This is a genomic window from Candidatus Poriferisodalis sp., assembly GCF_965221945.1.
Taxonomy (GTDB): domain Bacteria; phylum Actinomycetota; class Acidimicrobiia; order Acidimicrobiales; family Poriferisodalaceae; genus Poriferisodalis.
Genome location: NZ_OZ244925.1, coordinates 516,829 through 574,499, shown reverse-complemented (window position 1 = coordinate 574,499; position 57,671 = coordinate 516,829). Strand labels below are relative to the sequence as shown.

Annotated in this window: 49 protein-coding genes and 1 other RNA gene (2 of these 50 only partly in view); 34 read left to right on the top strand and 16 right to left on the bottom strand. The window is 65.4% G+C overall.

Features of this window, described 5'->3' with window-relative positions; all coding sequences use genetic code 11:
• The 4 genes from ACOQPH_RS02675 to ACOQPH_RS02660 all read left to right on the top strand — a co-directional run.
• Positions 1-312: the final stretch of a hypothetical protein gene (locus ACOQPH_RS02675; RefSeq protein ID WP_420623211.1), read on the top strand. It extends 684 nt beyond the left edge of the window; only the last 312 of its 996 coding nucleotides appear in the window; the start codon falls outside the window, past its left edge; the stop codon is at positions 310-312.
• Between the two features lie 64 nt (positions 313-376).
• Positions 377-2,773, top strand: a complete 2,397-nt coding sequence (locus tag ACOQPH_RS02670) for an HAD-IB family hydrolase (RefSeq protein WP_420623210.1) — start codon at positions 377-379, stop codon at positions 2,771-2,773.
• The gene (locus ACOQPH_RS02665) at positions 2,770-4,359 is read left to right on the top strand and encodes a lactate racemase domain-containing protein (RefSeq protein ID WP_420623209.1); all 1,590 of its coding nucleotides are present in this window, start codon (positions 2,770-2,772) and stop codon (positions 4,357-4,359) included. The genes ACOQPH_RS02670 and ACOQPH_RS02665 overlap by 4 nt, the downstream gene beginning before the upstream one ends.
• 105 nt (positions 4,360-4,464) lie before the next feature.
• Complete coding sequence (locus ACOQPH_RS02660; protein ID WP_420623208.1) at positions 4,465-5,451, top strand: lysophospholipid acyltransferase family protein; 987 nt, start codon at positions 4,465-4,467, stop codon at positions 5,449-5,451.
• Between the two features lie 120 nt (positions 5,452-5,571).
• Here ACOQPH_RS02660 and ACOQPH_RS02655 read toward each other — a convergent pair whose 3' ends face one another.
• On the bottom strand, positions 5,572-6,981 hold the full coding sequence (locus ACOQPH_RS02655; protein WP_420623207.1) for an ATP-binding protein: 1,410 nt from the start codon (positions 6,979-6,981) through the stop codon (positions 5,572-5,574).
• A 264-nt stretch (positions 6,982-7,245) separates the two neighbouring features.
• Between ACOQPH_RS02655 and ACOQPH_RS02650 the strand changes: the two genes are divergently transcribed.
• The 3 genes from ACOQPH_RS02650 to ACOQPH_RS02640 all read left to right on the top strand — a co-directional run bounded on the left by ACOQPH_RS02650 (position 7,246) and on the right by ACOQPH_RS02640 (position 11,763).
• On the top strand, positions 7,246-9,189 hold the full coding sequence (locus tag ACOQPH_RS02650; RefSeq protein WP_420623206.1) for an ABC transporter ATP-binding protein: 1,944 nt from the start codon (positions 7,246-7,248) through the stop codon (positions 9,187-9,189).
• Positions 9,179-10,066 (top strand): M15 family metallopeptidase, encoded by an 888-nt coding sequence (locus ACOQPH_RS02645; protein ID WP_420623205.1) that lies wholly within the window; start codon positions 9,179-9,181, stop codon positions 10,064-10,066. The genes ACOQPH_RS02650 and ACOQPH_RS02645 overlap by 11 nt, the downstream gene beginning before the upstream one ends.
• A gap of 1,082 nt (positions 10,067-11,148) precedes the next feature.
• Positions 11,149-11,763 carry a hypothetical protein gene (locus tag ACOQPH_RS02640; RefSeq protein WP_420623204.1) on the top strand — a complete coding sequence of 205 codons (615 nt, stop codon included), beginning with the start codon at positions 11,149-11,151 and terminating at the stop codon, positions 11,761-11,763.
• Between the two features lie 92 nt (positions 11,764-11,855).
• Here the strand turns inward: ACOQPH_RS02640 and ACOQPH_RS02635 are convergent, their stop codons facing one another.
• Positions 11,856-12,272: a hypothetical protein gene (locus ACOQPH_RS02635; RefSeq protein ID WP_420623203.1), complete on the bottom strand. Its 417-nt coding sequence runs from the start codon at positions 12,270-12,272 to the stop codon at positions 11,856-11,858.
• 30 nt (positions 12,273-12,302) lie between these two features.
• Positions 12,303-12,503: a hypothetical protein gene (locus ACOQPH_RS02630; RefSeq protein WP_420623202.1), complete on the bottom strand. Its 201-nt coding sequence runs from the start codon at positions 12,501-12,503 to the stop codon at positions 12,303-12,305.
• 131 nt (positions 12,504-12,634) lie between these two features.
• Here ACOQPH_RS02630 and ACOQPH_RS02625 point away from each other — a divergent pair, with 131 nt between their 5' ends.
• On the top strand, positions 12,635-13,723 hold the full coding sequence (locus ACOQPH_RS02625) for a class I SAM-dependent methyltransferase (RefSeq protein WP_420623201.1): 1,089 nt from the start codon (positions 12,635-12,637) through the stop codon (positions 13,721-13,723).
• Here ACOQPH_RS02625 and ACOQPH_RS02620 read toward each other — a convergent pair.
• Entirely contained in the window at positions 13,705-15,492 is a 1,788-nt protein-coding gene (locus ACOQPH_RS02620) for a solute carrier family 23 protein (RefSeq protein WP_420623200.1), read from the bottom strand. The two genes, ACOQPH_RS02625 and ACOQPH_RS02620, sit on opposite strands and share 19 nt — an antisense overlap.
• A gap of 183 nt (positions 15,493-15,675) precedes the next feature.
• Here ACOQPH_RS02620 and ACOQPH_RS02615 point away from each other — a divergent pair, with 183 nt between their 5' ends.
• The 4 genes from ACOQPH_RS02615 (at position 15,676) to ACOQPH_RS02600 (ending at position 21,986) form a co-directional block, all read left to right on the top strand.
• Positions 15,676-17,949, top strand: coding sequence for an aconitate hydratase (locus ACOQPH_RS02615; RefSeq protein ID WP_420623199.1), 2,274 nt, complete (start codon positions 15,676-15,678; stop codon positions 17,947-17,949).
• Between the two features lie 361 nt (positions 17,950-18,310).
• On the top strand, positions 18,311-19,228 hold the full coding sequence (locus ACOQPH_RS02610) for a LysR family transcriptional regulator (protein WP_419552537.1): 918 nt from the start codon (positions 18,311-18,313) through the stop codon (positions 19,226-19,228).
• A 63-nt stretch (positions 19,229-19,291) separates the two neighbouring features.
• Positions 19,292-20,629, top strand: a complete 1,338-nt coding sequence (locus ACOQPH_RS02605; protein ID WP_420623198.1) for an acyl-CoA carboxylase subunit beta — start codon at positions 19,292-19,294, stop codon at positions 20,627-20,629.
• Between the two features lie 85 nt (positions 20,630-20,714).
• Positions 20,715-21,986: a citrate synthase gene (locus tag ACOQPH_RS02600; RefSeq protein ID WP_420623197.1), complete on the top strand. Its 1,272-nt coding sequence runs from the start codon at positions 20,715-20,717 to the stop codon at positions 21,984-21,986.
• Between the two features lie 23 nt (positions 21,987-22,009).
• Here the strand turns inward: ACOQPH_RS02600 and ACOQPH_RS02595 are convergent, their stop codons facing one another.
• Positions 22,010-22,993, bottom strand: coding sequence for an NAD(P)H-quinone oxidoreductase (locus tag ACOQPH_RS02595; protein WP_419552526.1), 984 nt, complete (start codon positions 22,991-22,993; stop codon positions 22,010-22,012).
• Between the two features lie 41 nt (positions 22,994-23,034).
• Between ACOQPH_RS02595 and ACOQPH_RS02590 the strand changes: the two genes are divergently transcribed.
• The 3 genes from ACOQPH_RS02590 to ACOQPH_RS02580 all read left to right on the top strand — a co-directional run bounded on the left by ACOQPH_RS02590 (position 23,035) and on the right by ACOQPH_RS02580 (position 26,841).
• Positions 23,035-23,826 (top strand): tyrosine-protein phosphatase, encoded by a 792-nt coding sequence (locus ACOQPH_RS02590; RefSeq protein ID WP_420623196.1) that lies wholly within the window; start codon positions 23,035-23,037, stop codon positions 23,824-23,826.
• A 68-nt stretch (positions 23,827-23,894) separates the two neighbouring features.
• Positions 23,895-25,688: an ABC transporter substrate-binding protein gene (locus ACOQPH_RS02585; RefSeq protein ID WP_420623195.1), complete on the top strand. Its 1,794-nt coding sequence runs from the start codon at positions 23,895-23,897 to the stop codon at positions 25,686-25,688.
• Between the two features lie 31 nt (positions 25,689-25,719).
• Positions 25,720-26,841: an acyl-CoA dehydrogenase family protein gene (locus ACOQPH_RS02580; protein ID WP_420623194.1), complete on the top strand. Its 1,122-nt coding sequence runs from the start codon at positions 25,720-25,722 to the stop codon at positions 26,839-26,841.
• A gap of 34 nt (positions 26,842-26,875) precedes the next feature.
• On the opposite strand, the gene ACOQPH_RS02575 is transcribed toward ACOQPH_RS02580, so the two are convergent.
• Entirely contained in the window at positions 26,876-27,751 is an 876-nt protein-coding gene (locus ACOQPH_RS02575) for an MBL fold metallo-hydrolase (protein ID WP_420623193.1), read from the bottom strand.
• A 141-nt stretch (positions 27,752-27,892) separates the two neighbouring features.
• Here ACOQPH_RS02575 and ACOQPH_RS02570 point away from each other — a divergent pair, with 141 nt between their 5' ends.
• On the top strand, positions 27,893-28,393 hold the full coding sequence (locus tag ACOQPH_RS02570) for a PGPGW domain-containing protein (RefSeq protein ID WP_420623192.1): 501 nt from the start codon (positions 27,893-27,895) through the stop codon (positions 28,391-28,393).
• Between the two features lie 33 nt (positions 28,394-28,426).
• On the opposite strand, the gene ACOQPH_RS02565 is transcribed toward ACOQPH_RS02570, so the two are convergent.
• Positions 28,427-30,076, bottom strand: a complete 1,650-nt coding sequence (locus ACOQPH_RS02565; RefSeq protein ID WP_420623191.1) for a fumarate hydratase — start codon at positions 30,074-30,076, stop codon at positions 28,427-28,429.
• Between the two features lie 63 nt (positions 30,077-30,139).
• Here ACOQPH_RS02565 and ACOQPH_RS02560 point away from each other — a divergent pair, with 63 nt between their 5' ends.
• The 3 genes from ACOQPH_RS02560 to ACOQPH_RS02550 all read left to right on the top strand — a co-directional run bounded on the left by ACOQPH_RS02560 (position 30,140) and on the right by ACOQPH_RS02550 (position 33,329).
• The gene (locus tag ACOQPH_RS02560) at positions 30,140-30,529 is read left to right on the top strand and encodes a VOC family protein (RefSeq protein ID WP_420623190.1); all 390 of its coding nucleotides are present in this window, start codon (positions 30,140-30,142) and stop codon (positions 30,527-30,529) included.
• 83 nt (positions 30,530-30,612) lie between these two features.
• Positions 30,613-31,995, top strand: coding sequence for a replication-associated recombination protein A (locus ACOQPH_RS02555; RefSeq protein ID WP_420623189.1), 1,383 nt, complete (start codon positions 30,613-30,615; stop codon positions 31,993-31,995).
• Positions 31,996-32,150: 155 nt separating this feature from the next.
• On the top strand, positions 32,151-33,329 hold the full coding sequence (locus ACOQPH_RS02550) for a phytanoyl-CoA dioxygenase family protein (RefSeq protein WP_420623188.1): 1,179 nt from the start codon (positions 32,151-32,153) through the stop codon (positions 33,327-33,329).
• A gap of 46 nt (positions 33,330-33,375) precedes the next feature.
• Here ACOQPH_RS02550 and ACOQPH_RS02545 read toward each other — a convergent pair whose 3' ends face one another.
• Positions 33,376-34,425, bottom strand: a complete 1,050-nt coding sequence (locus ACOQPH_RS02545; RefSeq protein ID WP_420623187.1) for an ABC transporter ATP-binding protein — start codon at positions 34,423-34,425, stop codon at positions 33,376-33,378.
• A gap of 144 nt (positions 34,426-34,569) precedes the next feature.
• Between ACOQPH_RS02545 and ACOQPH_RS02540 the strand changes: the two genes are divergently transcribed.
• Entirely contained in the window at positions 34,570-35,334 is a 765-nt protein-coding gene (locus ACOQPH_RS02540) for an SDR family NAD(P)-dependent oxidoreductase (protein ID WP_420623186.1), read from the top strand.
• 54 nt (positions 35,335-35,388) lie between these two features.
• Here ACOQPH_RS02540 and ACOQPH_RS02535 read toward each other — a convergent pair whose 3' ends face one another.
• Genes ACOQPH_RS02535 through ACOQPH_RS02525 form a run of 3 tightly spaced genes read right to left on the bottom strand, consistent with a single transcriptional unit; the run spans position 35,389 to position 36,990 of the window.
• On the bottom strand, positions 35,389-35,799 hold the full coding sequence (locus ACOQPH_RS02535) for a type II toxin-antitoxin system VapC family toxin (protein WP_420623185.1): 411 nt from the start codon (positions 35,797-35,799) through the stop codon (positions 35,389-35,391).
• A gap of 12 nt (positions 35,800-35,811) precedes the next feature.
• A complete protein-coding gene (locus ACOQPH_RS02530) occupies positions 35,812-36,051 on the bottom strand; it encodes a hypothetical protein (RefSeq protein ID WP_420623184.1) in 240 nt (79 codons plus the stop codon).
• Between the two features lie 42 nt (positions 36,052-36,093).
• Positions 36,094-36,990, bottom strand: a complete 897-nt coding sequence (locus tag ACOQPH_RS02525) for a 50S ribosomal protein L11 methyltransferase (RefSeq protein WP_420623183.1) — start codon at positions 36,988-36,990, stop codon at positions 36,094-36,096.
• Positions 36,991-37,103: 113 nt separating this feature from the next.
• Here ACOQPH_RS02525 and ssrA point away from each other — a divergent pair.
• Positions 37,104-37,466: a transfer-messenger RNA gene (gene ssrA / locus ACOQPH_RS02520) on the top strand.
• A gap of 219 nt (positions 37,467-37,685) precedes the next feature.
• Here ssrA and ACOQPH_RS02515 read toward each other — a convergent pair.
• Positions 37,686-38,468: a hypothetical protein gene (locus ACOQPH_RS02515; RefSeq protein ID WP_420623182.1), complete on the bottom strand. Its 783-nt coding sequence runs from the start codon at positions 38,466-38,468 to the stop codon at positions 37,686-37,688.
• Positions 38,469-38,543: 75 nt separating this feature from the next.
• Here ACOQPH_RS02515 and ACOQPH_RS02510 point away from each other — a divergent pair, with 75 nt between their 5' ends.
• The 6 genes from ACOQPH_RS02510 to ACOQPH_RS02485 all read left to right on the top strand — a co-directional run bounded on the left by ACOQPH_RS02510 (position 38,544) and on the right by ACOQPH_RS02485 (position 45,101).
• Positions 38,544-41,177, top strand: a complete 2,634-nt coding sequence (locus tag ACOQPH_RS02510; RefSeq protein ID WP_420623181.1) for an integrase core domain-containing protein — start codon at positions 38,544-38,546, stop codon at positions 41,175-41,177.
• 242 nt (positions 41,178-41,419) lie between these two features.
• Positions 41,420-41,545, top strand: a complete 126-nt coding sequence (locus ACOQPH_RS02505; RefSeq protein WP_420623180.1) for a hypothetical protein — start codon at positions 41,420-41,422, stop codon at positions 41,543-41,545.
• A gap of 128 nt (positions 41,546-41,673) precedes the next feature.
• The gene (locus ACOQPH_RS02500) at positions 41,674-42,489 is read left to right on the top strand and encodes a hypothetical protein (RefSeq protein ID WP_420623179.1); all 816 of its coding nucleotides are present in this window, start codon (positions 41,674-41,676) and stop codon (positions 42,487-42,489) included.
• Positions 42,490-42,550: 61 nt separating this feature from the next.
• Positions 42,551-42,949, top strand: a complete 399-nt coding sequence (locus tag ACOQPH_RS02495) for a hypothetical protein (RefSeq protein ID WP_420623178.1) — start codon at positions 42,551-42,553, stop codon at positions 42,947-42,949.
• Between the two features lie 253 nt (positions 42,950-43,202).
• Entirely contained in the window at positions 43,203-44,588 is a 1,386-nt protein-coding gene (locus ACOQPH_RS02490; RefSeq protein ID WP_420623177.1) for a Fic family protein, read from the top strand.
• An 87-nt stretch (positions 44,589-44,675) separates the two neighbouring features.
• Positions 44,676-45,101 carry a PPOX class F420-dependent oxidoreductase gene (locus ACOQPH_RS02485; RefSeq protein WP_420623176.1) on the top strand — a complete coding sequence of 142 codons (426 nt, stop codon included), beginning with the start codon at positions 44,676-44,678 and terminating at the stop codon, positions 45,099-45,101.
• Positions 45,102-45,205: 104 nt separating this feature from the next.
• On the opposite strand, the gene ACOQPH_RS02480 is transcribed toward ACOQPH_RS02485, so the two are convergent.
• The 3 genes from ACOQPH_RS02480 to ACOQPH_RS02470 form a co-directional block, all read right to left on the bottom strand.
• Positions 45,206-46,099, bottom strand: a complete 894-nt coding sequence (locus ACOQPH_RS02480) for an alpha/beta fold hydrolase (protein WP_420623175.1) — start codon at positions 46,097-46,099, stop codon at positions 45,206-45,208.
• A gap of 154 nt (positions 46,100-46,253) precedes the next feature.
• Positions 46,254-47,078 (bottom strand): hypothetical protein, encoded by an 825-nt coding sequence (locus tag ACOQPH_RS02475; RefSeq protein WP_420623174.1) that lies wholly within the window; start codon positions 47,076-47,078, stop codon positions 46,254-46,256.
• 342 nt (positions 47,079-47,420) lie between these two features.
• Positions 47,421-47,846, bottom strand: coding sequence for an SRPBCC family protein (locus ACOQPH_RS02470; protein WP_420623173.1), 426 nt, complete (start codon positions 47,844-47,846; stop codon positions 47,421-47,423).
• Positions 47,847-47,992: 146 nt separating this feature from the next.
• Here ACOQPH_RS02470 and ACOQPH_RS02465 point away from each other — a divergent pair, with 146 nt between their 5' ends.
• From ACOQPH_RS02465 to ACOQPH_RS02450, 4 genes are all read left to right on the top strand, one after another.
• Positions 47,993-49,147: an ImmA/IrrE family metallo-endopeptidase gene (locus ACOQPH_RS02465; protein WP_420623172.1), complete on the top strand. Its 1,155-nt coding sequence runs from the start codon at positions 47,993-47,995 to the stop codon at positions 49,145-49,147.
• Positions 49,147-49,674 (top strand): DUF4411 family protein, encoded by a 528-nt coding sequence (locus ACOQPH_RS02460; protein ID WP_420623171.1) that lies wholly within the window; start codon positions 49,147-49,149, stop codon positions 49,672-49,674. The genes ACOQPH_RS02465 and ACOQPH_RS02460 overlap by 1 nt, the downstream gene beginning before the upstream one ends.
• Positions 49,675-50,029: 355 nt before the next feature.
• Complete coding sequence (locus tag ACOQPH_RS02455) at positions 50,030-50,749, top strand: type ISP restriction/modification enzyme (RefSeq protein WP_420623170.1); 720 nt, start codon at positions 50,030-50,032, stop codon at positions 50,747-50,749.
• Positions 50,746-53,445: a DEAD/DEAH box helicase family protein gene (locus ACOQPH_RS02450; protein WP_420623169.1), complete on the top strand. Its 2,700-nt coding sequence runs from the start codon at positions 50,746-50,748 to the stop codon at positions 53,443-53,445. The genes ACOQPH_RS02455 and ACOQPH_RS02450 overlap by 4 nt, the downstream gene beginning before the upstream one ends.
• Here ACOQPH_RS02450 and ACOQPH_RS02445 read toward each other — a convergent pair.
• Positions 53,406-54,599 carry an ISL3 family transposase gene (locus tag ACOQPH_RS02445; protein ID WP_420623168.1) on the bottom strand — a complete coding sequence of 398 codons (1,194 nt, stop codon included), beginning with the start codon at positions 54,597-54,599 and terminating at the stop codon, positions 53,406-53,408. The two genes, ACOQPH_RS02450 and ACOQPH_RS02445, sit on opposite strands and share 40 nt — an antisense overlap.
• A gap of 110 nt (positions 54,600-54,709) precedes the next feature.
• Between ACOQPH_RS02445 and ACOQPH_RS02440 the strand changes: the two genes are divergently transcribed.
• The 3 genes from ACOQPH_RS02440 to ACOQPH_RS02430 all read left to right on the top strand — a co-directional run.
• Positions 54,710-55,873 carry an N-6 DNA methylase gene (locus ACOQPH_RS02440; RefSeq protein ID WP_420623167.1) on the top strand — a complete coding sequence of 388 codons (1,164 nt, stop codon included), beginning with the start codon at positions 54,710-54,712 and terminating at the stop codon, positions 55,871-55,873.
• Positions 55,816-56,649 (top strand): type ISP restriction/modification enzyme, encoded by an 834-nt coding sequence (locus tag ACOQPH_RS02435; RefSeq protein ID WP_420623166.1) that lies wholly within the window; start codon positions 55,816-55,818, stop codon positions 56,647-56,649. The genes ACOQPH_RS02440 and ACOQPH_RS02435 overlap by 58 nt, the downstream gene beginning before the upstream one ends.
• 183 nt (positions 56,650-56,832) lie before the next feature.
• Positions 56,833-57,671, top strand: partial view of an IS481 family transposase gene (locus tag ACOQPH_RS02430; RefSeq protein ID WP_420623165.1) — the 5' portion only. Its footprint extends 85 nt past the window's final position; the window shows 839 of its 924 coding nt (coding positions 1-839); it begins with the start codon at positions 56,833-56,835; the stop codon falls past the right edge of the window.

Sequence of the window (57,671 nt, the reverse complement as noted above, 5' to 3'; positions counted from 1 at the left end):
AGCTTCGGTTGGACGTGCGGCGGCCGCACCACCCGTGACTGTGCCTCGCTGGTGGGCGACGACGGCTCGCCGCCCGCGCTCGCCGGCCGTTCTCCGCAGGATCCACCTCCGGGCCACGACGAGTACCTCGACCAGCTGTGGGAACGCTGCGGCGCTACGGACGCAACAGCCTGCCGCGACTTGGCCACCTTCGGACCGCCCGGAAGCGACTACGAACGGTACGCATTGTCGTGCGGCTGGCGGGCTGTGAGAGCCTGCGCTCGACTGTTCGCTGAGTTGAACGCTGAGTCGGTTGTTGAGCCATCCGCATGAGCAGAGGGGGCAGATTGCGCCTGCGTGCACGTATCTGCGCTCGGATGGGGCTAGACAACACCTCGTGATCGCCGACGCGTTGACCGGAAAGCGCATCGCCATCACCGGTGCAACTGGATTCTTGGGCACGGCTCTCGTCGAACGGCTGCTGCGCTCGGTCCCCGACTGCGAGCTGGTGCTGCTGGTGCGGCCGGGCCGCCGTACCGACGTGAATCGCCGTGTCGAGCGGGAGGTCCTGCGCAACGACGCCTTCGAGCGGCTGCGCAGCGCATGGGGCAGCGACTTCGACGACATCTGCGCCCGCCGCATCACGGTCGTGTCCGGTGACGTGAGCGTCGATGGCCTCGCCATGTCCGAAGGGGACCGCGAGTTGCTGTGCAACTGCGATGTCATCATCCACTCGGCCGCCTCCGTCAGCTTCGACAGCCCGCTCGACTCGTCAATCGAGATCAATCTGCTGGGCCCGAATCGCGTGCTCGAGGCCTGCCAGCAGCAAGGCACCGCACCGCACTTGATCGCGGTGTCGACGTGTTACGTCGCCGGAAACCGGCGGGGCTCTGCGGCCGAGGTCTTCCTGGCCGACACGCCATTCTCGATGGACGTGGACTGGCGGGCGGAAGTGGCTGCAGCCCGGCGCACCCGTGCCGACCTCGACGCGGCCAGTCGCACCCCGGACCGCCTGCGTCGCTTCCATCGCAACGCCAGAGATGAGCTCGGCCCCGCCGGCCTGCCGCTGCTCGCCGCCAAGACCGAGCAGCTGCGCCGGGAGTGGGTGGACACCGAGATGGTCACCGCTGGCCGCAGCCGAGCCTCCTCGCTGGGATGGCCTGACGTCTACACGTACTCCAAGGCACTCGGCGAGCAGGCCCTGGTGGAACTGCGGGGCGACGTGCCCATCTCCATCGTGCGCCCATCCATCATCGAATCGGCCTTCTCCGAGCCTTCTCCGGGCTGGATCCGCGGTTTCCGCATGGCAGAGCCGCTGTTCGTGTCATTCGCGAAGGGAGAGCTGGACACCTTCCCGGGCTACCCAGAGGGCGTGATCGACGTCATCCCGGTCGACATGGTTGCGGCTGCGATCATCGCCGTGGCCGCCCGTGGACCGGTGCCCGAGCCAGAGATCTTCCAGGTGGCCTCGGGTGCCGTGAACCCCCTGCGCTTCAAAGTGCTGACCGAGACGACCATGCAATGGTTCCAGGACCATCCGGTCTATGACTCCAAGGGTCATCCCACGGCCAGCACGCAATGGCGCTTCGCCGGCGCGAGCGGCTTGGACAACCAGCTCGACCGTGCCATGTCGCTGTTCAACACAGCCGAGAAGATGGTGCACCGCCTGCCGATGCGGGGCCGCAACGACTTCACCATCCGGCTCGCACAGCGGCGCGCCAGCCTCGAGCAGATCCGCGACTACGTCTTGCTCTACGGCGCCTATGGCAAGTGCGAAGCGCTCTACGAAATCGAGCGCACCACCGAGCTGTGGGAATCACTGCACCCGGCCGACCGCGACAGGTTCGGCTTCGACCCTCGGGTCATCGATTGGCCCACCTACATCGCCGATGTGCATCTGCCGACCGTCATCGCCCAGGCACGTGTCAAGACCACCCCCCAGCCCCGCACCGGGCCGAGCCGCAACGAGCGCCTGCGCACCGCAGTGCTGGACCCGGCCCGCCATTTCGCGGCGTTCGACCTCGAGAACACCCTGATCGCCAGCAACGTGGTGGAAACCTACGCCTGGCTCGCCACCCGGAGGCTCGACTCGGCGGCGCGCCTGCGCTTCACCATGCGCACCCTGGCCGAGACGCCCGGTCTGTGGCGGCGGGACCGCCGCGACCGCACCGACTTCCTGCGCTACTTCTACCGGCGCTACAAGGGCGCTCCGGTGGGCCAGCTCGATGCCGACGCAGCCGAGATGCTGAGCCACCTGTTCTTGACGAAGGCGTTCCCGGCCGGGCTGCGACGAGTGCGTGAGCATCGGGCGGCGGGGCACCGCACGGTGCTCATCACCGGTGCGCTCGAGCTGGCGGTCCAGCCCCTGGCGCCGCTGTTCGACCACATCATCGCTGCGCGCATCGACAGCCGCGACGGGCGCTATACCGGCGAGATGATCGATGTCCCGCCCACCGGGGAGGTACGCGCTCAGATGATGGTCGACTGGGCTTCGGAGGAGGGATTCGACCTCGCCCAGGGCGTGGCGTATGCCGATGCAGCCTCGGACATGCCCATGCTGGAAGCCGTGGGATATCCCGTGGCAGTCAATCCCGAGACCCGGCTGGTCACCATTGCTGACAAGCGGGGCTGGCTGTGCGAGAACTGGGAACGCTCGCCGGGAGGCCCCCGGCCGCTGCTGCCGATCGCGCCGCCGTTCAAAGTGCGCGCCAGCACGGATCGCTTGGACCGAACTTACCGGACACGCCGTGCCCGCACCGCAGTCGGAGCCGGGCAAGAAAGGTCGAGGCGGTGACAGCGCGCAAGGGTCTTGTCCTCGACGTGGACCGCACAACCCCGCCGATCCTGTTCCACCACGGCGAGGGTCTGCGCTTGGAGAAGCTGCCCGTCGGCAGCCGGGTCGTGTACCCCAACGAGCCGCTGGAAGCCCTTCGCGATCCCGAGCGTGCCATCGCCGAGGCCTTGGCGAACCCGCTCGGCGACCGCGATCCGCTCGCCGCCTACATGCATCCGGGCATGAAGCTGACCATCGCCTTCGACGATGTCTCGCTGCCGCTGCCCCCGATGGCCGCCCCCGACATCCGTGGCCGGATCATTGAGCAGGTGCTGGACATGGCGGCCTCTGCCGGCGTCGATGACGTCGAACTCATTGCCGCGCTTGCGCTGCATCGCCGCATGACCGAGGCAGAGCTTCGCCACGCCGTCGGCGACCGTGTGTATGACGCCTTCGCCCCCCACGGCCAGCTCTACAACTTCGACGCCGAGGATCCCGACGCGCTCACCCACCTGGGAACAACCGACGCTGGGGAGGAGGTGGTGATCTCCAAGCGAGCCGTCGAGTCGGACCTGCTGGTGTACGTGAACATCAACTTGGTCTCGATGGACGGCGGCCACAAGAGCGTCGCCACCGGGCTGTCGCCCTACACGGCGCTGCGCCACCACCACAACGTGCACACGATGCGGCACTCGACCTCGTTCATGGATCCCGAGCACTCCGAGCTGCACACGCGCAACTGGCGCCAAGGTCGGCTGCTGGCCGAAGCCGGCGTGAAAGTGTTCCAGATCGAGACAACGCTCAACAACGACACGTTCCCTTCGCAGTACGGCTTCCTGCAGCGGCGCGAATGGGAGATGTCGCCTCGGGACCGCATGATGCTGATGGGCACCAAGACGGCGCTGGATCTCATGTCCCGCCGCCAGGCTCGGCGCATCTTCCACGGCATCCGGGCGCCCTATGGGCTCACCTCGGTACAGGCCGGCGAGGTCGAAGCGGTCCATCGCCAGACGCTGGAGAACGTCTACCGGCAGCACCTCGTGCGGGTGGAGGGCCAGGCCGACGTGCTCACGATGGGGCTGCCATACCTGTGCCCCTACAACGTCAACTCGATCATGAACCCGATCCTGGTGGCGTGCTTGGGGCTCGGCTACTTCTTCAACTTGTACCGGGGCAAGCCGCTCGTCCGCCACGGCGGGGTGGTGATCATGACGCACCCCACATCGTGGGAGTTCCATCCGGTGCACCATCCCAGCTACATCGACTTCTTCGAAGAGGTGCTGGCCGACACCACCGATCCCGAGATCGTCGAGCATCGTTACGAGAAGCGCTATGCCGAAGACGAGTGGTACCGGCACCTGTACCGGACGTCGTACGCCTACCACGGCGTGCATCCGTTCTACATGTGGTACTGGTGCGCGCACGCGCTGGAGCACCTGGGCGGGGTGATCATCGTCGGCGGCGACAAGGCTGCTACCCAACGCCTGGGTTTCCGTTCAGCATCGACGCTGAACGATGCGCTGGAAATGGCGACCGACGTGGTCGGACGTGACCCGTCAATCACCCATATTCACAATCCGCCCATGTTGATGGCGGACGTAGTCTGAGTTCTCGGGGCCTAGAGCATTGAGGCGCCAAGCGATGAGGCAGGGGGCACCGGGGTTGTCGCGACGACGAGATTGCCGCCGCAGTGCGGACGAGGGCGTGCAGCGATGAGCGACCCCAACCGTCGCGCCGCCGTGTCGCACCTCGGATCCAAGCGTGCGCAGCGCAAGAAGGCCTCGGTGACGCGTGTCGTGCGCGGCACAGAGTTCCCGCTGCGAGCGGCACCAACTCCTCAGGGCCAGACTCCGCTGCCGGCCAATGTGGGATCGAACTACAACACCGACTGGGCTCGGCGCTTTCCAGCTCGTGTGGCCCGGCGAGTGGCCCGCGACACGGTGGCGCGAGCACTGGTGCGCTACTACGCCCAGCCGACGATCAAGGGCGTCGACCGGCTCAGCGAACTGGACGGGCCGGCTGTGTTTGCCGCGAACCACCAGAGCCACGCCGACACCGCAGTGATCATCACCTCGATTCCCGAGCCGTGGTGCAACCGGCTGGTGGTGGGTGCTGCGGCCGACTATTTCTTCGGGAACCGGGCCACCTCGGCGATCTCTGCGCTGTTCGTCGGTGCCATCCCCATCGAGCGGACCGCGCTCAACCGCCGCACGATCGACAAGGCAGTGACGCTGCTGCGCAGCGGCTGGAGCCTGGTGATCTACCCCGAAGGCGGTCGCTCCCGTGACGGCTGGGGCCAGCAGTTCCGACCGGGTGCAGCGTTCTTGGCCAAGCAGGCCGGCGTGCCTGTGGTGCCTGTGCACATCCGGGGCACTTTCGACATCTTGCGCAAGGGCCGAGCGTGGCCCAGGCGTGCTCGCTCGGTCATCAACTTCGGCCGCCCGCTGGACTTCGGCGAGGACGAGAACAACCGCCGATTCACGCGGCGGCTGCAAGCAGCGGTGGAGGGATTGGCGGACGAAACCGCGACCGGCAACTGGTTCGCGGCGCGCCGACGCCTGCACAGCGCCGACAGCCCCGGCATCGAGGGCCCCTCGGCATCGGCGTGGCGCCGTCGCTGGGCGCTCACCGAGCCCCCGCCAACCGATGGTGGGCCCGACAGCCCGGCGGTCGCGAAGCGTCGCTGGCCCTACGTCTGACCTGAAGGCATCGCCATGAAACCGCAGCCAAAGTTGACGTAACGCATCTGGCCCGATCTCCCCTTTGCCTTGTTGAGCAGCCTTGGCGTGGGAGTGTCGAGGCTGATTGCTCGCCGACGCTCAAGTGTCGATAAGCCAGGCGAGGAGGGCGGCGGGGACAGCCATGAGGTCGGGATCTTCGAGGTCGAACACCGAACGGGTGGCCACGATGCCCCGCCACGGGGAGTCCCGCAGGGTTCGGGTGGCTCGCCTCCATCGGGCGTCGACGTATTTCGACTCAATAGCGCAGCCGCAAAGGCCGGCGCCTACGAAGTCGACCTCGGTTCCCGACTTGTTGCGATGATGCAGCACTCGGTCGAACTCCAAGTAGCTGCCGGGCTCATCTCGCTCCAGCCCTCGCATCAGAGCCATCCCAAGCTGCTGCTCAGACAGCAGCGAGGAATCGGTCGGGCGATCGGGAACAAGGCGGGTGAAGACTGGATCGATGAAATACAGCTTCTCCTGCGCGCGCAGCTGGGGCTGCAGGTCTTGTGAGCGGTGACATGGCCAGAGGACGAAGGCTTCTCGGAGCGCCGCGATGCGTCGCTGCACTGTGTTGGCCGAGGTGTGAAGGTCGTTGGCCATAGTTGAACGGTTTACTGGCGATCCCAGCCCTCCCGCGAGCCGCTGCAAGAACGCGCCGGTTTGGACGCGGGACCAGTCAGTCTGACTGAGGGCGTCACGGTGGACCAGATCGAGCAGGCTGCGGGACAGCGTCGAGTCACCGGCACCAGCGTTGATGTGATCGGTGACCGCTTGCGGAAAACCGCCAGCCGACAAGTAAGCCTCCCAGGCCATCACCAAGGCGTGCAGCCACGGAACCATCTCATGGGCGGCTTCGCTCAGCCGGTCGGTGCCCAGGTCCGCGACCTGCAGCGGGCCCATGTCCTTCGGAGGCTGTGCTTCGTCTCGGCTCTCGGCACGGAGGCTGGCGAACGTCCGGAATCCCATCGGCAGCAGCACGAGGTCGGGGCTCACAGCGTCGCCCCTCCGTCCCAGCAGCGTCCCGATGGCCGTGCCGAGGTCGGCAGCCGACGACCCGGTGAGCACCACGGTGTCGTCGCCGAAACGGCTGTCGTTGTCGCGGAGCCACTTGATGCGGTGGGGCCATCCGTCGGTGATCGAGGTGATCTCGTCGATGAACCAGTAACGGTGCCCTGGTGCCTGAAACACGGTGGCAGCGTCCACGAGCCGTCCCAAGTCGTCGGCCTGCCAGCCGTCGACCGACATGTAGACGACGAGGCGCGGGTCGGCCCCGCCGATGATCAGAGCTTCGATGGCCTTCTTCACCTCCACCGACTTGCCCACCCGCCGCGGCCCCCGCAGGGTGTAGAGGCCGCCGTGAGCAAGGTCGGCTAGCACTTGTGCGGTGTAGCGGAACGGGGCTTGACCGGCCCTCCGCAGGTCGGGATCGTTGTTCGTCCAGCCGTCGGGGTCGCCCCACCAGCGATTGGACTCGCTCAACCGCTGCTGCACCTCGCCATACTGCATTTGCGTACCCGTTTCCCCCGTTGTCGGGCAGTGTATCGAGCGCATTCTCGACGGCGGAGAAATTTCCGGGTTATTCCTTCAGTCTTTGGAGATTAATACATGTTTTTTCACCCACAGTACGGTGAATTATCCAGATTTCGTGACACACGGGCGACATCGCCAACGCTTGCAGGCACCGCGCTCAGCCTCATGCCGCCATAGCGCTGGGCCGACTGAGACCACACTGCCGCTGCGGTTCGGGGAGCGTCTCGTATCGTTCGATCCATGCAGTCGATGGCATCTGCGCACGCCGCGATGGGACACGACCCGGCCGGCGTCGAAGGACGTCACATAGCGCCGGGCACCGTTCGCCGGGCGGCAGCCTTGGCACGCCCGTACCGGTCGGCGCTGACGGGAGTCCTGATTGCTCAACTGCTTGGCGCGCTGGCGTTTGTGGTACCGCCGATCCTGTTCGGGCGCATCATCGACGACGCCATCCCGACCGGAGATCGGTGGCAGCTCAACGTGCTGGCCGGGATCATCGTGGCCGCGGCGTTCGCCGAGGCGGGCCTGTCGTTCATCGAGCGCTGGTGGTCGGCGCGTATTGGCGAGGGCCTCATCTTCGACCTGCGAGTGAGCCTGTACGACCACGTGCAGCGGATGCCGGTGGCGTTCTTCACCCACGTGCAGACCGGATCGCTGATCAGTCGCATGAACAACGACGTCATCGGTGCCCAGAGGGCCTTCACCGGCACGCTCAACTCGGTGGTGTCCAACACCATCGTGCTGTCCACGACGCTCGTCGCGATGATGGCGCTGGAGTGGCGGCTGACGCTGCTCGCACTGGCACTGTTGCCGGTGTTCATCGCACCCACCAAACGAGTGGGCCGGCGGTTGCAAGCACTGACCCGGCAAAGCATGCAGCACAACGCCTCGATGAACACGGTGATGACCGAACGCCTGAACGTGGCCGGCGCGCTGCTGGTCAAGCTGTTCGGGCGTCATGACGTCGAGCGGGCCGGGTTCAGCCGCACGGCACGGACGGTGCGCGACATAGGTGTGCGCAGCGCGCTCTACGGGCGGGCGTTCTTCATCGGCCTCAGCCTGGTGGGAGCCGTTGGGGCGGCGATGCTGTATTGGGTGGGTGCGCACCTGGTGATCTCCGGTGCGCTCACCATCGGAACGCTGGTGGCGATGGGGCTGATGGTGGTGCGGATCTACATGCCGCTGACCGGCCTGACGAATGCCCGTGTGGACGTGATGACTGCGCTGGTCTCGTTTGAGCGCGTCTTCGCGGTGCTGGACCTGCCGAACCCGATCGCGGACCGCCCCGATGCCGTCAAGCTCGGCGCAGTGGAGGGGCGGATCGAGCTGCGGGACGTGACCTTCACGTATCCCCCTGCCGACAGCAGCGTTCTCGCCGAACTGGGCGGCGTGGCAACGCCGCCCGAGCAACCCAGCGGCGTGGCAACGCCGCCCGAGCAACCCAGCGGCGCAGCGGCCCCGCCATCGAGCGATGCTCGGACCGGACCGGTGCTCCAAGGCGTGTCCGCAGTCATCGAACCAGGCCAGACGGTCGCGCTCGTCGGGCCGTCGGGCGCAGGCAAGACGACGCTCGCTGCACTCGTAGTCCGGCTGTACGACATCGACAGCGGCGCGTTGCTCATCGACGGGCACGACGTGCGTGAGGTCACGACGGAGTCCCTGCGGTCCAACATCGGCGTCGTCTCGCAGGACCCGCACCTGTTCCACGACACCATCGCCGCCAACCTGCGCTACGCCCAGCCCGGCGCCACCGATACCGAGCTGCTTGAGGCCTGCCGAGCCGCGCACATCGACGAGCTGATCCTGAGCCTGCCCGACGGCTGGAACACCGTCGTGGGCGAGCGCGGCTACCGGCTGTCGGGCGGTGAGAAGCAGCGTCTGGCCATAGCCCGGGTGCTGTTGAAGCGTCCCGCCATCGTGGTGCTCGACGAGGCCACCAGTCACCTCGACAGCGAGAACGAGGCCTTGGTGCAAAGCGCGCTCGCGACAGCGCTCGCCGGCCGCACTGCGGTGGTCATCGCTCACCGGCTCTCGACCATCACCGACGCCGACCAGATTCTGGTGCTCGATCGTGGGCACCTCGTCGAGCAGGGTCGCCATCTCGATCTGCTCGCCGCAAATGGCCTCTACGCCGATCTGTACCGCACGCTCGTGGGTACCGATGAGCCCGCTGGTGTCACCTGAGATTTCTCCCCCACGTTGGCGACGCTGCTGCTGGGCCATTGCAGCTCTGACCTTCGGTCTGACGGCCCTCGTTTCCCCGAGCGCGCTTGGGGCCGCAGTCACCGAGCCGCAGGTCTGGGTCGACGAACCGATCACCGGGCCATGGGTACCCCCAGCACCCGTCGACGAACCCAAGTCGCGTTGGCAGGAGCCTGTGCCTGCCGGTGTCCATTCACTGTCCTTCCCGTACTTCACGGGGCCGGAGTTCAACCGGCTGTTCAACACCGCAGCGCTGCCGAACTTGTCGTCGATCTACCGCCCACCGACGATCACCGACTCAGCGGAGATGGACGAACAGATACGAGCCAGCGCCGAAGACCGCGGCTACCAGCGCCGACCCTTGCCAGCGAACTACGCGCTGATGCGTCTCATCGATGACGGCCTCGCGCTGCAACGGCCCGCGGCGGCGGCATGGCTGGCCCTGGCGCAAGACGCTGCCGCGCACGGTTACGAGCTGGAATTGAACTCCGCCTACCGGGGGCACCGGTACCAGCGAGAGGTGTTCTTGCGGCCGTACGAAGCGCCATATGGGATCGACGATCTTTCCGAGCGCCTGACGATGTCGGCGCCGCCGGGCTACTCCAAGCACCACACGGGGTACGCGATCGACATCGGCCAGCATGGGTATTACAACTTTGGGCGAACGCCCGCCTACAAGTGGCTGTCAGCCGACAACTTCGCCAACGCCAAGAAGCACGGCTGGATCCCGAGCTACCCGCCCGATGGCGGCCAGCAAGGCCCGGTGCCCGAGCCGTGGGAGTTCACCTACGTCGGGCGGGAAGCGATCCTGTGCTTCCACCAACCCCCCGCCGGTGACGACCCCCTCTGCCGCAACTGATACCTCCCAACAGAGCATCGACGCTCGCTCTTGGGACCAACGCGGGATACGCTTCGGGCGTCACCAAGAAAGCTCCGTCAACAGGAGCGCAGCAGTCGACGGAAGCAGTGGCCGTTCGAACATCGCCTTTCCATATGTCGCCCTGGACGAAGCACAAGAGGCTGCTCTCGCCATCCACAACAACGCAGGACGCGAATGTGAGTTGGTCCAGCTAGCAGCATGGCTTAAGACAACGCCAGCTAGTAGCAAGTTCCGATCGACGATGTCGGCGGCCCGAATGTTCAATTTGATCCAACGCCGTTCCAAGATGGTCATGCTCACGGAACTCGGTTCGGCGATCATCGATCCTGAGCAACGAGAGACTGCAGCGATCGAAGCGTTTCTAAACGTACCGCTCTATCGGCGGTTGTATGACGACTTCTCGGCCAGAGTGCTTCCACCTGATGCTGGCCTTGAGGCAGAAATGCGCTCTCTTGGAGTCACAGCCAAGTCAGTCGCGAGAGCGCGGCAGACCTTTCAGCGATCCGCAACATTTGCTGGGTTCTTCAGGGTCGGTCGGAATCGACTCGTGCGGCCCGCTACTTCGAGTCGCTTGGAGGGGCTGCCTCCTGACACGACCGTTAGTGAGCCAGATGTCATTGCCGAAGCACCGGAGCCAACGCGTCGGGATGTTGTTCAAGAAGGTCCGACCGATCCGCTGCTTCGCGGACTCTGGTCGAAATTGCCGGCCGATGGACCGTTCAGTACGGCTGAACAAGTGCAGTGGCTGGAGATGGCGAAGCTCGCCCTCCAGATGGTTTATGGCGTTGACGGTTCAGCGTCAGGCCAACCACCGGCGCCATCCGCTCCGTCACCTACCAGCACTTTCGCCGCCGTCTCCCGAGCTGCGACGTCGCAATCCGTCGAACCCTTCTAGTACGCGCCGGGGGCGACGCCGGAAACGGCGTCGCCCCCTTTGATAGGTCTGCCCCAAGCAGCTTCCGTGAGAGGCCAACGAGGAGCTTACGACAATGACACTACCAGTGAGCCCTCGTCGGCAGCCACACCCGCCCTTTGGGTATGACCTAAATACGCGGAATGAATTGCGACGCACCATCTCACCCGAGCGATTCGGAACTTATGAGAGGCTTGCGGACGGCGACGAACTGGCCGCCTTTTACCTCTATACCCTCAACGCGGCGTTGGGTTCAGCCTTTCACGGCCCGCTTCAAGCCCTCGAAGTCGCGCTTCGAAATTCGGTGCACGCACTCATGACGGCTGCGGAAGGACGTGCTTGGTACGACACGGCTCCGCTTCACGAGACACAGAGGGCCGCGATTCGTGGGGCGAGGCAGGCGTTGCGCCGCGAGCGAAAGCCTGAAACTCCGGGCGGAATTATTGCCAGCACCAACCTGGGATTCTGGGTTGGCTTATTCGCAAAGCGCTACGACGCCTCGCTATGGCGTCCGGTGTTGCATCGCGCGTTCGACCCAACACCAGCACGTCGGCGCGTCCACGGCCAGCTTGATCGAGTGCGTACATTGCGGAATCGCATCGCACACCACGAACCGATCGTCCAGCGGAATCTCCGTGCGGATTATGAAACCATCTTGTGGTTGCTCGACTTGTTGTCATCTGTGAAGGCCGCTTGGGTCAGGCACTACAGCCGTGTTCCGGACATTCTCCGAGCTTCGAACACCACCTTGCACCGCTTTTAGGACTCTTGACGCGGGAAGCCGGGGTCTCGGCCTCGAGCCATCTGCCACATGTGAGGAATTGAACGTCGCACGACGGAAGAGGAATCACCCGATCAGGCGGGCGCGTAGCTGCGGCCTTCGGCGTCTAGGGCTGCTTGGAGTCGGGGCGAGGGTGCTGAGAGATACACGTCGGCGCCGAGGTGGAGAGCCGCTGCGAGCACTTCGATTCCCCCCACGTTGAGCTGGTGACGCTGGCGGAGCCGCCCGATCAGCGGCCCCAGCTCTCCCAGGCTGACCAGACCAATGCCGGTCGGCAGTTCCACGAGTGCCTCGGTGGCACGCCGGCGCAAGTTCTCGGGCAGTGCGGCGAAGGGCGCAGACAGCGCTCCCGCACGCTCGGCTGCATTAAGAACGGCCTGGCACAGCCTTACGTACCAATGGCCAGTGGTGAACACGGGCTCGTCGGGCCGCGGTGGATCGTCGCCGCGCAGGATCGCTCCGAGGAGTTGGTCGTCGACGATCTGGGTCACCAGCCCTGGCTCAACTTCTCTGGGCCGGCTTCACTCGCTTGCAAGGTCGGGGTCACCGAAGCCGGCTCGTGCAGCTTCCCACTCGGATTCGCCCACAAGGCCAAGAATTTCGCCGCGCATCGACTCGACGCCACCCGGAACTAGCAGGACGGCGCCGCCGATATCGAGGAAACCCACCCGGCCGCCTTCGTCGAGGCCCCAGCGATGGCGTGCTGCCGCGGGAAGGCTCATTTGACCCCTGGAAGACACCTTGAGATCACCTGCGTCGGGTATGACGATGAGTTTACAAGGCAAAATTACCAATCACCTTGTAAACGGCTGACCTCGGGAAGCCGCTTGCTCGGACGGCTAGCGTCTCGCAGATGGCTGAGGCAACCGTGAGTGAGCGGCGTGAGATCGATCCGGACCGGCTGGGCAAGTTCGCCTTCCAGGTGTGGTCCTACAAGATGGGCGAAATGGTGTCGTCGATGCTGCACATCGGCGACGAACTCGGGCTGTTCGGGGCGCTGGCCGACACTCAGCCAGCCACGAGTCACGATGTCGCCGAGGCGACCGGTCTCAACGAGCGGCTCGTGCGCGAGTGGCTGTACGGGGTCGCAGCGGCCCGCCTGGTCACGCACGACGACGGCGCATTCTCGATGTCCCCAGAGGCTGAAGCACTGCTGGTCGACGAAGAGGGCTCATTGCACTTCGCCATGGGTGCATTCCGTGGCGGCCTCGGCGACTCGGCACAGGACCTGATCATCGAGTCGTTCCGCACGGGAATCGGCATGACCTACGAGCAGCAGGGCCCCCGGGCGGCTGCGGGCCTGGCCCGCACCACCGGCCCGTTCAGCCGTCAGAACCTCACCTCGGTCATCCTGTCCGGCCTTGACGGCGTCGTCGCAAAGCTCGAACGCGGCGCCAAGGTGCTCGACGTGGGCTGCGGCGCCGGTGTCTCGGCATGTCTGATCGCCGAGAAATGGCCGAACACCGAAGTGGTCGGCTTCGACCCTTCGGCCATCGCCGTTGAACAGGCCCGAGTGCGCGCCGAGGAGGCCGGTCTCGAGAACGCGACGTTCGTGGAGGCGGGAGCGGCCGACGCCCCCGACACCGGCGACTTCGACCTGGCGCTGACCTTCGATTGCCTGCACGACATGCCCCGGCCCGACATCGCGCTCGAGGCGATCCGGGGCGCGCTTGCGCCCGACGGCACGCTGCTCATCAAGGACATTCGCTCCAGGGGCGATTTCTCCCAAGACCAGCGCAACCCGATGCTGGCCATGTTCTATGGGTTCTCGATCACCAGCTGCCTTCAGTCGGCGCTCAGCGAGCCCGGCGGCATGGGACTTGGCACGCTCGGCCTCTATCCGGACAAGGCGCGTGAGCTGACGGCGGCTGCCGGGTTCACAGGCTTCGAACAGCACGACTTCAGCGACGCCGCAAACCTGTACTACGAAGTCCGGCCCTGAGGTTCTCTCGATCCGAGTCGGTGGCGGGAACTGCCGATCGGCACCACCGCGGTGAGGATCTCGGCCTCCAGGTATTGCCGGTGGCTGACGTCGCTCGCATAGTGCCGCAGCAGCCGCAGCGCTGCGTCACGCTCGATCGTTGTCTCCATGGTCTCGGCTTCGGGCTCGGCAAGCAGCGCGATGCGTTCCTCGAGGTTCTGCCCTTCGCTCGGAGCGCTCAAGAACTCCAGCACTGTCCCGGAACGGTCCATCCTCATGGTCACTCGCACTCGCCGCCGGGTCGTCGCCAAACCTGAAGAAGCCTGCTCGCTGAGGACGGCGAGCGCTTCCTCTGCTGCAGCTTCGAGTCTCGCCACGCTCTCGGCATCGCGCCGCCGCCTGGCCGCAAAGTTGGCCACGAACTGCGTCAGCTCAGCCGTGCTGCGAGCACTGACTTCGATTTCGAGACTCGCACGACGTCCGGCGAAGCTGTTCGCGACTGCCGCGATGACCAACACCAAGCTCCCAGCCGTGAGGCCGTTCTGAGTCACGGCGTCCCACACGGCCCCCGCAGGCAGCGACAGCACACCGAATTCGACGCACAGACCCACGACGATGGGTGCCACCATCACCAAGGCCTCTCGAAGGCTGCGCAAGCGTTGCACCGAGCCGATCACCACCCGCAGGACCAGGGGAACCAGTGCGACGATGACGTAGGCGGCCAAGATCGGGCGCGGCACAGCCACCGCAATGGCTCTCAGCTTGGGAACAAATGCGGCGAGCAGAAAGAAGCAGCCCGCGATAGCGCCCATGCGACGCGACGCGCACCGCGTCTGGTGAATGAAGGCGGGACCGACGCCCGCGATCGTCACCGCTAAAGCACCCCCGGCACCCGCGAGCATCGTCCCAAGGCCCGTGCGCCAGTTGGCACGCTGGACCTCCCTGAAATCCAGAGTGCGTCGGGTCCGCCACGAGACCATCTGGGTATTCGACGAGATGCCCTGCATGCGAACGAGGATTGCGAACGACACGATGAGGAACGACGGCAGCATCGACAAGAACGTCTCGTAGTCGATGTCCCAGCCCGGGCTGGCGCCGACATCGCCGAACCCGAGCCACGCAGCGTCAGCCACGAGATCGAAGTCGTAGGCGCCGAGGGCGGCTGCCACGCCAAGTCCCACTGCCAAACCCATCGCCGGGGCCCAGATGCGCCACGATCTCGGTCCCCAGATCGCTATGAGCATGATCGTCGCAGCGGTCCCGACAATGCTGACCGGCACGAACCAATCGAGTCGCTGCTCCATCGAGCTTCCGGCATCTGCGAGCACCGGCACCAAAGAGGCGAATGCCAGGATCAAGACCGTGCCACGCACCTGCGGCGTCACCAGCCGACGCAGGTACGACAGCCTCAGTCCGATCACAACCTGGAACAGTCCCGAGACGACGACCAGCGCTGCCAGCGTGGCGGGCCCGCCGCTCGCCAGCGCCAGGATGCAGAACGGCAGGCTGACCAAGTCGACAGTGGCCACGTAGAGGCCGTCGCTGCGCAGGCGCCCCAGGCGCACCGTCAGCAACAGCGTCGTGACACCGCACGCGACCATGGAGACGACGACTGCGCGTGCAGCTACCGCGTGTGTCTCGCCGGCAAGCTGGCTCACCAGCGCCGGCAGGATTGCCAACGGAACGACCATCAGCAACGAAAGCTGGACGGCGACACCCGCGGCGATGCGACCGGTCGGAGTTTCATCCGGCTCATAGGTCGGTGCCAGCGGGGCACCACCCGCAGTCACACAAGAAGACCTTAGTAATGAATGAAATTCATTGCCGAGGCCGCCCTGCCGCAATGGACTCTCTGGCCCAGGAGGTCACGACAGGGTGAACCTCTTAGATTGTTGCCTTGGCCGGCGGGCGCGCCAACCCGCTGCAGTTGCGTACACCTGCCGGCATTTCCGCCTGCGAACGGGGAGTTGTCCATGGCTGTTCACGCGAGTACTCCGATCGAGTTGATCGAAGGGGTGTACGCCGGCCTGGCAGATGCCGTGTCATTCGGGCGTGAGCGGCTGGGGCGAGCGCTCACACTGTCAGAGAAGATCCTCATCGCGCACCTGTCAAGCCGTGAGCAGTCCCTTGAGCGCGCCGTCTCCTATGTCGACCTGGCGCCGGATCGTGTCGCCATGCAGGACGCCACCGCGCAGATGGCGTGGCTGCAGTTCATGACTGCAGGGCTCGACGAGGTAGCGGTGCCCACCACGACGCACTGCGACCACCTGATCCAGGCTCGCGAGGACGGCAAGCGCGACCTGCTGGCTGCCACGGAGAACAACGAAGAGGTGTACGACTTCCTCGAAAGCGTCTGCGCCCGCTACGGCGCAGGGTTCTGGAAGCCCGGCAGCGGCATCATCCACCAGGTCGTGCTGGAGCAGTACGCCTTCCCCGGCGGGATGATGATCGGCACCGACAGCCACACCCCCAACGCAGGCGGGCTGGGCATGATCGCCGTGGGCGTCGGCGGCGCGGATGCTGTGGACGTGATGACCGGCTTTCCGTGGAACGTGCGCTGGCCCAAGGTGATCGGCGTGAAGCTCACCGGCGAGCTGTCCGGCTGGAGCGCGCCCAAAGACGTGATCTTGAAGGTGGCCGAGATCCTCACGGTGTCCGGCGGCACTGGCGCCATCGTGGAGTACTTCGGGCCCGGCGCCGAGTCGCTGAGCGCCACTGGCAAAGGGACTATCTGCAATATGGGCGCTGAGATCGGCGCCACCACGTCCCTGTTCGGCTACGACGCTGCGATGTTCCGCTACCTGGCAGCAACCGGGCGTGAGGCGGTCGCCGCCGCGGCCGATGCAGTCGCCGATCACCTACGCCCCGATGACGCCGCCATGGCCGATCCGGAGGCCCACTACGACCAGGTCATCGAGATCGACCTGTCCCAGCTGCGCCCCCACATCAACGGCCCCCACACGCCCGATCTCGCCCGCGAGGTGTCCGCGCTGGGCGCGGAGGCCCGCACCCAGGGCTGGCCGCTCGACATCAGCGCAGCACTCATCGGCAGCTGCACCAACTCGAGCTACGAGGACATCACCCGGGCGGCATCGATCGCCCGTGACGCTGCCGCGAAGGGCCTGCGGGCACGGACACAGCTGCTCGTGACTCCCGGTTCGGAACAGGTGCGCGCCACCATCGAGCGTGACGGCCTGCTTGCCGACTTCGAAGCGCTGGGCGCCACCGTGCTGGCAAACGCCTGCGGACCCTGCATCGGCCAGTGGGACCGCTCCGGCGACGAGGCCTATGTCCCGGGCCAAGCCAACGTGATCGTCACCTCGTACAACCGCAACTTCCCCAAGCGCAACGACGGCGACGCCGCGACGTTGGCGTTTGTGACCTCGCCCGAGACCGTCATGGCGCTGGCGCTGGCGGGAACGCTCGACTTCGACCCGGTTCACGGCGTGCTGCACACCGATTCCGGCGAGCCGGTCTCGCTGCCGACTCCGGTGGGCGTCGAGCTGCCGCCCGCCGGCTTCGACCCAGGCGAGAGCGGCTTTGTGGCCCCGCCCACGGATCGGACCGGCGTGGATGTGCACGTCTCGCCGAGCTCGGATCGCCTGCAGGTGCTGGCGCCGTTCGAGGCGTGGGACGGCAACGACTACGAAGACCTGCCCGTGCTGGTCAAGGCTCAGGGCAAGTTCACCACCGACCACATCTCGATGGCCGGTCCGTGGCTTCGCTACCGAGGTCACCTCGAGAATATCTCGGGGAACCTGTACCTGGGCGCGGTGAATGCCTTTGAGGGCTACGACGTGGGCCACGGCAAGAATCAGCTGACCGGCGAGACGCAGCCGTATCCCGAGATCGCGAAGGCATACCACGAAGCCGGCGTGAACTGGGTGGTGATCGGCGACGAGAACATGGGCGAAGGATCGAGCCGCGAGCACGCCGCGATGGAGCCTCGCTTCCGGGGAGGCCTCGTTGCGCTGTGCCGCAGTTTCGCCCGCATCCACGAGACCAACCTGAAGAAGCAGGGCATGCTGCCGCTCACGTTCGCCGACCCGACCGACTACGACCGCATCGGCGAGGGCGATCGGATCTCGGTGCGGGGCCTTGCCGACCTGGCGCCAGGACGGACCGTCACGGTCGAGGTGCGCAAGCCGTCGGGCGAGACAATCTCATTCGAGACCAACCACACCTTCAGTGCCGAACAGGTGAAGTGGTTCAGGGCCGGCTCGGCACTCAACATCATCCGGGCCTAGCTCTAGTCGGGCTCGGCACCGCCGGCTGGGCACCTCCGTCTGGGCACTGGTGGATCGGCACGGCTGGAGCACTTCTCGGCCACGGCGCGAGGAAGCCGGCCCGGGGGGAGGGCCGGCTTCTTCGCTGAGGTCTCTGGGCGTGGGTGACGCTTGGACCTGTTGCCGGTGGGAGCAGGGCTTCCGATCCGGCGCTCGTCCGCCTGGGTGGGGGGGACACCGTGCGGCGGTGCGATATGTCGAGCGATTTGGTGTAACCGCTCAAGAACAAATTAGCTCTGGCTTTGTTATCGGGCCAGCAGTTAGCGCAGATAGTTTCAATCTCTTTGAGAGATAGGCAGCCGTAACACGTTAGTGTGGCTGAATGGACCTGAAGTACCTCGATGCGCTGTCTGCAGTTGCTGCTCATGGCCGCTTCTCGGCAGCCGCACGAGCGCTGCACACCGTGCAGTCCAACGTGTCGAGCCATATTGCGAAACTCGAGGAAGAGCTGGGCGCGGTGCTCGTGGATCGAGCAGTGGGGTCCTTGACGCCCGAGGGCGAGGTGGTGCTGGCACGCATCAAGCGCATCAACGGCGAGATTGCCTCCATGCGAGCCGACGTGGCGTCGATGACGTCCCATGTCACCGGCGACGTCCATCTCGGCATCATCGGGACCCCCGGCAGGTGGCTGTTACCGCCGTTTCTGGACGAGTTGCGCCGGCGCCACCCTGATGTCGACGCCACGGTGGTCGACTCCACCACGCTTGCGCTGACACGCCTGCTCGAAGGCGGCGAACTCGACCTCGCCGTGGTGAATGCCCCGGTCGACCACGAGGAGCTGGTCACCACGCCCCTGTTCGCCGAGGAATTCGTCGTCATCGCTCCCACCGGTCACGCACTGGCGGCGCTCGGCGACCGCGAGGTGGGCTTCGCGGAACTCGAACAGCACGAGATGCTGCTCGGTCCGCCCGGTTCTGCGATGCGCATGCTCATCGACTCGGTCGCGGCTCGGCACGGTGTCACGCTGCGGACCTTGGCGCAGCTCGACGGCATTCGGCTGACCGCCACACTGGCCTTTCAGGGCTATGGGCCGGCCATCGTGCCAATCACCTCGATCCCGGTCTGGACCGACCGAGGCGACTGGAGCGTGCTCACCGTTGCAGGCCTGCCTCCCCGCCAGGTCGCGCTGGCCATCCGCCGCCGTGGCATGCTCTCGGCGCCGGCGGCTGCAGCCCGCGATGTGCTCCGCTCGGTGATGCGCAGCGTGTCCCGTCGCATCCCTGGCGTCACTGCTGCGTGAGCCTTGGGGCGTCCGGCCAGCCTGATCCACGACACAACCCGGTGGGGGCATAGCCTCACGGCAGTGGACCTGCAGCTGCGCGCCGGCGCAAGTGGACATGTCACCGCTGGCATCGTCGCCCTCGACGGGCGCTCGGCCATGCTCATCTCCGCCGACAGTCCTCGCCGGCGCGGCGCCCTCGCGCCAGCCGACAGCGAGACCATCGTCGCCGGCCTTCACACAGCGCTCGCAAAGCGCCTGCCTGTGGTCCTCATGCTGTCCTCCAGCGGGGCCGACGCGAACTACGGCGTCGCTGCGTTGCACGGCTGGGGCGAGGCCGCACGGGTCCTCGTGCGGTGCTCGGGCGTGGTCCCGATCCTGGCCGGAGTCACGGGACAGGCCATCTCGGGCATCGCGCTGCTGATCGGGCTGTCCGACATCGTCGTGATGTCCGAGGATGCGTACGCCTTTGTGAGCGGCCCCGTCCCGGTGCGCGAGATGACCGGTGTGGCGATCGGGCCTGACGAGCTGGGGGGCGCCTCGATCCATGCCAGCGCTTCGGGGACAGCATCCGCAGTCACCCCGGCCGGCGAGGTGCTCGACGTGCTGACCGAGATGCTCGGCTACCTGCCCTCGCACTGCGACGAGTTGCCGCCGCTCATAGAGACCAGCGACCCGCGCGATCGGCCGACACCCGAAGCGGGCGACCTGCTTCCTTCCCAGCCGACGGGCGCCTACGACGTCCGCGACATCATCGCCGAGCTCATCGACGACGGCTGCTTCGTCGAGTTGAGAGCGGCCTGGGCGCCGAACTTGGTGACGGGCTTCGCTTCGATGGGTGGCTACGCCGTGGGCGTGCTGGCGAACCAGCCGATGAGCATCGCGGGAACGCTGGACATAGCCGCAAGCCAGAAGGGGGCCCGCTTCGTCAACTTCTGCGACGCCTTCGGCCTGCCGCTGATCACCTTGGTGGACACGCCGGGCTTCTACCCCGGCAAAGACCTCGAGTGGCGCGGGATGATCCGCCACGGTGCCCAGCTGGCCTTCGCCTATGCACGTGCCACCGTGCCACGTGTCGCTGTCGTGCTGCGCAAGTCGTACGGCGGCGCATACATCGTCATGGACTCCAAGACGATGGGCAACGACGTGTACCTGGCGTGGCCGAGCGCCGAACTCGCCGTGATGGGTGCTTCCCAAGCGGCCCAGATCCTTCGCCGCGGCGCAGATGAGGGCGAGGTCGCCGAATACGTCTCCGATTATGAGGACACGTATCTGAACCCGTATGTCGCTGCCGAGCGGGGCTACGTCGACAACGTCATCGACCCCGCAGTCACACGCCGGGAGCTCATCGACACGCTCGACATGCTGGCCACCAAGCGCGAACGGCTATGCCATCGCCGCCACGACAACTCTCCGCTGTGAGCCTGCCGCCCGAATTCGTGCAGCCGCAACAATCGCAGAAAGGCCTCCAATTGGGTACATTCGGCGACGCGAACGAGGGGGACTGATGGCAGAGGACAGCTTCACGATCACCGACAACCGCACGGGACAGTCGGTGACCGCTCCCGTGGTCGACGGCACGATCTCCGCGGCCGCGTTGCGCGAGCTGGACCGGGGTCTGTGGTTCTACGACCCGGCCTACCTCTCGACAGCCAACTGCGACTCCAAGATCACCTACATCGACGGGGATGAGGGAATCCTGCGCTACCGGGGCTACCCAATCGAGCAGCTGGCCGAGCAGTCCAGCTTCCTCGAGGTTGCCTATTTGATCATTCACGGCGAGCTTCCCACCGAGGCCGAGGCAGCCGAGTGGGTCCACCACATCACGTTCCACACCTACGTGCACGAAGACATCACCCGCTTCATCAAGGGCTTCCGCTACGACGCCCACCCGATGGGCACCCTGGTGTCGACGATCGCCGCGCTGTCCACCTTCTACCCCGAGGCGAAGGACATCGACGATCCGTATACGCGGCTGGTGCAGATCATCCGGCTGATGGCCAAGATGCCGACGATGGCGGCGTTCACCTACCGCAACCGGATGGGGCTGCCGTACGAGTACCCGGTGAATCACCTGAGCTACACGGCCAACTTCCTGCGGATGATGTGGAGCGTGGCCGACCCCGACTACGAACCCGACCCGACGCTGACGCGGGCGCTGGACTTGCTGTTCATCCTGCATGCGGATCACGAGCAGAACTGCTCGACCACCACGATGCGCACGGTCGGCTCCACCCGTGCCGATCCGTTCTCGGCGGTGGCGGCTGCCACCTGCGGCCTGTACGGACCGCTGCACGGCGGTGCAAATGAGCAGGTCATCCGGATGCTGCACGAGATCGGCGACTTCGACAACGTGCCCGCCTACGTCGAGCGGGCGAAATCCGGCGACGTGCTGCTGCAGGGATTCGGCCACCGCGTCTACAAGAACTACGACCCGCGGGCAAAGATCGTCAAGGAGACCGCCGACGCGGTGTTCAAGGTGACCGGGCTGAATCCGCTGCTGGACATCGCCATGAAGCTCGAGGAGGTCGCGCTCAGCGACTCGTACTTCAGGGACCGCCGGTTGTACCCGAACGTGGACTTCTACTCGGGGCTCATCTATGAGGCGATGGGCTTCCCGATGGACATGTTCACGGTGCTGTTCGCTATCGGGCGGACGCCGGGGTGGTTGGCGCACTGGGTGGAGATGCTCGGCGATCCCGAGCAGAAGATCTACCGGCCCCGCCAGAAGTACACGGGTCATGGCGAGCGCGACTACGTGCCGATCGAGGCCCGGTAGCCCTCAGCTGCGCCTGATCGGCGCTAGCTCACATCCAGCAGGATCTTGCCCACGTTTGCGTTGGTTGCCATGTAGTTGTGCGCCTCGGCGATGTCGTCGAGGGCAAAGCGAGAGTCGATGACCGGCCGCAGCGAGCCGTCGTCGAATCGGGGCAGCAGCTCGGCGCAGAACCGCTGGTTGGCATCGATCTTCTGCTCGATGGGCCGTGAGCGCAGCACGGTGCCGATAAGCGCCGCCCGCTTCGGCAGCAGCGCGCCAAGCGGGAACGTGGCCATCGGCGCACCCATGACGCCGACCTGGATGATGCGTCCCTGGATGCGCACCGACGCGATGTTGCGGGCCAAGTAGTCGCCGCCGATGACGTCGAGGACGACGTCGACGCCACGGCCGCCGGTCCACTCCTTGACCGCCTCGGCAAAGTCGGCCCCGGTGTAGTCGACGACGAGATCCGCTCCGAGGTCGGTGCACGCCGCCACCTTGGAGGTCGAGCAGGTGACCGCGATGCGGGCGCCGATGGCCTTGGCAATCTGGATGGCAGCGGTGCCCACGCCCGACGCCCCGGCGTGCACCAGCGCCGTGCCGCCCGAGGCCAGCCCGCCCTGAGTCATCAGCGCATCGTGCGCCGTCATGAACACCTCCGGGATGGCGGCGGCATCGCGCAGCGTCACCGAGGCGGGGATGCGTTGCAGCATGCGCTCATGGGTCACGACCTGCTCGGCCTTGGCGCCACCCGAGGTGATCCCCATGACCTCGTCGCCGACGGACCACCCGGTGACGAGCCCGCCCAGCGCCGCGATGGTCCCGGCGAACTCCAGGCCCGGAATCTCGATGTCGGGCTTGCGACCCGGAGCGGGGTAGAGGCCCATCCGTTGGAGAAGGTCGGCCCGGTTCATGGCCGTACAGGCCACGTCCACCAGCACTTCGTCGGGTCCGGGCACCGGCGCGGGCACGTCTCGCACCTCGAGCACATCGACACCGCCGTATTCGGGAATCACCACTGCACGCATGAGCGGCGACGGTAGCCCGCCGGTGGTTAGCCTGCGAGCCCGTGCGTACCGATGCCGTCGTAGTGCTGGAGGGTGCGAGGAACTGCCGCGATGTGGGCGGCTATCGCGCAGCGAGCGATCGACGGGTACGGACAGGGGCGCTGTTCCGCTCCGATCGGCTGAGCGCGCTGACCGACGACGACCTCTTCGAGCTGGGCAGCCGCGGCATCCGCACGGTGGTGGACTTCCGTGCAGGACCGGAGATCGAGCGGGACCGCTCCCGTTTGTGGCCCGGCGTGACCTCCCATTTTTCGTTGCCGGTCGGCGACACGGTGGACGGCGACATCAGCTTGGTGGATCAGATCCTCGAAGGCCGGCTGCGGTCGGTCTCCGAGGGCGACATGGCCGAGCTCTATCTGAGGATGATCAGCACCTACGGCGAGCGGTTCGCTCAGTTCGTGACGATTGCGGCCGACGTGGACCATCTCCCGATGCTGTTCCACTGCACCGCCGGCAAGGACCGCAGCGGCATCGCATCGGCGCTGCTGCTGGAAGCGCTCGGTGTGAACCGTGACATCGTGCTCGACGACTACTGCCTGTCGAACGAGCTGCGGTCTCACCAGCGCATCAAGGAGCTGACACCGCAATTCGCGCAGATCGGCATCCCGATCGACAACGTACGGGCGATTCTCAGCGCCCCTCGTGGGGTGTTGGCGTCAGTCCTGGCAGAGCTCGACGATCGGTTCGGGCGTGCGGGAAGCAATGGCACGCATGGGGGTGCCGAGGGATATCTGCTGGCCCACGGTCTCGACCCCGAAGCACTCGAGATGCTGCGAGCGAATCTGCTGATCTAGTTGCCTTCATAGGACCATTGGCCGAAACTGGCCGCCATGTTGTGTGGAATGCATCCGGCGGAGACCTCATGAAGTCTCGACAGGTCTTCGCAGCCGCGGCAGGCGCCCTGCTATTCCTTGCCGCCTGTTCGAGCGATGAATCCGATCCATCCACGAACGAGATCGTGGACCAGCTGCACCGCAATGCCGCCGAGTTCGAATACGCCATCGGCGGCCACGGCGGAACGCTCACACTCGCGACGATCTCCGAGCCGTTGACGTTCAACCTGGAATTGTCGAACGATGCCGGTTCTTCAGGCGTGCTGGGCTACCTGTTCGAGGGCCTGACCGAGACGTCATGGCTGACCGACGAGGTGGAGCCGCTGCTCGCTGAGTCCTGGGAGCACTCTGACGACGGCTTGCGGTGGATGTTTCACCTGCGTGACGACGTCCTGTGGCACGACGGGACTCCATTCACCGCCCACGACGTGGACTTCACGTTCAACCAGGTCATCTACAGCGACGACTTCAACGCATCGAGCCGCGCCACCTTCGAGTTCCGCTACTTGAACCCTGACACCGAGCAGTGGGAGCAATCGGAGATGACAGTGGCGGCACTTGACGACCACACCGTCGAGTTCGTCCTGCCGCAGCCGTTCGCACCGTTCCTGCGCTCAATGGGAACCGCCATCTATCCCAAGCACATCCTGGAGGGCCCCATCGAGGCCGGAGCGTTCGAGGAGTTCTGGGACATCGACACGGACCCGGCTGAGGTCATCGGCACAGGACCGTTCACCATCGGCGAATACTCACCGGGCGAGCGCATCGTCTATGAGCGGAACCCTCACTACTGGCTCACCGATGACGACGGCTCGCCGCTGCCCTATCTCGACCGGGTCGTGGAGATCATCGTTGCTGACTTCGATGCCGAGCTCGCTCTGTTCCGCGACGGCACCACCGACTTCCACGGCGTGCTGGGCGAGGAATACGCGCTGCTGGAGCCGCTGGCCCAGGATGAGAACTTCAAACTTCATCGCCGCGGTCCCGGCTTCGGCACGACTTTCCTGACCTTCAACCAGAACCCGAGGTCGAATGAGGCCGGCGAGCCGTACGTCGATCCGGTGAGGCGGCGCTGGTTCGAAACAACGGAGTTCCGCCAGGCGGTGGCGCACACGATGGACAAGGCCGCCATAATCGACGGCGTCCAACACGGCCTGGGCTACCCGCAGTGGTCCTCGGTGAGTCCCGCCGCCGGCGATTTCCACAATCCCGACGTGCGCCGCTATGGGTACAACCTCAACCGGGCGAACGTGATTCTCGACAACTTGGGCTGGCTCGACAGCGATAGCGATGGCATCCGCGAAGACGATCTCGGCAACCCGATCTCGTTCACGCTCATCACGAACGACGGCAACAGTGTGCGGGCTGATGTGACCCAGATCGTCGCCGAAGGGATGGTGGCGCTAGGGCTCGATGTGGAGTTCCGCTTGGTGAACTTCGGCGACCTAGTGACGCAGCTGACCACCACTTATGACTGGGAGGCCATGGTGATCGGCTTCACCGGCGGTCCTGATCCCTACAGCGGCATCGGGCTGTGGCACAGCGGTGAGTCATTGCACTTGTGGCATCCGAACCAGGTTGAGCCTGCAACCGATTGGGAGGCTGAGATCGACGAGCTGTACATCGAGGCCAGCACTGAGCTCGACCACGACAAGCGGCTGGAGCTGTACCGGAAGGCACAAGCCATTGCTGTAGAGAGCGTTCCGCTGATCTACACCACGCTGGGCGAGCGTTTGGGCGCCGTGCGCTACGTGTTCGGCAACGAGACGCCGACGCTCTACGGCTATTGGGATCTGCGCTACCTGTACCGAACTGATCTGTAAGAGGTCACAGCCAGCCTCTACTGTCCTGCCGATGGATTACCGCTGGCCCTCGGAGCTAACTGATCTGGCTGATGAGGCGGCCGCGTGGGTGCGCCAAGCCACGGCGGATCTGTTCACGATCGACGATGGCTGGCTGGTCGGCTACTCCGACGAGTTCACGCTGCGGCTGGGTGAGCGCGGCTGGATAGGGATGTGCTGGCCGACGTCGGCCGGGGGCGACGGGCGGCCCGAGGTCGAGCGGTTCGTGGTGACCGAGCAGCTGCTGCTGGGCGGTGCACCGATGGCCAGCTCGTTCTTTCCCGACCGCCAGATTGGTCCCGTGCTGCTCGCCTATGGCACGCCGCAACAGCAGGCCAGGTTCCTGCCCGAGATGCGTGCGGGACGCTCTCGCTGGTGCATCGGGATGTCCGAGCCTGATGCGGGTTCCGACGTGGCCGCCATCGGGACCACGGCGGTGCGTGATGGCGACCGGTTCATCGTGAACGGCCAGAAGATCTGGACGAGCGGCGCAGCCACGGCGAACTGGTGCTACCTGATCTGCCGGACCGATCCCGATGCACCGCCGCACAAGGGCATGAGCGAGCTGATCGTGCCGATGGACAGCCCCGGCATCGAGGTGCGGCCGATCCGGGATGCCTCCGGCGATGCGCATTTCAACGAGGTGTTCTTCGACGAGGTGGCGGTGTCCGTCGAGAACCTGGTGGGCGAGCTGAACAACAGCTTTTCCCAGACAATGCGCCAGCTTGAGCACGAGCGGGGCGGGATCGATCGGCTGGCCTCGAACCAGCGGCTGTACCTGGACATGAAGCCGAGAGCCGACACGTCGGACCCGCTTGTCCGCCAGCACATGGCCCGCATTGAGACGGGCTACCGCATCGGGCGCGACATGGTGCTGCGCAACGTGCTGCGCCAAACGCCGTTCCCGCAGTACTCGGCGGTCACCAAGACGTGGTGCACCGAGTTCGAGCAGCAGGTCTCCCGCTTCGTGGGTGATGTGGCCGGGCCGGAGACGATGCTTGCGAACCGGGTGTCGCGCAACGTGACCTATGCGCCCGCCTACACGATCATGGGCGGCACCACTCAGATCCTGCGCAACATCATCGGTGAGCGCATTCTGCGTTTGCCCCGCGAGCCCCGTGTGCCCCGCGGCTAGGGGGACGCAACCCGTCTAGGGGGCGGTGACCCGTCTAGGGGGCGAAGCGCCAGGTGCTGGGCTCGTCGGTTGCCTCGATGTGGCCGGCGGTGCGCCCGGCGAAGTGAGTGCCGATGACGAGCCGTCCGTCGGACCACCGGGGAAAGGCCTCGAGCCGGGTGGCGGTCGAGGTGCCATCGGCGGAGTAGTCGGCACTGGAGGCCAGATCGGGATGGGCGAACTGGAGCGGGTGGTGGATCATGTCGCCCGTAATGACCGCCTGCTCCCCTGCCGACTGGACGATCACGCTGGCGTGGCCTGGGGTGTGGCCAGGCGTCGATTCCAACCAGACCTCGTCGTTGATGCGGTGGTCGGGAGCGACGAGATCTGCGAGCCCGGCGTCCATGACCGGCTGCACCGAGTCCTCGAAGACCGGGCCGAAGTCCTGCGGCTCCGTTCGCCAGTAGTCGTATTCGGCCTGCACGAACAGGTATCGAGCGTTACCGAAGGTCGGTACCCATGCGCCGTCGACAAGCCGGGTGTTCCAGCCGACGTGATCGACGTGCAGATGGGTGCAGACAACGACGTCGATTGTCTCGGGGGCGAAGCCGACTGCGTTGAGATCTTCCAGAAACGGCGTGGAGAGCTTCTCGAACGGCGGCGCACCGGGGCGTGACTTGTCGTTGCCGACGCACGTGTCGACGATGATCCGCATGCCCGCCGATTCGATGACCAACGAGTGCATCGACAGACGCATGCGGCCGTCATCGGTCACGAAATCGGGGCGCAGCCAGTCGTAATCGTCGATGAGGTCCTCAGCTCCGGGCAGCAGGATGCCGAAGGGCCAATGCACCTCGAGCTCGGCGATACGGGTGATGCGGGCATCGCCCACGGTCCAGCTGATGGGGGTCGATTTGTCGACGGTCGGCATCGTCGGCTCTCCTGGTGGGGTGTGCGCGCGGTTTCGCGGGCGGGCACGCCACACTATTGCGACGCAATGCCCTGCCGCCGGGGACAAGCCAGTAACCGGACAACCATTTCAACTGCCGGTAAGGGCCGACTCGATCTGAACATGGACGACACTCAGACCCAGCGATCGGATGCCGGAACACCGGAAGCCGAGACCGTAAACATCGACGCCTCGCCCTCCGGCGCCGCCGGGCAGGGTTCCGAACGTGGCGAGCGCTTCCGCGACGCCGCGATCGAAGCCGAACTCGCAACCGGCGAGCGCGAGCCGACCCGGCAGAAAGCCTGGCGAAACTCGGTCATCCGCCTGGCCCGGATTGGACTCGGACTTGGCGTGGTGGTGCTCGGCATCATCCTGATGCCGCTGCCCGGACCGGGAATGCTGGTGGTCGCCGTGGGTCTGGCGATCCTGGCCCGTGACGTGGCCTGGGCGGATCGCCTGTTGCGCAAGGTGCGCGAGCGTCTGCCGTCGGACGCCGAAGGCAAGCTGCCTCGCTCAACCGTCATCACGATGATCCTGCTGGCATTGGCGGGCATCGCCCTGTCGATCTGGCTGACCGTGGGCGACATCAATCCGATCGAAGTGGCGCTGTTCTGGCGCGACTGAGCTTGAGCGGCCGGGCAGGAAGCGCCGGTCGACTCAATGAATATGCACCGGGGTGGAGACCTCGCTGAAGAAGTCGTTGCCCTTGTCGTCGACCACGATGAACGCGGGAAAGTCCTCCACCTCGATCTGCCAGACGGCTTCCATGCCCAGCTCGGGGTATTCGAGGACCTCGACCTTGCGGATCGAGTCCTTGGCAAGCCGAGCGGCTGGACCGCCGATGGAGCCGAGGTGGAAACCGCCGTAGCGGGCGCACGCCTCGGTGACCTGGCGGGACCGGTTGCCCTTGGCGAGCATGACGAGGCTGCCGCCGGCTGCCTGGAACTGCTCGACGTAGGAGTCCATGCGCCCGGCGGTAGTGGGACCGAACGAGCCTGAGGCGTAACCCTCGGGAGTCTTGGCGGGCCCGGCGTAGTACACGGGACGATCGCGCAGGTAGTCAGGCAGGCCGTCGCCGGCGTCGAGACGCTCCTTCAGCTTCGCGTGGGCGATGTCGCGGGCAACCACCAGCGTGCCGGTCAGCGACAGCCTGGTCTTGACAGGGTGCTGGGTGAGCTGGTTGAGGATGGCGTCCATCGGCTGGCTCAAGTCGATCGGCACGACGGCGCTCGACAGCTGCTGCTCCTCGGTGGAAGGCAGGAAGCGGGCTGGGTCGGTCTCGAGCTGTTCGAGGAAGATGCCGTCCGCGGTGATCCGCCCGAGCGCTTGGCGGTCGGCGGAGCACGACACTGCGATTGCCACGGGGCAGCTGGCGCCGTGGCGGGGCAGGCGCACCACCCGCACGTCGTGGCAGAAGTACTTGCCGCCGAACTGCGCCCCGATGCCGAACTCGCGGGTGAGCTCCAGGATGCGCTGCTCCCACTCGAGGTCGCGGAAGCCGTGCCCGGCCTCGCTGCCTGCCGTGGGCAGGGTGTCGAGGTACTTGGCCGAGGCGTACTTGGCCACCTTGACGGCAAACTCCGCCGACGTGCCGCCGATGACGACAGCAAGGTGGTACGGCGGGCAGGCGGAGGTGCCCAACGTGCGCAAGGTGGTGTCGAGGAAGCGGGGGAGACTCTCAGGATTGAGCAGCGCCTTGGATTCTTGGAACAGGAAGCTCTTGTTGGCCGAGCCTCCCCCCTTGGCCATGAAGACCAGCTCGTACTCGTCTCCCGGCGAGGCGTAGATCTCGATCTGGGCAGGCAGATTGTTGCCGGTGTTGACCTCGGTGAACATGTCGAGCGGGGCGAGCTGCGAGTAGCGCAGATTTGACGTGAGGAAGGTGTCGGCCACTCCTTGGGAGATGGCTTCGGCGTCGTCGAAGTCGGGTTCGTCGTCGGTGCCGGTGAGCACACGCTCGCCCTTGTGGCCCCAGATGATCGCCGTGCCGGTGTCCTGGCAGCTGGGCAGCACTCCCCCAGCGGCGATGTTGGCGTTCTTGAGCAATTCGAGGGCCACGAACCGGTCGTTGGCCGACGCTTCGGGATCGTCCAGGATTGCAGCGAACGCTGCCAGGTGGTCGGTGCGAAACAGGTGAGCGATGTCGCGCATGGCCTCGGCGGTGAGCAGCCGCAGTGCCTCGGGTTCGACCTGCAGGAAACGTCGACCTGCAACCGTGATGGTCGAGACGTGATCCGAGGTCAGGTGCCGGTAGGTCACATCGGCGGGACCGGTGGGAAGCAGTTCCACGTGGGAGTACTTGCTCATCACTTCATGCTAGGGAGGCGGGCATGCTGGCGCGCCGCAGGCTCGCACCGCCAGAATGTGGCTGTGGCAAGCGTCGAGTCGATCAATGCGATCACCTTGCGGACCCCCGACATGTCGGCATCGGTCCGCTTCTATCTGGCCTTGGGTTTCCGGCTCAGCTACGGCGGCGACGATGCACCGTTCAGCACCCTGCGCAGCGGCGGGTGTTTCGTGAACCTGATCGCCGTGGACAGCCCGTCCGAAGCCGAGACCGGTTGGGGCCGGGCGATCTTCCACGTGGACGACCCCGATGAGCTCTACCAGCAAGCGCTCGACGCAGGCCTGGAACCGCAGGCCCCACCGCGCGATGCGCCCTGGGGCGAGCGCATGTTCCCGATCTTCGATCCCGCCGGCCACGACCTGAGCTTCGCCAAGCGCATCCGCTCCTACGAGGTCGACCACCCGGAACTCTGATCACGACGTCTGGAGACAATTCGCAGACGCTGCGCACCTGCCGGATGTGCCGGCGCACGGGAGCCGCGGCGTACCGTCAGGGCGTGAGCGAGGGGCTGTTCGAGGCTGCGGGAAGGGAGCGCCTGACCCGCCAAGCCCCGCTCGCTGCCCGGCTGCGACCCGCAACGCTCGACGAGATCGTGGGTCAGGACCACCTGCTCGCTCCTGGCCGGCCGCTGCGGGAGCTGATCGAGGCCGATCGCCTGTCGTCGGTAATCCTGTGGGGACCTCCCGGCACCGGCAAGACCACGCTGGCACGCGTGGTCGCCTCCAGCACTGCCAAAGAGTTCTGCGAGCTGTCGGCCGTCAGCGCCACCGTCAAGGACGTCCGCGAGATCATTGCCGAGGCCCGGCTGCGAATCGGGGAACTCGGCAGGGGCACGATCCTTTTCTTGGACGAAGTGCACCGATTCAACAAGGCCCAGCAGGATGCGCTGCTGCCTGCGGTCGAGGACGGCCTGATCGTGCTGATCGGCGCCACTACCGAGAACCCCCACTTCGAGGTAAACCCACCGCTGCTGTCACGCTCGACGCTGTTCCGCCTGGTGCCGCTCGACGACGCTGCGCTGCGCACGCTGATCGACCGGGCCCTGGCGGCCGAGGGCGCGACCGCCGACGATGACGCCGTCGACCACATCGCGGCCCGCAGCGGCGGCGACGGCCGACACGCCCTCACGAGCACCGAGGTTGCTGTCGCTCTCGCGTCTCGCCGTCAAGCTGCCGTGGCCGCCGGCTCCGCCGACACGCCTCGAGCCGACACGTCTGCAGCCGATACGTCACACGACACGTCACGCCTGCGCGTGACCCTGGGTGACGCAGAGCATGCTGTCGACGCCAAGGCCGTCCGCTATGGCGCCAATGGCCATTACGACACCATCAGCGCATTCATCAAGTCGCTCCGCGGCTCGGATCCCGACGCAGGCCTGTACTGGCTGGCCCGCATGCTCGACGCCGGCGAGGACCCGCGATTCATCGCCCGCCGCATGGTCATCCTGGCGTCCGAGGACATCGGCATGGCCGACAGCACAGCCCTGCTCGTGGCCGAAGCCGCAGCCCGCGCCGTCGAGTACGTCGGGCTGCCCGAAGCACAGCTGAACCTGGCCCACGCAGTCGTGCGTCTCGCCACTGCGCCCAAGTCGAACCGGGTGACCGTGGCACTTGGCCGAGCGAAGGCCGACGCTCGAACCGCAGGAGCGGGCGAGGTGCCCATCCACCTGCGCGACGCCCACTATCAGGGCGCAGCATCGCTCGGCCACGGTGACGGCTACCAGTACCCGCACGATGATCCGACCGGCTGGGTGCCCCAGCAGTACCGGCCCAACGAAGTCGCCTCCAACGTCTACTGGGAACCCTCCGAACACGGCCGCGAACGCGACCTGCGGGGTCCACGCGACACCGACAGCGACGAGCAGCACGGTACTCACTGAGCACCGTCGAGGCTGCGACGGCGTCTCGACGGCAGCCAGCCTCGGCGCACCGGCACGCCCCGGTTCAACCGGCAGGGGGGCCACGGGCCGTGGTTGAATGACAGGGACGGCGGGGGCACGACGACATGCCCCTGACCCTTGTGCGGGGGTGTGACATGCGCGCAGGTGCGGCAATGCTGGGGTTGGCCGAGGTGCCCATCGTCAGCTACGGCGACGTCGAAGACGAGATGGTCGCCTACCGGGCCGCAGGCACCGAGCGAGCCATGCAACTCGGCAATCGCGGGCCGATCCGCTTCACCGACGACGGTCGGCTGCATCCCGAGATCGCCGAGGCGTACTCGCGCTGCGGCTTCTACATCTTCACTGGGGTGCTCGGCCCTGATGAGCTGGCCGACATCGAGGCCGACGTGATCGACATGCTGGACCGCTGCCCCACCGCACCCGACGTGACTACCGACCGTCACGGACGGCCCGCTCTCGGCGCCGGCCACCAGGGCCGAGCCGTCTCGTTCGTCCGCCCGCTGACCGACCCCTACGGCGGCACCGACGTGGCTCACGGCCGTCACCCCTTCAAGATGATTGAGCCCGCCGCCCCCGACGAAGCGCCTGAGTGGGTGGTGCAGGTCATCAGCGGCTCGCTGCAATTCTCCGAAGCCTGCTTGCGGGTGTACGCGCACCCTGGCCTGCTCGGCGTCGCGCAGGCGCTGAACGGAACCGACTTCACGCCGTTCAACGAGGTCGTGTGGATCAAGCAGCCCGGCCTCGGCGGCTCGGTGGCGTGGCACCAGGACGGCTGGACCCATTGGGACCATCCCGAGCTTGACGAGGGCACGCACGGCTTCAACTTCATGGCCCAGCTATACGGCTGCGATGCCACGAACGGCCTGTGGGTCGTGCCGGGCTCAAATCGCATGGGCAAGGTGGACATCAAGGCCATGTGCCTGGCCGCCGGCTCAGATCGGCTCGGTGACGCGGTCCCGATGGTGTGCGACCCAGGCGACATCGCGATCACCAGCCGTCAGGCCATCCACGGCTCGTTCGCGAACACCTCCGAACGGTCGCGGGTCACCATCAACTTCGGCTTCCACCGGCGCCGCTCGGTGCACGGGGTGCGCAGCGGCGGTGTCCACAACCCGATCTCGCTCTACGACGACGCGTACATCGCCGAGCGGTCCCGGGTGATCGGCTGGGCGATCGATGCCCGAGCCAAGCGCTTCGGGGACGAAACGCCGTTCGTCTATGCGCCCAACGTGGGCCGCGAGCACGAATTCGTCTGGGACGACGCCGCCCGTGAGGCCATCAAGGACTACAACCTGAAGGACCTCGGCATCTAGCCCCGAGCCCGAACCGGCCGCAGCGGTCTGTTGCGGCGCGCCGAGATCAGCCCTCGAGCGGGATGACCGCGCTGGGTCCGATGCGCAGCGTCACGTTGGTTCCGACGGACGGGCCATGGGGCGTGATGGCGTCCAGCGTGGTCGTCGTCCCGCCCACGTCCGCTTTAAGCCGCAGCTCGTAGCGATCACCCCGGAACCGGCACCGGGCCACTGCGGCCGGCAGCTGCACAACTCGACCATCGCTGGTGTCGGACCCGTCGTTGTCGGCAGCGGCGACCTCGACGCGGTCGGCACGCAGGACGAAGGCCTGGCCTCGACCGGCAGCGTCGGCAAGCACCGGCGGTACCTCGTCGTCGAACACATTGGTGTGGCCGAGAAACCGGGCAACCGGCGCCGTGCGAGGATCGGTCCACACCTCTTCGGGAGTGCCGATACGCAGCAGCCGCCCGGTTGCCATCACGGCGATGCGGTCTGCCAAGGCAAACGCTTCGTGATGGTCGTGGGTGACGTGCACGGCGGTGACGCCCACCTGGTCGAGCACCGGCCGCAGCTCATTGATGAGCCGCTCACGCAGCAACCGATCCAGCGAGCCGAATGGCTCGTCGAGCAGCAGCACCCTCGGTTCGGGGGCGAGCGCCCGCGCCAGCGAGACTCGCTGTGCTTCTCCGCCTGACAACGTCGCCACGTTGCGGCCTTCGAAACCCGCCAAGCCGACCAGTTCGAGCACCTCGGCGACCCGCCGGCGCCGTTCAGCAAGGGGCACCTTGGCCATGCGCAGCCCGAACGCCACGTTGCCCTCGACGTCGTAGTGAGGAAACAGCACCTCGTCTTGGAACATCAAGCCGATGCCGCGTTGGTCGGGGCGCCGGCCGGTGAGGTCCCGGCCGTCGAGCTCGATCCGCCCGGCATCGAGCGGCTGCAGGCCCGCAGCAGCGCGCAGCAGCGTGGTCTTTCCGCAGCCCGAAGGGCCGAGCAGCACCACCATTTCGCCGTCCCCGACAGCCAGGTCCACCCCGTCGAGCGCCTTCGTTCCGTCGAAGTGAACGTGGGCGCCGGTGATGCGCAGCGTCCCGCCGCCGGTTCCCGTCGTGGCCACGACCCTGACGCTACGCACTCCGCAGGTGTCGCCGGTCCGGGATTTCTGCAGCTGTCTCGCCGTCCGCGCTGGCTCCGTGAGCGGGCGCAGACGATCCTGACGCAGACTGAGGGGCAACGGAGCGTGCCACGAGAGGATCGGGACATGGCGGATCGGCTGAGCGGACGAACGGCGCTGGTAACAGGGGCGAGTCGAGGCATCGGCGAGCACTGCGCCCGGGCGCTGGCAGCCGACGGGGCACGGGTGGCGCTGGCCGCCCGTGCGACCGATGACCTCGAGCGGCTCGGCGCCGAGCTGCCTCACGATCCGGTGGTGATCCGCAGCGACCTGAGCGAAGTTGGCGCCTCAGCGGAGTTGGCTGCTGCAGCGGTCGAGGCGCTCGGCGGCGTCGACATCCTGGTGAACAACGCTGGCCGGGGCGAGTTGCGTGAACCTGGCGGCGATCAGGCCGTGCTGCAGCTGAACTACCTGGCGCCGCTCGAGACCACCCGGGCACTCGCCCGCCAGATGGGCGAGCGAGGACATGGCTCGGTCATACACATGTCGTCGATTGCTGGCTCGGTCGGCGTGAGCGAACTGCCCACCTACGGGGCAACGAAGGCTGCCCTCGACTCGCTCACCCGCTCGCAAGCGGCCACCTACGGCCGCTTCGGCATCCGGGTGAACGCTGTGGCCCCGGGCCTCATCATCACCGAAATGTGGGAGGCCGGCCGCGAGATCCCCGGCCTTGCCGACGGCCTCGAACGCCATATCGCCCTCGGCCGCTGGGGCGTGCCCGAAGAGATTGCCGACGTGGTCGCCTTTCTCGCCAGCGATGAGGCCCGCTACATCACCGGCCAGACCATCACCGTCGACGGCGGCTACCAAGGCGTCACCGCCTGGGCGAATTACCCCGCCCCCGGCCCGTAGCGATCAAGAACTCGCACCGCCGCCCTGCCGGCTCGCAGCCCTTGGGTTGACGAACTACGGCAGCACCCTGAACGCTCGACGCCCCTCGGGTCCGTACCTGTAGATCCGGTAGTGCTCGTCGAACGACAGCGCATCGGAGATGCCGAGTCGTTCCATCAGTGCCCAGCTCGTCCGGTCGGTCAAAGAGAACCCTTGATCACCGAACCGTTGTCTGATCACCTCGGCAGCTTGGAGATCGTTATCGATGGTGCACTCGACTCGAGCGCGTGAAGCCTGAATCGCGTTCACCGCTTGGTTCGCTGCGGCATAGTGGGTTCTTGCGTTCACAAGGTTCCACAACTCGGTGAGCACATGATCGCTGGTGACGAGTGAGACTTCATGCTCGGCGAGAAGCGAACGAGCCAAGTCCCTGTCGGCATCGCTGTCGTTGAGTGCCGCGTACCAAACGTTGGTGTCGACAAACACCGCCATCCTGGCCTACAGGCCCTCTTCGGCGAACTGCTTGTTGATTGCGTCGCTGATCATGGCTTGCTTGCCGGCGGCGATGTTCGAGCCGCCGTCGTCAAACAGCCCGAAGAGAGCCGTGATGCTCTGCGCAGGAGCAGCCTCTTCGAGATCTCGGTCAATGAGCCGACGGATGTACTCCGACAGCGAGATGCCTTGATGGGTTGCCTTGCGCTTAGCGAGGGCGTGCTGGTTGTCGGTCAGAACGATCATGGTGCGCATACTGTCACCCCTGCATATGCCACATAGCATAATTTATGCCGCTGCATCGCCTGATCCTCTGCTCGCCAAGGCCACCCAGTCGTCGAACCGGATCGGGTTGGCAAGTTCGATGCCGTGCAGGCGGTATGCCGCTGCTACGGTCGACACCTGAGCAGCAGAGATGCCGCTCAGCGCAAGATGACCTCCAGGGGCGACACGCGCCGCGATCTCGTGCGCAAGGTCGGTCAGAACATTGGCGGTGATGTTGGCCACCACGTAGTCGAAGGTCCCCAGATCGGTGTCTCCGACCGCAGCAGTGCTGAAGCGGGCCGTCGCTTCGAGCCCATTGCGACGGGCATTGGCCTGAGCAGCCGCCACTGCGGCGGGCTCGATGTCGATGCCCACCGCTTCGGCAGCACCAAGTCGTGCAGCGACCAGCGCCAGCACCCCGCTGCCGCATCCGACATCCAGAACCCGCTTGCCGTCGGCTGCCTGCCTCGACAGCCATGTGGCCAGCAGCCGGGTGGACGGATGCGTTCCGGCACCGAACACCCCACCGGTGTCGATTTCGACAGCTGCCGGCGAGTCGGCTTCCGCCCAAGGAAAGCACACCGCCAACTGCTCTCCCACTGCCACAGACCGGTTCCGGTTGAGCCAGCCGACTGCCTGCGCCTCGTCCGCCGGCCCCAGCACAGCGGCATGGCCATCGGCACGCAGCAACGCCACGACCTCGCGGGCGGTCTGATCATCAGCCACTCGAATCCGGCTCACCCAGCGGCCACGGCTCAGCAGCTCGTTCGACACGGCCAGTGCCAACGCCCCCAGCAGCGGCGGCAGGCGAGGCGGCAACGGTGCATGGCCCCCGAGCGGCCGCGAATCAGCCAGCACCACGCACGCGCCGCCGACGCCGGGGTCACCGCACACCGAAGTTCTCCGGGCCTGATTGCTCACTCCCGCATTGTCGCCATCTGTCGGAGCCCGCGCTGCGTTCGCCTTGTCACAGGCCATCGCTAGGGTGGTATGTCGCCGAGGGAGCTATGCCAGCATGGCTCCTGCAACCACTTGGGGGTGATCGGTTTCGACTTTGACGGTTGAAGTGAGAGAAGCGAGCCGTGGTCTCCGGATCCACGTTAAAGAGCCGGAAAACTTACAAACGCCAACGTCGAACGCGACGATCTGGTGCTCGCAGCCTGAACTTAGGTTGTGAGTTCGGCCCGACTGCCCCTGTCCTGCGGGCGTCGGTGCCATCATCTGCAGGGCTAGCCCGCCACCCGTGCCGACGGGGTGACGGGGACTCTCACAGACGGCTAAGGCGACTGCCAGGGTGTTGCTGCCCTCAGTTACCCGACAATCTCACAGCGACTGCGCTCGGAGAAGACTTACCGAAACGTTGAAGGACGCGGGTTCGATTCCCGCCACCTCCACCACGTGATATGTCGCCAGTAGTGCGTGTTTGAGGTCGCAAGTACTTCAGAAATCCGTTGGATTGAGCGGACTCGGTGCTCGTTTGTGGGTTTTCGGCTTGATTTGGGCGCGAATCGGCTCGTAAGCCCCGCTTCAGGGCTAGTACGCGCTCGGCGGCGTGCCGTTGAGCGTGTTCTAGGGCGCGTCAATTCTGACGGTCAGGCAACCGTCGGAATTGCGTGTCAGGACAGACTCTTGGTCCGAGGCGGTGGGCGTGCCGCTGGTTGGACGGCGGCGGGTCCGCTGTAGTACTCCTGCAGAGCAATCGCTTCGCCGTCGCTGTGCGCGACGGTGCTGGTCGGCCCTTCTTCCGTTGCGATGCTGTCGCGTCGTGCTTCGTCGGCGACTCGTTGGGTGACGTCGAGGTTGTACGCGGCGGCGAGCAGGACTGCGGACATGGTGTGAGCGGCGATGCCCATGGCTTTACAGCTCTTGTTTGACAGTCCCGCGTCCGTCTTGAGGCGAGCGTTGACGGTCTCCACGATGAGCCGACGTATGTACGCCAGCCACCATGCGCGAGTGCCATACGGCAGCCGCTGATGACGATCCCGTTGGTCGACTCTCATGGTCACGTGCGCTTGGTTCGCATCGGGCGCGTACTCAGGTTTGACGACATGAGTAGCGCCGGTTGTGTTGGCAACGCTCTTGTCGGTGGTGAGTCGTCCGTTGGCGAACGGACTTCGCAGCTGGATGTCGCCGCCGCCGAGATGCTGGTGGGTGGTGAACGCCCAGATCAGTCGGCGGGCGTACCAGTCGCGCAGTTCGTCGTCGCTGAGGTCGTCCGGAGGTACCTCCCACTGTGGTGGCAGCCACCCGTGGAAGAAAGTTCCGGCGTTCTCGATGACGGCGTTGGGGGTTCGTCCCTTGAGGCGAGTGTCGACGCGGGTCCGATCGTTGGGTGGCAGAGCCATGACGACATCGATGCCCAGTGCGTGCAGCCTGCGCACGAAGCTCTCGCCTTTCATGGTGAACCCCATGTGTCCCGTGTCAGGCTTTTTGAGACAGGTCGTTGTTTGGTGCTGACCTGAAGGAGAACCCTGATGGGCCGTCAGCCCGCCAAGTCCGTGGAGGACAAGACGAGAATCGTGCTGGCTGTGTTGCGCAGCGAGATCTCGATCGCGGCGGCAGCCCGGCGGGAAGCCGCGTCGGAGGTGTCGATCTCGAAGTGGGGTGATCAGTTCCTCGCCGGCGGTCAGCAGGCCCTCGAGGCCGGCGCTCGCCATGGGCCCTCTGCCCGCGAGCAGCAGCTCGCCGCAGAGATCGAGCAGCTCAATACAGCCTTGGGCGAGGCTCACATGGAGTTGCGGCTGTGGAAAAAAGGGGGGCTCGCTGCATGGGGCTTCGACGAGCTCGACGCGCAGCGCCGGGCGGCGGCGGTGAGCGTGACCCGGTTCTGTGCTGTGACGGGCGTGGCGAGGGCGACGTGGTATCGCTGGCAGCAGGCCGGCTCGGCATCGAAGGGGCCGTGGCCTGCGCCGGCCCAGGACGCCGTCGAGGCCGACGCCAAGGCCCTCGCCGCTGCTTGGGAGGGGTGGGGGCATCCCAAGCTGGCCGAGCTCAAGCGCGTCGGGGCCGGCGGCGTTTCCCCAGGCCCGGTCAGCGACTCGACGATGCACCGGGTGCTGGCCTGCAACGGCTTGTCGCTGCCGGCGAAGTGCACCGGCGAGATCCGCCGGCTCGCCGGGGCGCGCAAAGAAGCGTTCGTCTCGCCGCCGTCGAGACCGAACCGGCTGTGGCAGGCCGACTTCTCGGAGTTCGAGACCGACTCGGCGGGCAAATGGAACCTCGGCGGGGTCGTGGAGTGCTGGGCCAAGACTGCCCTGGCGTGCGAAGTCAGCGTCCCCAAGACCACCGTTGACGCGATCGAGTTCCTCCAAGCAGCGCTCGCTGAGGTCGAGCGGCTGCTGGGCATCAGCTGGACAGCCGATCTCGTCGACCCCGACACCGGCGAGACCCGCACCATGCGGATCGTCACCGACAACGGCCCGTGCCCCAAGTCTGGGCGCTTCGCTGCCTGGGTCGCCTCCAAGGGACACATCGCCCGCATCCGCACACCCAACCGCGCTCCGTGGACCAACGCAGTCATCGAGCGCTTCTTCGGCGCCGTCAAATACGAGCACCTCTACAGGCGCGACATCACAGACGGTCTCGAGCTCGCCGCCCAGGTCCGCGCCTACCACAAGACCTACAACACGATCCGGCCCTGTGGTGCGTCTGACTTCGCGCGACGGGATCCTGGTTCTTTCAGACTGCATCTGAGATGGTTGCTGGCCTTGATTGTGGAGGCCGTCAACGATGACATCGACACCGCGGAAGCCGAAGCGGATGCTGACAGCAGAGCAGAAGTACGACTTGTGGCTGGGGATGCTGACGGGGCAGATCTCCCAGGCCGACGCGGCAGCCGAGGCTGGGGTGGATCGGTCGGTGATCACCCGGCTGCGAGCGGTTGCCCGCGATGGAGCGATCGCGGCGCTGGGGGCGTCGAGGCCGGGCCGGCCGCGTCAGTCTCGCCAGGAGGCGTCGGAGGCCGCGGCGTTGGGGGCCGAGGTCGACCGGCTCCAGGCGACGGTGGTCGAGCAGGCCGTCGAGTTGGCGGTGCTGCGGGGAAAATCGCGCCCGGGATGAGCGGTCCGGTTCCCGCCCGTGTCGATGGGACCGCCAAGGCGGCGTTGCTGTCCTTGATCGACGATGCGGTCGATGCCGGCTGGACGCTGAACCGGGCGTGCGCGGTGGTCGAGCTGGACCGGGGTCGGGCGTGGCGGTGGCAGCAGCGCCGAGCCGGGGGCGGGCTCGATGACGCCCGCCCGGGCGGGAACCCGATCCACGGGCTCTTGGAGTGGGAGGAGGCTGAGATCTTGGCGTTGTTCGACGAGTGGGGCGACGTGGACCGGTCGCATCGCAAGCTCGCTCACCGCGGCTCCTACGAGCAACGGGTGTGGGCGTCGCCGTCGACCGTCGATCGGGTGCTGGCCCGTCACGGCCTTGCCCTGCAAGGAGCTCCACGACCGGCACGGACCGTGAAGACGCCGTGGCCGCACTGGTGTGAGTGGCACCCGAACCAGCTGTGGTGCTGGGACGGCTCCCAGTTCGAACGCTGCGTCGCCGCCAAGCACGCGTACGCGATTGTCGACCTCGTGTCCCGCAAGTGGATCTCGACCCGCCTCACCGCCAACCCGGACTCGGTCGCCGCCCGGGTCCTGTTCAGCCGCGGGCTCGACAACGAGGGACTGCTCACCGACGAGCTCCGAGCCCGCCTCACCGACCCCGACACCGCGCTCCCCGACGGCGACCGGGCGCCGTTGCTGCTGGCGGTCTCGGACAACGGGACCGAGATGCACGCCAACGAGACCCGCCGGTTCATGGCGCTGTGCTCGATCGCCCAACACTTCGGTCGCCCGTCGACCCCGACCGACCAGGCGTGGATCGAGTCGCTGTGGGGCCACGTCAAACGCGAGCACCCACACCTGACCACGATCACCGACCCGGCCGTGCTCGCCGCCGAACTCGAACGCGTCCGGGTCCACCACAACAGCGTCCGGCTGCACGAAGCGATCGGCTACGTCACCCCCAACGACGAACACGACGGCCGCGGCAACACCATCCGCGCAGCCCGCACCCACGGCATGCGAAACGCCGACGAACAACGCCGAGCCTGGCACCGGAGCCAGCGATGAACCCGCCGACTACCCTCACCAACCACAACCCGCCAGCGACCATCGGATACGGCCTGAATCCCAACCCGATCCGTCGCGAAGAGTCAGATACGCCTCAGGCCCCACCAAGCCATAGCCATGGCCCGACCCATCGACCGCTACCGACAGACCCCGACCACCCAACCACCAGACAGCGAAACCGTCCCAGATTCTTGACACGGGACATGCGGCGCAAGTTCCGCCTGAGCCGGTGGCGTGCCTTAATGGCCAACTTGGGCTTGGGCACCACCTTGGCGTCGATCGCTGCGTTGCAGGTGCTCGACGGCGAGCCGTCCCGAATCGCCGCGATGTCAGGGCTCGCCGGCATCGCAATCTGCCTGGGCGCATGATCGTCATGTGGCCAAAATATGAGTGATATGCAATTATATATGCTGATGTTGATGAGATTTCGAGGCGGCGCGGTTGCCATGTCATCGCTGGCGAGTCGTGCGGGCTGCTTCGAGAAAGGAGTTCGACGATGATCAAGCGCATCCGTTTTTGGGCACCGATAGCGATTGTGGCCCTGTTGGCCAGCGCCTTGACCGCGGCACCCGCGGCGGCCACGGGCGATGGGGGCTCGGGCCTCTTCGGCGAGGATTCTCCAGGCGGCACGATCGCCGACGAAGGCGACGACTCTGGCGATGGTGAGGAACCGGTGCCCGATGAGGATGTGCTCGACGAGGTGCTCCCTGAGGGGCCTCAGGGACCTGTTGGATCTGTTGATGTGCTCAGCTATGAAGCCCTGTGGGTTCCCGGCGGGATCGTCCCGTCGGAGGTCCGGGTCCTCCAAGACGACGAGGATGTGGATCTGCTGATCTTCGCTCCCGACGATGGCTCGTCGCTCATGGCGCTGCTGGTGATCAGCAGCGAAGATGCTGCCACCGAGCATCGCTTCGAGAATGCAGTGCCTGCTGGTCACTCGGCGGAACTGCAACCTGACGGATCGGTGAAGTTCTTCGACGACGACGGCAACGAGGCCGGAGCGGTGTTGGCGCCGTGGGCTCTTGACAGTCTGGGCGAGTCGGTGGCGACGAGCTACCGATTGGATGGAACGACGCTGACGCAAACGATTGACCATGAAGGCGCTACGTATCCGGTGGTCGCCGACCCGACGTGGGTCCGCGCCTGCGCGGCCATCCCCGCATGCGTCGACGCTGCGGTGACCGTGGCACGGTTTGTTCCGTTGGTTGTTGTTTCCGCATGGAATAGGCGCGGGTGGCTTGGCACCGGTGACGGCAGCGGGGGGAACCGTCCTACCAACAGCTGCAACATGCGTAACCGGAACGGATGCTGACCCAATGCCAGTTGAGGCCCTGTCGTTGCTCTGCCGACCTCGGCGGCCCGATGGGCAGCTCGTGCGTCCCGGCATTGACCGGACCGCTACCGGACTGCGGATTGGCGCCATTGCAGCACGAACAGCCTCTGCCTCATTGGTGTTGTTCTGGTCGCTGAATGCAGGCCTGATTGCGCTGGCTGCGGATCTGATGCTGTCGCTGGCCACCAACCTGCGACTGCACCACGTCGTGAAGCACCGAACCGCCGTCGGGAGTCTCGATAAGACCGCTCCGACGATTTGGCGACAATGGCGGACTCGCCACCTCACCAAAGTGGCGGCTAAGGCTGACGCCAAAGCGGACCGGTTGCTTGCGCAGGTATCTGAGACCCAAGACGACTTCACGGCGCGGGATCTGCGTCGCAAGGCGGAAAAGCAGCGTCGTGACGCTGGCGTCGCCCGAAGCCTGATGGACGATTAGCTTTCGTGGGCACAGACGCCGGGAGCAGCGTGATGGACTGAGCCTCGGCTGCCGCTCTTTCTGGACGGACTACGGGATGGAAGCCTGCGCAGCCAAGACGCCGACGAAGATCTGCTGGTCGCGTACGTCGATGTCAGCCGGCTCGAAATCGAACACCGGAGTTGTGCACAGCGCTAAGTGACCCGGTTTGTGCAATATCGGTCATTTAGGAATTTAAGTGACCGAAACTTGAATTGGTGGCTAGACTCGCAGCATGGGCAGATTTGTGGAGTTCGATTTCGCCCACTGGCGAGGCACTTCCTTGCTCACCGACTCGTATCAGGCATATGTCCCACACACGCTCGCTGACTGGCATCCGACGCCGAACGCCGACGCCATGGAGCGCTTCGCCGGGGTCCAGCGCAAGCTGTCTGACCTGACGCAGAGCGTCGAGAACACACCAGCGCTCAGGTGGTGCCTGAATCGCACCGAAGCGATCGCGTCGAGCAATGTGGAGGGAATCGAGACGACGCTGCGGTCCATCAGCCTCCTGGAGTCCCGCAGGGGGCGACGAAGGCGGACTACCGACCTCAACGACGAACGGGCGCTGGGAAATGCACTCATGCACTCGCTGGCACTGGATCTCGGACACGACAACAGCTGCCCGGTCAAGGTTGCTGACATCGAGGACTTGCATAGCAGCCTGTTCACCCGAACCGCACAGGAATTCGAGCCGGGTCGTCTGCGAACCGATCCCGCATGGGTCGGGGATCAATCAAGAACTCCCGACGGGGCAGCGTATGTCGCACCGCCACCCAAACTGGTGCCGTCCCTCATGGACGACCTCGTCGAATATGCGTCGAGCCCGATGTGGGGATCGCCAGTCGCGAAGGCAGCATTCGTCCACACCCAGTTCGAGACGATCCATCCGTTCCCGGACGGAAACGGGCGTGTCGGAAGAGCACTGATGCACCTCGTAATGCGAAGAGACAGCCGGCTGCCGATCGCCGCGCCACTCTCGGCTGCCATCGATGCACGCAAGATGAGCTACTACGACAGTCTTCGTCACTATCAAACCTTTGTCGGAGACAAGCACGACCTTGAGCGCGCCGAGGCGATGTACGCATCTGCAGAATTCGTCGCCGATGCGATGTCAGTGGCTTGCAGCTACACCATGCTCATCTCGAACGCACTGAGCGGCTGGCGCCAGCAATGGGACAACCAGCGCTTCCGCGCCAAGTCGGCTGCCTCGGAGATTCTGCGGGTCATGGAGACAATGCCGGCACTCACCCAAGCGCACATCGCCGAGCGAGTCGAACGGCCGTTGCGATCAATCACGCGCGCGCTCAGCCATCTGGTCGATGCGGGGCTCATCGCAGAGGTGTACGAGAGCGAGAGCGGGTCACGAGTATTCCAGGTGCCTTCGATCCTGCACGTGGTTGACAACAGACACGACTTGCTTGATCAATGCTGGCTGCTTCACGCCGACGAGTCAGCGAATGTGCCTGCCCTGCTGCACGGACAGATCACAACAGAAATCAGCGCACAGCAATACGCTTCCCGTGAACGCCGCGCACAACCGAGATGCCAACACGTCGGAGTCCGCAGCCGCAAGAAATGCACCCGACGTGCAGGGCACAGCGGCAACCACTCCTACTGACCCACGGCGCACAATTTCATACCGTCTGACCTGCAGGAACTATCTGGCCGGAACCCCGCCCCGTTCCGCCGCACGAAGGGAACCGACATGCGCCCTATGAGCACCTCGGCAGCTCTGGATTTCCTCAGTGACGGCTTACGGACGGGCAAGCTCGCGTGGGTCGCAGCCGACGGTCGCCCCCATGTAGCGCCTGTCTGGTTCGTCGTGGAAGACGGCGATCTGCTCTTCGCTACCGGCACGCGCAGCGGCAAGGCCTTGGCCATGACGCGCGAACAGCGCGTCTCGCTGGTCGTCGACACCGAAGCGCCGCCGTACGCGTTCGTGAAAGTGGACGGAGTCGTCGAGATCTCCCGAGACCTCGAGGAGCTACGGCGTGTGTCCACTCTCGCTGGTGCTCGCTACATGGGCGTGGATCAGGCCGAATCGTTCGGCGAGCGGAACTCGGGCCCCGGCGAATGCCTGGTGCGCCTGCGCCCGACCAGCATCGTCGGCATCGACGGCGTCGCCGACTGAGACTGACCTGCCCGAGGACATCTGACCCGCTCTTGTCGTCGGTGGTGTCTCCAAGCCCGCTGAGTCTCGAGGCGTTCCGAACCTTGGCGGAATGCTGATCCCGCTCAGGTCCTTGGTTGGGCGCCACCGAGCATCGAATGAGCGGGATCGGCGCGTGGATCGCGGCGTGTCCAACGCCCTGCCTCTGCTGCGCTGAAGAAGTCCGACGCCATCTGGTTGAACGCGCCGGGCTCCTCGAGGTTGATCCCATGACCGGTGCGCGGGGCAATCCACAGGCCGGCACGCGGCAGAACCCTCTTGAGGAAGACGTTCGTCTCGATGACCGGGTCGTCCTCATCGCCGACGGCCAACAGAACGGGGACGTCGAGCTGGCGCAGCTCAGTTTCGAAGTCGTACAGCGACGGGCGCCCGGCTTGGAAATTGCGCATCGTCAGCCCAGAGCCGACCGCCGAATGCTCTGACAGGTACTGCTTGAACTCCTCCCAGCCCCTCGGGTCTTTGTTCTGGAGCTGAACACGGGTGGCGCCAACAGCGAGCCGATTCGCGGCGACCTCCATCCCGTCGTTCATCATCGCCTCAGCAGCCGCGCGGACCTCGCTCAGGAACGCCGCCCGGGTGTCGCCGAACGCACCGGACCCACCACTCGCGAACAGCAAGGACGTGACCCGCTCCGGATACCGCAACGCAAACATCAACCCCGTGTAGGCACCCATGCTCAGGCCGACGATGTGGGCGCGCTCGATGCCGAAGCTGTCCAGAACAGCCCGCAAGTCCTCCCGCTCGCGCTCGAATGTGTACGCCGAATCGCTCTGCGGAACATCTGACGGCGGGTAGCCACGGGCGTTGTAGGTGACACATCGATGGCTCCGGCTGAACCGCCGAACCTGGCCCTCCCACGTGCGGCAGTCGGCGGCGAACTCGTGCAACCAGACGATGGGATGCCCGGTGCCGGCTTCTTGCGCGTACAGCTGTACTCCGTCACCTTGTACCAGTGGCATGGTGAAACCTCCGCTTGTTCTCCCAGTCAGGATGCATCAAGCGCGGCAACCGCGGCCATGAAGACCTTGCGAGACCTGAGCGACCTCCAGGCCCACCGCTTCAGCAGCCGCCCAGTCTGACCGGCGGCTCAGCGGCCTACTCGGCGCCCCGTGTTCAGACCCGAGCTTCCGCCGCGTACGCCCTGTTGTACCGGTCGCGGCAGATGTAGAACTCATCGACGCTCTGAAAGGCGTCGTGCGCGATCAGCGTGTCCAGATTGCGCCGCACGAGACGGTCAGGTGCAACGCGGGTTGCCAGAACTTGAATTGCGCCATAGCCCACCGGGCCAGTTCCCTCGGCGGTGTCTCGTCCGTGCGTCACGCCGAGCAAGTACTCGATTTCGTCAAGCACAGCGTCGAACAAGGCGTCTTCCTGGGTCTTGGGGATGAACTCGTCGGTCATCGAACGCAGAGTCATCCACAGACGAAGCGAAGCTTGGATCGGAGCTTCTTCCGGTCTCTTGAGCTGATCGCAGTTGACCAGGTAGGTGACTCGCCCGACTCTGCCGTCCTCCTCGGCCCGTACCGTCCCGATGATCCTTGCGATGGAGTCGATCCGATCGGCAGCGGTGGCGCCGAAGGCGACTGCGTAGATCGCCAGCAGCGTGACGTGGTGCTTCAGGTTGATGGCCGTCCCGTGGTCAGAAGTGGCGTACGAAATCCGATTGGCCAGCAGGCGGACAGCGTGTGCCCACGCTTTGTCGTGGTCAGCGCAGTCGGAGTAGTACGAGCCGGCGACGAGCAGCTTGATCAGATTGGCAGAGGCATGCTCGTAGGCCCGCAGGCACTCGTCGTAGCCCTCGCAGTCGGCGTTCTGAATTGCGTCGATGGTTCGCAGTGTCTCGTCACCGATGAAGTCGTGAAGCTCGATGCGACACGCTGGATCGGCGAGGAGCTCTTTGAGTTCGGCCACAGTGGCCGTTTCGGGCTGTGACGTCACCCGGCCAACAGTACAGCGCTCTGAATTCGGCCTGTTCCATCCAGCCCCTATCCGTCCAGGCCCTGAGCCGTAGCTACCCTTAGCGATATGGCACGCAGGGAAAGCATCGGGGGCAGCGCAGCCCGCCGGAGGCGAATCAAGCGGCGCCGACAGATCGACGCTCCCCCGGTTGGGGCCTCGGCGGAAGCGCCCGAGCATCCCGGACTCCGAGCAGCAAAGAGGTGGCCGAAGAGCGGCGCCCGGGGCGAGATCGAAAACGCTGCGAGAGCGAAACGCCGCTGATATTGGGCGGTAGGCGACGAGTGTCGCCACGGGCGGCCTCCGCCTCTTGGGAGCTAGGAGTCAGCCCACTTCAACTATGGCCTTCAACAGTCTGAGTTGTTTGCCGTCGGACATTCGAACAGCGACGCGCAGCAGCGGCGAGAGCAGCCTCCACAACAGCCCTGTGATCTGGCAGTTTGCGACCAAGGTGACTCGGGCCGAATCCTCGCCGTGTTCGTGGACTTCGTACGCGTAATCCGCCGTAACACCGCCTTGAACCGAACGCAGCACAATTGAACGGCCAGCATCACACTGAGCGATCGTGCTCAAGCGATCGGCGCCGCGAGCACGAAATTTCAGCTGCGTCCCCTCGGCGGTGTCTCCCTCGGCCGTCATCCCTTCGACCCCGGGCATCCACTGATGGGCGTTCGGCCAATCGGTGAGGGCCTCCCACACCTGTGCAGCGGGTCTGTGAAAGACCTCATCGACTGAGAATGCCTGCGCCATGACCTGCCTCCCTGCCCGACGGTTCTAGTACTAACCGACGACGGCTCTGCAGCCAGGAACGTATGCAGATACCTGCAAACACGCCTCCTCGCGTCTGCAGCTCGAGCGTGCCTTGCTGAGGGAGGCGGACGGGCGATACTGAGTCCGTGACAGTGCGAATCGAGGTGCGTCCTGCGCTGCTGCAGTGGGCTCGTGCTCGGTCGGGCATCGACGATGACGTCTGGGACTCGCGCTTCCCACGATTCGGAGCATGGGTAGCAGGTGAGACCCGTCCGACACTTCGCCAGTTGGAGGAGTTCGCTCGAAAGACGTACACGCCGGTCGGATATTTCTTCCTCGACGAACCTCCGACAGAGGACATCCCCATCCCGGACTTCCGAACGATTGGCGATCGCCCAGTGTCGGGCCCCGTCACGGCGGATCTGCTCGACACCTTGTACATCTGCCAGGCGCGCCAGGAGTGGTACCGAGACAGCCAACTGCTCAACGGCGAAGCGCCTCTCGACTTTGTCGGCTCGGCAACCGTCGCGACGCCGCCGGTTGAAGTCGCGGCATCTATGCGCGACCAACTGCGGTGGACACCCCGCACGCGTGAGCGATTGCGCAGCTCGGATGACGCGCTTGCGGCCCTGCGCGAGAACGCTGAGGCGGCGGGAATCTTGGTCATGGTCAGCGGCATCGTGGGCTCCAACACGCATCGCAAGCTCGACCCGTCGGAATTTCGCGGCTTCGCCTTCGCCGACCCATACGCGGCCCTGGTGTTCGTCAATGGGACGGATTCCAATGCCGCACAAGTCTTCACGCTGGCCCACGAAGTGGCACATCTCTGGCTGGGCTCGACTGCACTCTCTGACGTCGATCCCGCTTCGGCTCGTAGGTTCGACGAGGAAAGGTGGTGCAATCAGGTGGCGGCCGAACTGCTCGTCCCCATGGATGAATTCTCGTCGGCCTTCCTGCGGGATCGCGACATTCGATCCCAGCTGCAACCGCTCGCAGAGCGCTTCCGGGTGTCGACGCAGGTCATCCTCGCCCGGATTCGGGAGGCCGGAAGGCTCAGCTGGGATCAGTTCATGGCCGAACTTCGCTTCGAGCGAGCGCAGGTTGCAGAAGTGGCGGCCGAGCGTGGTAGCGGCGGGAACTACTACAACACGAAACCCGTCCAAGTGGGAAAACGGTTCGCACGCGAGTTGATCGCGAGCACTCTCGAAGGCCGGACGACGTACACCGAAGCGTTCCGTCTGCTCGACGTGAAGAAGACCTCGACGTTCGAGGGGCTCGGCCACCAGCTCGGGATTCTGTAGTGGCGTACCTGCTGGACACGGACGTGTTCATCCGCGCGAAGAATGAGCATTACGGCTTCGACCTGTGTCCTGGTTCTCGGGAGTGGCTCGAAACGACGAATTCGGCGGGAACGGTGCACAGCGTGAAGGCCGTCTACCACGAACTCATCGGCGGCGATGATGATCTAGCGCAGTGGGCGAGGAATCACCGCTCATTCTTCTTGCCGCCGACTGCTGCCGACATCGAGTCGATCGCTGCCGTCAATCGTTGGGCCAATGACTCGTCCAGCTACGAAGCCGCAGCTAAGGATGACTTTGCTCGGGCTGCTGACTCGTTTCTCATCGGCCAGGCCCTCGCCGGCAGCCACACCGTGGTGACACACGAGACGGTCAGTGATGGTCGGCGCAAGATCAAGATTCCGAATGCTGCAACCGCTCACAACGTCGAAGTCATGAACCCGTTCAAGATGCTGCGTGCCATGGGTGTTCGGTTCGTTCTCGAATCTCAAACGCGACAGCTCAGCCTTTTGGGTTTCGGCACGACGTAGGGGGTGCCGCGCGGGATCCCGCATCGCAGTCACTGTGACCCCAGACCATGGCTGCGTGGGAGGCCGCTAGCCCGCAACTTTCCGGTGTCGCCAATGGCGCTCACGATTGAGCAAACCGAACCGACGCCGTAACGAGCAGGCGTCTACGAACAACACACGGATGTCCCTGCCCTGACAAATGGTCGCGGTTGCCGTCGGAAGCGCCGAGTCATCGACGGTCGCGCATGCGCCCGCCCGGGTCTTGAGCCCGCACGCGTTGCTTTGTGTTCGCGCCTGCAGCCGCTGTTGCCTCACCTTGCATGAACTAACATCCCGTAATTATGCGTTTCATGCATACTCACATTCTGGGGGCGATGTGAGCGGCGGTGGGCAGATGTTCGCCGCCGATCCACCGGATTGGCAGGACAACATCACTGATTGGTGCCTCGAGCAATTCCAGGATCGCTACGGGACACACGTGTCGAAGGACGACATCTGGGAGTACATGTACGGCGTGATGCATGCGCCTGACTGGCGTCAGCGCTTCCGGCACGACCTTCAGCGAAGCCTCCCCCGCTTGCCCCTCGCGCCTGAATTTGAGGCGTTCCGCTCGGCGGGCCGGGAGCTCATGGATCTGCATATCGGCTACGAGGACTGCCCCGAAATGCAGCTCGCCTGCCTTGTCGACGGCGAAGTCAGCGACGGCGAGCACGAAGCGGAGGCCTACCGGATCCACGCTCGTATGCAGTGGGGACGGACCCAGGGAAGCACCAAGAGCGGCGACAGGACTGTTCTGCATGTCAATGAGCGCTGTCGGCTCGTCGACATCCCGCCCGAGTGCCACGAATACACCGTGTCCGGTCGCTCACCGCTTGAGTGGGCGGTTACGACGCTCGCCGTCAAGCACGACAAGCCGTCGGGCATCGTCGATGACCCGAATCGTTGGCACTTGCGGGCCGACGAGCCGTTCAACCTCATCCGGCACTTGCGCCGCCTTGCACACCTCGGGGCGCATTCGGCCCAGGTCATCGCCGCTTTGCCGCCGTCACTCGATGCCAGCGACGATGCAATCGAAGAGAACGCGGTGACACGGTGACGCTCTTCGAGAGCGAGGCAACAGCGCAGGGGCATCTCTTCGAACCTGAGGTCTTTCGCGAGATCAGAAGACGAACGAAGACCGCAGCGGACCGGGGCCGCCAGTTCGAAGATGTCATGAGGGCTGCATTCAAAGCCAACCCCGAGTACGAATTCGAACACGTCTGGCTGTGGGACGAGTGGCCCCAGCGACACGAATACGGCTTCACGAACGACATCGGCGTCGACCTGGTGGCCCAGCACCTCAACGGGGATCGGTTCGCAATCCAGTGCAAGTTCTACGACGACGCCACGGTGCCGACCAAGAGCATCGACGCCTTTCTCGCAACGGCCCAAGGCCAAGCGTTCGACGGCTCGATGCTTGTCAACACCGGCAGCGTCACCGTTCACGCCTACACCAAGCTGACCAACGCTCGCACAAAGATCATCGATTTGGTCAACCTCGAGTCGTGGCCGATCGACTGGCTTCGCGGCCTTGAAGACCCTGAAACCGTCGAGTGGGCCGACGCTCCAAAGCAGCCCTTTGCGCACCAGCGCGATGCCTTGGTTGAGATTGGCAAGGGTTTCCAGCAGAACGATCGCGGCACGGTCGTCATGCCCTGCGGCACCGGTAAATCGCTCGTCGCCATGTGGGCCGCCGAGGATCTCGCTGGCAAGGGCGGCCAAGTGCTGTACGCGGTGCCATCGATTGCGTTGATGGGCCAGACCATGCGCGAATGGGCTCAGAACCGCACGATCTCCCACCAGTACATCGGCGTGTGCTCAGACCCGAGCACCGGGAAGATGCCAAGAGGCGCGGCGACCGACCTCGCGCAGGTGCATATGCCGGTCAGCACCGACCGCGACGCCATCGCCCAGTGGCTGTCCTTGGAGCCCCCGCAGAATTCGATGCGTGTCGTGCTGACCACCTACCAGTCGCTGCCAGTGATTGCCGATGCCATCAAACGCGCCAACGCCGTCATCAGGCAGGGCGGACATGGCTTCCAGCCGTTCGACCTGTTCATTCTGGACGAGGCGCATCGCACCACTGGCATCGAGGACGCCGAGCGCAAGGGTGCCCAGACCACCGGCTTCCGGCTCGCCCACAACGACGAAGCTCTGCCCGCTCTGCGGCGGCTCTACATGACCGCGACGCCTCGGGTGTTCACGCCACGGCTCAAGGCCAAGGCGAAGAAGATGAGTCACGAGGCGGGGCGCGACCTGGACTCGTTCTCAATGGACGACAAGTCGGTCTATGGCCCCCGCTTCTTCGAAATGGCGTTCAGTCAAGCCATCGACCGGGGGTTGCTGACCGACTACCGGGTGCTCGTGGTCGGCAAGCGCGAGAACAGCCCCGATCTCGGCGACACATATGTCGAGGTGCTGAGATCGGAGGACGCCAAGTCGAAGTCCAGGACTCGGGGCGGCCTCGTCGCTGAGGGCTACGCCACGAAATTGCTCGGCGTGCTGGACGCGCTTGCGGCACCGAAGACCGTTGTCGGCGACCCTGATCGGGTCTCCGGGCAGATCGGCGAAGACACCGGCAGACCGCTGCGATCGGCGATCTTGTTCACCAACACTGTCGCGAGATCACAGACAGTCGCCCTGCCCGGGCGGTTCGAGGAACTGCTCGGTCCGGATCGAAGCCTGCTCGGGGCCATCTCGGAGGACCTTCAGCAGAAGAGCGTGGATGATGAACGGCAAGTCCTGCGTGTCGAATCCGATCACATGGACGGCTCCACACGAGCCGACCAGCGCGCCCGTCAGCTGGCTTGGCTTCGTGATGCCGCGAATGCCGGTGCCGCGACTTGCCGGGTGTTGTCGAATGCCCAGGTGCTCTCTGAAGGCGTCGATGTCCCCGCTCTCGACGCCGTCGTGTTCATGGATCCACGCCGTTCGACCATCGACATCACCCAAGCCGTCGGCCGCGCCATACGTCGCGCCCAGGGCAAGGAGATGGGATATATCGTCATCCCCGTCGTCGTACCCGAGGGCAGCACCCTCACCAGCGAAGAAGTGCTGACCGGCTCGGACTTCAAGACCGTCTGGGATGTGGTGCGAGCGCTGCGCTCCCATGACGACCGTGTGGACCACTGGCTCAACGGCGTCAGCACCAAGCGGCCCATAGACATCATCGACGCAGACTGCACAAGCCGAGCCGCCAAGGAAAAGGACTCCGATCCCGAAAACGAAGACACGACCGTCGAACAGTTGACGCTCGACCTGCGCATCAAGCACGAACTCGAACGGGAAGTGTTCTCGAAGATGGTCGACGTCTGCGGCGACAAGCAGATGTGGCCAAGCTGGGGTCAGAACGCCGCGAGCGTCTGCGAGCAGGTGCGCCAGCGCGTCGACGCAATGCTCGCAGAAGACGCCGCTAAGCAGGAATTCGGCACGTTCCTTGCAGCGATCCGCGACACGGCCGGCGAGCGGACCACCGAAGCGGATGCCGTAGAAATGGTCGCCCAGCACGTCGTGACCATTCCCATCTTCGACGCCTTGTTCGCCGACTCGGGCTTCGCCAAGGAGAACCCGATGAGCAAGGCGATGGACTGGCTCCTCGCCAGCCTCGCCACGCACTCCGGGCAGCTCGACGCAGACGAAGCCGCTGATCTTGCCGGCTACAAAATGGAGCCTTCGCGATTTTGTGGGATTTGGGCTGCTGGGCTCGGCGGGGTTCATGTTGGGAGGATGCCGCGGGCTTCGAAGTTGGCGTAGTTGGTGAACCCGTGCGCGGTTGTTCGCAGGACTTGGAGCAGGTTGTTGGTTCGGTCGATGCGTCCGTTGCTGGGCCGCCCCGCTTGGTGCCAGTCGAGGATCTGGGCATGCCATGCGAGGAAGGTGTCGACGGTGTCGCTGAACTCGGGGATCTGGCCGGTGCTGTAGATGTCGGCGAACCGGTCGAGCGCTTCGAGGGCGCCTTTGTGGTTGTCGGCGAGATAGAGGTTGTGCAGCTCGCCGAGCGCGTCCCAGGCTGCCCGCAGCCGGGGGTGGGCCTCGAACAGCTCGGCGAGGCGTGCTTGTTCGGCCGCGTCGAGCTTGTCGGGCCGGCGCATGAGCAAGAACCTGGCCCGGAACACCTCGGGGTCGAACGCAGGCTTTGAGCCCTCGGGCCGGCGCTGGACATCGCGGCGCACCGCGGTCAGGCCCGCAGCGAACCAGCGGATCACATGGAAGCGGTCCAGCACATGGCGGGCGTGCCCGAGCCGGGCCTCGATGGCTGCCTTGTATGCCGCCGAGCCGTCCGAGACGACGACCTTCACGCCCTTGCACCAGCGATGCCCCTGAGCGGCCAAGAACGTGCTGAGCGCTTGGCTGCTGCGGTGGGGCACCATCGCGAGCACCTCGCCGGTGTCGCCGTTCACCAGCACCGTCACATAGCGGTGCCGCTTGCGGATCGAGGTCTCATCGACCAGCAGCACCCGGCACCGCCGCCGCCGGCGATGATCGGCGACCAGACCCGCCCAAGCGACCACCAACGCGTTCACCAGCCCCCAGCTCACCCCATGACGACGCGCCGCCGTATTGACCGGCATCGAACGGGCATCGGCCACCAGCCGGCGAGCCAGACGCGCCGTGACACGGCCCTCGAACGCCCGATGGTCCTCCACGAAGCGCCGGTCGCAGACATCGCACACCATCCGGCGCCGCCCCCACAACAACAGCACCGGCCGCCCCGACACCTCCAAGTCCCGGATCTCGCGCTCGCGACGGTCGTGACAGCGCCCGCTGGGCGTCCCGCAATCCGGGCACCTCGGACGAGACACCGTCGACACCACCCGCACCGCCAGCCGCTCAGGCGCGTCCACCACCACCTCCAGCACTTTGATGCACCGCAGCCACAGCCGCACCGACACAGCATCACTCGCCATCGAGGCCCTCCAGGGTTCGGCGTCGCAAACACCGATCCCAGCAGGGCCTCGACCCCTACAAACGGACCCTCAACCCGCCGTCATCCCACCAAAACGCGAAGGGCCACAAAATGGCACAACGGTTGTTCGAGGCCGAGCTCGCGCCGCTCACCCGGGCCTACCGCACGATGCGGTCGATGCTTTCGGCCGACATCACACCGGCCGAGAAGGTCGACCTGATGCGGCAGATCTATGACGGGTTTTTTCAGCACGCCATGACTGATGTCACCAAGCGTCTCGGGATCGTCTACACGCCCGTGGAGATAGTGGACTTCATGGTGCGTGCATCCGACGCGATCTGCCGCAAGCACTTCGGCAAGGGACTCACCGCGGAGGGTGTGCACATCCTCGACCCGTTCGTGGGCACCGGCACGTTCATGCACCAGATCTTGACGATCAACGATGCCGACGGCCGGCCGATCATCCGGGACGAAGACCTCGTGCGCAAGTACCGGCACGAGCTTCACGCCACCGAGCTCGTACTGCTCGCCTACTACGTCGCGGCCCTCAAGATCGAGGCCGGCATGGAGAGCCGAGAGGGATTTGCCGACGGACGATTCCAGCAGTTCGAGAACATCGTGTACGGCGACACGTTCCTTTGCAACGACGCACTCGTTTCTGGACGACTGGATGGAACCGATGACAATGTGCAAATTGCAAAGGAGTTGCATCAGCTCCCTATACGTGTCGCGATCAGCAATCCGCCGTGGTCCTCGGGTCAAGATGGGGCCCAAGAGGACAACCAGAACATTGAGTACTTCGAGATCGGCCATAGGGTTCGAGAAAGCTACTCAGCGCTGCAGCACAAGATCACCAATTGTTCCCCAGGGGGAAACGCGACCGGCAACCTATATGTGAAGGCCATTCGTTGGGCCTCGGACCGCGTGGGTGATCCTGTCCCATCTGCTCCCAGAACGGCTCCGAGCGTTTCTGGCGTAGTCGCGTTTGTGCACCCGAACTCACTCACGACGGGGACCGCGTTGGCCGGCATGCGTGCCGCCCTACGAACCGAATTCAGCGACATCTACGTCGTCAATCTGCGCGGCGACGCCTACAAGTCAGGAGCAGAGTTCGCTCGCGAAGGCTCAAGATTTTCGGCAGCGGTTCGCGTAACGGCGTTCAGCTCACATTTCTCGTTAGCGATCCTGAGAACCCAGGACTCGATGGATCGGCTCGCTTGCACTACGCCGAGGTACCCGAGTACGCGGATCGTCTCGCGAAATTTACCTGGTTGACTGCGCTTGCGCCGGGAGCCTCCAGCTTCTGGACCCGATTCGAGAGCGTGCCCGCAAACGAGCGCCACGACTGGGTGAATCTCACTGATGGAAGTTTCGAGACACTTCCGATTGCCTTGTGCTCATCAGGCAAGGAGGCTCAAGGTGACGTCGCTGTTCAGCAGCACGCGGCAGGTGCCAAGACAAACTGCGATACCTACGTCTACTCATTCAGTCGCGAGGAACTAGCAGCCCGTGTGAAGCACCTCATTGCAACCTACGACCGCGCTCGCCGCGAGATGCACGAACGTGGCGTCTCCCTCAGCGACGCGACGGCGAACGACGAGATTGAGTCCATAAAGTGGCACACAACTCTGAAGCAATCGGCGAAGAACAACGAACTCATTGAGTTCGAGGACGCGCGTATCCGGCCCGTCTTGTACCGGCCGTTCCAGCAATTGTGGATGTATGAGGACCACCGGATCCTCGCGCGAGCAAAGACCGTTTGCGCGATGTTCCCGCGCGACCGCGCTTACCCCCCCCCCCCCCAACATGTTGGTCTCAACGCCAACCAACCGAGCCATCTTCAGCTGCCTCGCAACGACGCGCCTGCCAGATCTCTGTTCCGCAGGCACGAACCAGCCGACTCGAGTCCACCCGCGCCGCACACAATCCTGATCACGGGGACATCGAACATGCCGTTCCAAGCGCTGGCGGCGACGTTGCTGCCGGATCTGGCCATGATCAAAGGCTCCCAGCAGACACGCGTGCTTCCCCGCAGAACCCAAGCCTCGTGATCGCGTCGACTAGCTGTAATGCCCATGGACCTTGTTGACAGTTCTGCTGCTGTGACAGGTTGAGCCTCCGTGGCAGTGTGGGGTTTGTTGGAATCCCAGGCTGCGAACGGAGGCTCAGTGTCGGACAGTACTTCAATCAGGGTTCGTGGGGCTCCGCGGCCTCGGCTGTCGGTTCATTCTCGGATGGTGATGGTCGAGCGGATGGCAGCGGGCCAGTCGGCGACGGCGGTCGCGGCGCAGATGGGCTGCTCGCGCCAGACCGTGCACAAGTGGGTCAAGCGCTTCGACGCTGAGGGCGTGGTGGGTCTGGAGGATCGTTCCAGCCGGCCTGCGAGGTCCCCGGCGAAGGTCTCGGCGCGGGCCGAGAAGAGGATCTGCGGTCTGCGTCGGCGCCGCCGGTGGGGTCCTGTGCGGCTGGCGGCTGCGACCGGGGTGCCGGCTTCGACGGTGCATCGGGTGCTGTGCCGGCACGGGCTGAACCGGCTGGCGTGGATCGATCGGCCTACCGGGGAGCGGGTGCGCCGCTATGAGAAGGCTCATGCGGGCGAGCTGGTGCACATCGACGTCAAAAAGGTCGCCAAAGTGCCGCCCGGCGGGGGGTGGCGCGTCCACGGCCGCGGCTCGGCGGCCGCCAAGCGCAACAACAAGCGCCGCAAGCGCCTCGGGTACACCTATCTCCATGTCGCCGTGGACGACCACTCCCGCCTCGCCTACGTCGAGGCGCACGACAACCAGAACGCCCAGACCGCCGCAGCGTTCTATCGACGCTGTCGGGACTGGTTCGACCGCCTCAACGTCGCCGTCGACGCCGTCATGACCGACAACGCCAAGAACTTCACCGCCACTGCGTTCGCCGACGCGCTCGCCGAGCGGCACGTCACCCACCGCCGCACGCGCCCCTATCGGCCCCAGACCAACGGCAAAGCAGAGCGGTTCAACCGCACCCTGGCCGACGAGTTCCTCTACAACTACAAATTCCGCTCAGAACCCGACCGCCGCCGCAGACTCCAGACCTGGGTGCA

Excerpts from the sequence above, each read along its gene's own strand:
- ACOQPH_RS02505 (WP_420623180.1), top strand. The coding sequence starts at position 41,420 with ATGGCCAACTTGGGCTTGGGCACCACCTTGGCGTCGATCGCTGCGTTG.
- ACOQPH_RS02470 (WP_420623173.1), bottom strand. The coding sequence starts at position 47,846 with ATGGCGCAGGCATTCTCAGTCGATGAGGTCTTTCACAGACCCGCTGCA.
- ACOQPH_RS02550 (WP_420623188.1), top strand. The coding sequence starts at position 32,151 with ATGCGCGCAGGTGCGGCAATGCTGGGGTTGGCCGAGGTGCCCATCGTC.
- ACOQPH_RS02610 (WP_419552537.1), top strand. The coding sequence starts at position 18,311 with ATGGACCTGAAGTACCTCGATGCGCTGTCTGCAGTTGCTGCTCATGGC.
- ACOQPH_RS02660 (WP_420623208.1), top strand. The coding sequence starts at position 4,465 with ATGAGCGACCCCAACCGTCGCGCCGCCGTGTCGCACCTCGGATCCAAG.
- ACOQPH_RS02580 (WP_420623194.1), top strand. The coding sequence starts at position 25,720 with ATGGATTACCGCTGGCCCTCGGAGCTAACTGATCTGGCTGATGAGGCG.
- ACOQPH_RS02510 (WP_420623181.1), top strand. The coding sequence starts at position 38,544 with ATGGGCCGTCAGCCCGCCAAGTCCGTGGAGGACAAGACGAGAATCGTG.
- ACOQPH_RS02480 (WP_420623175.1), bottom strand. The coding sequence starts at position 46,099 with ATGCCACTGGTACAAGGTGACGGAGTACAGCTGTACGCGCAAGAAGCC.
- ACOQPH_RS02515 (WP_420623182.1), bottom strand. The coding sequence starts at position 38,468 with ATGAAAGGCGAGAGCTTCGTGCGCAGGCTGCACGCACTGGGCATCGAT.
- ACOQPH_RS02570 (WP_420623192.1), top strand. The coding sequence starts at position 27,893 with ATGGACGACACTCAGACCCAGCGATCGGATGCCGGAACACCGGAAGCC.
- ACOQPH_RS02575 (WP_420623193.1), bottom strand. The coding sequence starts at position 27,751 with ATGCCGACCGTCGACAAATCGACCCCCATCAGCTGGACCGTGGGCGAT.
- ACOQPH_RS02655 (WP_420623207.1), bottom strand. The coding sequence starts at position 6,981 with ATGCAGTATGGCGAGGTGCAGCAGCGGTTGAGCGAGTCCAATCGCTGG.
- ACOQPH_RS02440 (WP_420623167.1), top strand. The coding sequence starts at position 54,710 with ATGGCACAACGGTTGTTCGAGGCCGAGCTCGCGCCGCTCACCCGGGCC.
- ACOQPH_RS02600 (WP_420623197.1), top strand. The coding sequence starts at position 20,715 with ATGGCAGAGGACAGCTTCACGATCACCGACAACCGCACGGGACAGTCG.
- ACOQPH_RS02530 (WP_420623184.1), bottom strand. The coding sequence starts at position 36,051 with ATGATCGTTCTGACCGACAACCAGCACGCCCTCGCTAAGCGCAAGGCA.
- ACOQPH_RS02565 (WP_420623191.1), bottom strand. The coding sequence starts at position 30,076 with ATGAGCAAGTACTCCCACGTGGAACTGCTTCCCACCGGTCCCGCCGAT.
- ACOQPH_RS02630 (WP_420623202.1), bottom strand. The coding sequence starts at position 12,503 with ATGAGCCTTCCCGCGGCAGCACGCCATCGCTGGGGCCTCGACGAAGGC.
- ACOQPH_RS02585 (WP_420623195.1), top strand. The coding sequence starts at position 23,895 with ATGAAGTCTCGACAGGTCTTCGCAGCCGCGGCAGGCGCCCTGCTATTC.
- ACOQPH_RS02595 (WP_419552526.1), bottom strand. The coding sequence starts at position 22,993 with ATGCGTGCAGTGGTGATTCCCGAATACGGCGGTGTCGATGTGCTCGAG.
- ACOQPH_RS02615 (WP_420623199.1), top strand. The coding sequence starts at position 15,676 with ATGGCTGTTCACGCGAGTACTCCGATCGAGTTGATCGAAGGGGTGTAC.
- ACOQPH_RS02490 (WP_420623177.1), top strand. The coding sequence starts at position 43,203 with ATGGGCAGATTTGTGGAGTTCGATTTCGCCCACTGGCGAGGCACTTCC.
- ACOQPH_RS02625 (WP_420623201.1), top strand. The coding sequence starts at position 12,635 with ATGGCTGAGGCAACCGTGAGTGAGCGGCGTGAGATCGATCCGGACCGG.
- ACOQPH_RS02445 (WP_420623168.1), bottom strand. The coding sequence starts at position 54,599 with ATGGCGAGTGATGCTGTGTCGGTGCGGCTGTGGCTGCGGTGCATCAAA.
- ACOQPH_RS02485 (WP_420623176.1), top strand. The coding sequence starts at position 44,676 with ATGCGCCCTATGAGCACCTCGGCAGCTCTGGATTTCCTCAGTGACGGC.
- ACOQPH_RS02500 (WP_420623179.1), top strand. The coding sequence starts at position 41,674 with ATGATCAAGCGCATCCGTTTTTGGGCACCGATAGCGATTGTGGCCCTG.
- ACOQPH_RS02540 (WP_420623186.1), top strand. The coding sequence starts at position 34,570 with ATGGCGGATCGGCTGAGCGGACGAACGGCGCTGGTAACAGGGGCGAGT.
- ACOQPH_RS02650 (WP_420623206.1), top strand. The coding sequence starts at position 7,246 with ATGCAGTCGATGGCATCTGCGCACGCCGCGATGGGACACGACCCGGCC.